Genomic DNA, 45,081 nt, shown 5'->3' on the forward strand with positions numbered 1-45,081 from the left:
GCGAAACGCGCACCTACGCCGTTCTGGAGGAAGTGAAGAACGCGACCGACCTGCCGATCTGACGTTCGATTGTCGCCTGCAACGGACGCTTTCGATCTGCATCGGCTGGAAGACGGCATTTCTCTACTAAATCCACGCGTTACTCCGTTCGCCGGCGCACGAGGCGCCGGCGTCCGGTTTCTGATGACAAGGTTGCTGCGCCGCCGGAGAAGCGGCGCAGTCGTTACTGGCCGGTGCCGGGATTGGGCGCGGGCGCGCCCGGCTGCCCGAGCCGCGCCTTTTCCGACGCGACCATCTGGGCGACTTCCGCCAGCAGCTTCTTCGCGTCGTAGACGATCCCGTCCTTGACCGTGTAGCTGACGCCGCCGACGAGTTCCTGCTTGTTCGTCTTCGGGTTCAGCCGCAGATGGCCGGTGCCGTAGAGCGTCTTCAGGTTCGCAAGCGGGTTTTCCTTCACGATCACGAGGTCGGCGAGCATGCCCGGCCGCACCACGCCGACCGGCGTCGGAACGCCCTTCGGACGCCAGCCCTCGTCGGCGCTCCACATTGTCGCGGAACGCACGATCTCGAGCGGGGTGAAGCCGGCCTCGCGGAACAGCTCGAGCTCCTCGATATAGGCGAAGCCATACGTCTTGAAGATGAAGCCGGAGTCGGTGCCGACCGTCACGCGGCCACCCATATTCTTATAGTCGTTCATCAGCTTGAAAAAGTTCGAGTAGAACCGCTTCCAAGCGAACTCGTTCTCGGTCGTCCAGTCGTAAAAATAGGAACCGTGATTGTCGCGCGTCGACTGGAAATAATTCCAGAGCTGGGGCGTGACGTATTTGTTGTTCCAATCCGCATTCCGCGCGCGCATCAGGTCGCGCGACGCGGCGTAGATGTTGAACGTCGGGTTGAAGTCGACGTTGTTGTCCTTCTGGTGATGAAGGTATTCCATCCACTCTGGCGATTCCGGCGCGTATACCTCGTCCCAGATCTCGGCAATGTCGCCGAACCGGTCCTGCTCGTTGTTGTAGTTATAATCGAGCGGGAATTGCTGGATCGTCGCATCCTTCAGCAGCGCTTCGAAGTGCCCGTAATAATGGGTCACGGTGTCGAGATGCGCGTCGCCCGCGTTGCGCGCGTTGAAGTTGGCGACCCCGGTCTGCGACAGATGGGCGACGGTGCCCATCTTGTTCTTGTGCGCTTCGTCAATCGCAGCAGCGATGATGTCCGGCGTCTCTTCGGGGCGATTGAAGAACTTGATGCCGTCGATGTTGTGCGTCGCCGCCCAGCGCACCCACAGCCGCGCCTTTTCAGGCGAGTCGACGGGCCCGCCGGTCCAGCCCGCGCCCATCGTCTGGTAGTTGAGGATACGCGGCGCCGCGATCTCGTTGGCTGCAGACCGATTCTTCTCCGAGCTCGCGACCTCCGGCGGCGCGAGCGGCACGCCGCGGACGGTGGTGACGCCGTGCGCCAGCCAGAGCTTGTAGGCATAGCTCATGTCCGGCGCCTTGTCGGCGGCCGGCGCGTGAACGTGCATGTCGACGAAGCCGGGCAGCACGTACATGCCGGTCGCGTCGAGCTCATAATCGGCGTCACGCGGTTCGCGCTGCGGCTTCATCGGCAGGCCCGGCCAACCTGCCTGGGTGACGGCGACGATCTTGTTGCCTTCGATGACGATATCGACCGGCCCGCGCGGCGGCGCGCCGGTGCCGTCGATCAGCGTCGCGCCGCGGATCACCAGCTTGCGGAACGGGCCGACGCTCTCGTCGGACGTGCGCGGCGGCGCCGGGACATACTGGCCGCGCGCTTCCTGCGTCGCGCCCGCCGCACCGCCGGCAAACCATTCGTCATGATCGTCCTGCGCAAACGACACGCCGGTAAGCGCGGTCGTCGCCAGGACAAGCGTCACTGCACTGAGGAATGCCTTCTTCATCTTTGAAACCCCTGATTCGACCCGAATTGTGTGATCATTGGCCTGTCGCCGCTGCCGAGGAAAGTGGTGCGGTGGGGGCGGCCCAGCGATGGCCGCCCCCGCCGGAAGAGAGTCTTAGGGATGGGGGAGCCCCTCCTCCGGCATTTCGAACCCATGATCTCAACGGAAGCGCTTCAGCAGGCTGATGCCGAAGGTGCGTGGCGGCGCGCTGAACACCGTCGTCTTGCCGCCAGTGTTCGAGCTGGACGAGCGGCTGTTGACCGCCGCCGCGTTGAACACGTTGTTGACGAACAGGAACGCGTTCCAGCCGGAGTCGGCGGCCTGCAGGCCGATGCGCGCGTTCACCAGCTCATAAGCGTCGACCTTGCGGCGATAGACGTCGAGCTGCGACAGCGTGCTGTATGAGGATCCGACGTACGCCGCATCGGCGCGGATGATGCCGTCGAGCGTGTCGCTGATCCCCCAGGTGTATTCGGCCGACCCGCTGGCGTTCCAGCGCGGAACGAAGGCCAGCCGATCGCCTTTCCGGCCGGTCGCGACCACGACTTCGCTGACCTGGTCCTCCGACAGGCGGGCGTTGGTGTAACCAAGGTTCGCCGACAGCGAGAAGCCGGCGAGCGGCGTTGCGCTCAGCTCCGCCTCGACGCCCTCGATCCGTGCCGCGCCGGCGTTGGAGATCAGCCCGAACACCGATCCGGTGCCGGAGGTGCGGCCTGAGACCTGGAGATTATCCCAGTCGATCCGATATCCGGTCAGGTTGAAATAGACCCCGGCCAGCGGATGGGTCTTCACGCCGACTTCGTAATTCCACAGGCTGTCGGATGAATAGGCGGCCAGCGCGGCCGGCAAGCCGATCACCTGGTTTACGCCGCCGGGACGGAAGCCCTGCGACGCCTGCACATAGACCATATAGTCCGGATTGATTTCGTAGGAGGCGTTGAACTTGTAGACGAAGCCGTCTTCCTTCGATTCCGCCTCCTGGAACGGCGTCACCTTCGAGACGTAATGTTCCTGGCCCTTGTCGACCCGGCCGCCCACGGTCTTGTCGAAATCGTAATAGCGCGCGCCGGCCGTGAGGGTCAGCTTGTCGAAGAATTTGTACGACAGCTCGGCAAAGGCGGCCTTCTGCTTCAGGTGATCGTTGATCGTCCGATCGTAGAAGATGTTCTCGTCGACAAAGGGCTGGAGCAGCCCGCTGCGTGGATCGGCGGTGAGCAATGTGCTGCGCACCTCGGTCTTGCGGTCTTCGGAGAAGACGCCGACCGTCCAGTTGAACGGACCGTTGCCGGTCGAGCTCAGGCGCAGCTCATTCGTCCAGTTCTTCACGAACTGCGGCTGGTAGAGGCTCGAAAACAGAATGCGGTTCGTCTCGTCGAGATAGTCGGCGAGTTCGGTCGGCGAACAGGCGCGGGCATTGGCGAGATGATAGCGCTTGCATCCGGCGGCATTGTCGCGGCCGTTGAAGGTGTCGCTGACGTCGCTGACGACGGTGCGATCGCGGCGGAAATAGGTGCTCACCGCGGTCAGCGCGACCGGGCCGAAATCATAGTTCAGCGTGCCGCTGTAGATCTGGTTCTTGTCGTAGTTTCCGGATTCGGAGCGGCCGTCCGTCACATAACGCTGGCCCGTCTCGGCGATCCAGCGCGGGCTGTTGGTCGCGACCTTCTCGTAATAGGCGGCAAAATCGACGGTCAGCGCGTCGGTCGGCGTGATGCGCAGCAACGCGCGACCGCCATACGAATTGCCGTCGTTGATGTTGTTGCGGTGATAGTAGGAGTTGTCGACGTAGCCGGCGAACTGATTGTAATCGCCGACCACGCGCAGCGCGACCACGTCCTCGACGATCGGCACGTTGATCATCGCGTCGACGGAGCCGCCGACGCCCCCGCTCTGGACCGCCGACAAGCTGCCCGCCATCGCGGCTTCGAGACGATCGGCCTTCGGCTTTTCGTAGATGATGCGGACCGTGCCGCCCATCGATCCGGAGCCGTAAAGCGTGCCCTGCGGCCCGCGCAGCACCTCGGCACGCTCGACATCGAACAGGCGGAAATCGGGGGTCGAGCCCGCCGCGTCGCTGGTCGTGCCGACCGATCCGGAGACCGGGGATTCGTCGTAATAGACGCCGACGGTCGGCTCACCCGCAGCGGTGACGCCGCGCAGGATGACGCGACGGTTGCCGGGGCCGCCATCGACCACCCGAAGGCTCGGCGCATTGCGCGTCAGGTCGGTGAAGCTGGTCGTGCCGCCCCGCTGAAGCGAATCGCCGCCGACGGCGGAGATCGCGATCGGCGTGTCCTGAAGCCGCGTGTCGCGCTTCAAAGCGGTGACGACGATTTCGCCCGAGTTGTCGGCCACATTCGCATTGTCGGCCGCTGCCTGGGCTTCGGCTCCGGCCGGCACGTCCTGCGCCATGGCCATCGACGGAAAGAGGATCGCCGCGCCTGTCAGCAGGGCTGCGCGCCCGATACGGCCCGCCGCTTGCGGATACGAGACTCCACCAAATCCAAACGCCATTCTGCAACCCCCCTGATGATTCGTTTTTGCGCAGCAGATGAAGGAAAGGCCCGGTCTGCCGCCGTCCTTATGGGTAGCAGCGCCCGTTCCGAAGGTGCTTGGTTTTTTGACGATCTACGCAGGATTAATTTCTGGATATCGACCAAAAATCGAAGGTTCAGCCGGATTTTAAGCATAACCCCGCAACATCGTTCCCCTCCCTTCAATTCGATCTATTCTGTGGCGCGAATCAGCAGGAGCGTGCCTCAATCGATGCGAATTAGATCAGCCACGGACGCGGACTGGCCGAAGATCTGGCTGATCCTCGAACCCGTTATACGCGCCGGCGAAGCCTATGCGCTTCCGGTCGACATGGATGAGGCCGATGCGCGTGCCTATTGGTTCGCGCCGGGCCACGATGTCTTTGTCGCGGAAATCGAGGACGCGCGCCTGGCCGGCACTTATTATATGCGCCCCAACCAGCGCGGCGGCGGAAGCCATGTCTGCAACTGCGGATATGCGACCGCGACGGACATGCAGGGCCGCGGGATCGCGCGCACGATGGGCGAGCATTCGCTCGAGACCGCGCGCGATCGCGGCTATCGAGCGATGCAGTTTAATTTCGTGGTTGCCAGCAACGAGCGCGCGGTTCGGCTCTGGAGCTCGCTCGGCTTCGACATTGTCGGCCGCCTGCCCTCGGCCTTTCGCCACCCGGCGCTTGGCGATGTGGACGCGCTTGTGATGTGGCGCTCGCTTGAGCTCGGCGATTGAAGCCGCGGTGCCGGCCGAAAAAAGGTATCGCCGCTATAGGGAAAATGGTGGAGCCGAGGGGGATCGAACCCCTGACCTTCGCAATGCCATTGCGACGCTCTCCCAGCTGAGCTACGGCCCCACGCTTGTCACGCCGGGCTGGTCCGGCGGGCTTGAGCGCCGCCCGTTAGCGGGGCGGCGCCGGTAAATCAATCAGCTTTCGTCACTGTCGTCGCCGGTCGCGACGCCAAGATCGTCGTCGCCGCCCAGATCGACTTCCTCGTCGACGGAAGGTTCGCCCTCGTCGATGTCCAGATCGTCGTCGCCGCCACCCAGGACTTCGTCGTCTTCGCTCTTCGCCTCTTCCTTCTTGGGGGCGTCGAACGGCAGCGGCTGCTTCGACTTGAGGACCGGCTCAGGCTCCCAGGCGTAGCCGCAATTGATGCACTGGACGGGATCGTCCTTGCCGAGATCGTAGAAACGGGTCGCGCATTTCGGGCAGCTGCGCTTGGCTCCCCATTCAGGCTTCACCATCTGTGGCCTTGCTCCGGATACTCATGAAAAGAAAAACAGCGGCGCATCATCGTCGATGCCCCGCCAATCGGCGCGCGCCTTGCCATAGCAAAAGGGCGCTGTCAAAAGCCCCGCGCTCGCTTCTCCGACAAGATAGGAACGTCGTCCGTTGCACGCCAGTCCGCGCCCGTTGAGCTTCGCGCGCTCCGGCCCGCTTTCCGGCGCCGTGCGGGTGCCCGGCGACAAGTCGATCAGCCACCGCGCGCTGATGCTGTCGGCGCTCGCCGTCGGGGAAAGCCGGATCGACGGGCTGCTCGAAGGCGAAGACGTGCTCGCGACCGCCGCGGCGATGCGGGCGATGGGCGCAACAGTCGAGCGCGACGCCGACGGTCGCTGGACCGTCTTCGGCGTGGGTGTCGGCGGGCTGCTCCAGCCGGAATCGGCGCTCGACATGGGCAACAGCGGCACCTCGACCCGCCTGCTGATGGGCCTTGTCGCGAGTCACCCGATCAGCGCCACCTTCACCGGCGACGCTTCGCTCTCTCGCCGGCCGATGAACCGGGTGATCGAGCCCTTGTCGCTGATGGGCGCGGACGTGACCGCCTCGCCCGGTGGCCGCCTCCCGCTGATGCTGCGCGGCCTCTGCCCGGCGGTTCCGATCGCCTACCGCCTGCCGGTCGCGTCCGCCCAGGTGAAGAGCGCGGTGCTGCTCGCCGGCCTCAACACGCCGGGCATCACCCGCGTGATCGAGCCGGTCCCGACCCGCGATCACAGCGAACGGATGCTGAAGGGCTTCGGCGCCGACCTGACGGTCGAACTCGAAAACGGCGAACGCCACATCCGGATTCGCGGCGAGGCCGAGCTGAAGCCGCAGCGCATCACCGTCCCCGGAGACCCCTCGTCCGCCGCCTTCCCGGTCGTCGCCGCGCTGGTCGTGCCCGGCTCGGCCGTCACGGTCGAGAATGTCGGCATCAACCCGACCCGCGCCGGCCTTTACGAAGTGCTGCGGATGATGGGCGCGGAGATCGCTTTCGCGAACCCACGCGAGGTCGGCGGCGAGCCGGTCGCGGACATCACCGCCTGCTTCTCGACGCTCTCCGGCATCGACGTGCCGCCGGAGCTCGCGCCCAGCATGATCGACGACTTCCCGGTGCTGTTCGTCGCCGCCGCCTTCGCGCAGGGCCGGACGGTGATGCGCGGGCTCGAGGAACTGCGTGTGAAGGAATCGGACCGGATCGCGACGATGGCCGAAGGGCTCCGCGCGATCGGCGCGCAAGTCGAGGAGCTTTCCGACGGCCTGATAATCGATGGCACCGGCGGCGATCCCCTGCCCGGCGGCGCAACGATCGCCTCCCGCCTCGACCATCGCATCGCGATGAGCATGGCGGTTGCCGGGCTGAATTGCCATCAGCCGGTTCAGGTGGACGATATGAGCCCGGTGGCAACCAGCTTTCCCGGTTTCACAAGCCTTATCGAGCAACTGCAATGATCATCGCTGTCGACGGACCGGCGGCCAGCGGCAAGGGCACGATCGCCCGCGCGCTCGCTGCCCATTACAAGCTGCCGCACCTGGACACCGGCCTGCTCTACCGCGCGGTCGGGCAGACAGTGCTAGATCGCGGCGGTGATCCCGCCAGCGCGCTCGACGCGTTCGAAGCCTGCGACTTTGCCGACGCGCTGCTGGCCGATCCGCGGCTGAAGCTCGCGGCGGCGGGCAACGCGGCGTCGGTGGTTTCCGCCCATGGATCGGTCCGCCAGGCCTTGATGGACCGCCAGCGCGCCTTTGCAGCTCAGCCGGGCGGCGCGGTGCTGGACGGGCGCGATATCGGCACGGTGATCGCGCCGGATGCCGATGCCAAATTGTTCGTGCGCGCTACTTCCGCGATCCGCGCGCGCCGTCGCTATGAGGAACTGGTCCGCGCCGGAGTCGCGACCAGCTTCGACCGGGTGCTGGCCGATATCAAGGCGCGCGACCTGCGCGATTCCACCCGCGCTGCCGCGCCGCTCCGCCAGGCCGAAGACGCGATGTTGCTCGATACCAGCTATATGTCGATCGAAAGCGCGATCAGCCGTGCGATCGCGCTGGTGGAGAGTCGTCGCTAGGCGAGCCTGATCCGGAAGCCATAGCCGCGCGGCGCCGAGCGGACCGGCACGTGCAGGATATTGGCGCGGGTGCGGACCGCCTCCTGCGATCGCCCGAGTTGGCGCGCGACGTCGATCAGATAGGCGCCGTCGGCGAACAGGCAGCGGACCGTCTCGTCCTCAACTGCGGACCAGCTTTGTCCGTGATGCGCGCGTGCAAGCAAGCCGTCCTCCCTTACGAAAACAGGCCCGCCCTTCGATACGCCGAAGGACGGGCAAGACTGCACTGGAGCACTATGCGAACGCCTGTGTAACGATACGCAGGCGTTCCGGTTCCATCGCTCAGCGCCGGACGCGAATTGTCCTGCAGACACGGACGCGGCGGTGATGGTGCCAGCGCGTTCTGCACACCCGCTTGGTCCGCCATCCGCGATGCCGCATTTCGTGACGGTAATTGACGTGCCGCGTCACCGTCGTCCGCGTCACCACCCGCTCGCGCTGGGCACTGGCGGGCACTGCCGAAAAGGACGTGATCGCCACGGCGGCCGCGGCTGCAATCGCAAAGAGCTTCATCTTCGTCTCCCATTCCCCTGTCGCGAGCCGAACCACCGACCCGGCAATCCGGTTTCAACGGGAGGAACGGGCGCGCACGCCTTGCCCTTTGCCCACCTTTCCCCTATGTGCGCCCGCGTCCGGCGGACTTGGGTTCGCGGAGGAAGGCGCGTGGGGTGTTCCGACGCGCCCTTTTGGCTTTTATGGCGCCTCCGTTCCCCTGCACCGCCCGGATGCTTCGTCGGCATGCGGCCGGCGGGGCGGATTGGCCTCGGGTCCGTTCACGCGGGCCTAGACCGCCGGAGACAACCGGCTGGCCAGCAATGATTGTTTAGGAAGTATCTCCCTCATGGCCACTGCGGCTTTTCCCACCCGCGACGATTTCGCGGCTCTTCTCAACGAAACGCTCGGCGACAACGAAGGCTTTGAAGGCCGCGTCGTCAAGGGCACCGTCACCGCGATCGAGAACGATCTGGCCGTCATCGACGTCGGTCTGAAGTCCGAAGGCCGCGTGCCGCTGCGCGAGTTCGCGGCGCCGGGCCAGAAGGCGGACCTGAAGGTCGGCGACGAGGTCGAGGTGTTCGTCGACCGCGTCGAGAACGTCAACGGCGAAGCGATGCTGTCGCGCGACCGCGCGCGCCGCGAAGCCGCCTGGGACAAGCTGGAAGGCGAGTTCGCCGCCGGCAACCGCGTCGACGGCGTGATCTTCGGTCGCGTGAAGGGTGGCTTCACCGTCGACCTCGGCGGCGCCGTCGCCTTCCTGCCGGGCAGCCAGGTCGATATCCGTCCGGTCCGCGACGTGCAGCCGCTGATGGATATCCCGCAGCCGTTCCAGGTGCTGAAGATGGACCGCCGCCGCGGCAACATCGTCGTGTCGCGCCGCGCCGTTCTCGAAGAGACCCGCGCCGAGCAGCGCACCGGCCTGATCCAGAGCCTGCATGAAGGCCAGGTGATCGATGGCGTCGTCAAGAACATCACCGATTATGGCGCGTTCGTGGATCTGGGCGGCATCGACGGCCTGCTCCACGTCACCGACCTCAGCTACAAGCGGGTCAACCACCCGTCCGAGGTGCTGAACATCGGCGACACGGTGAAGGTGCAGATCATCCGCATCAACCGCGAGACGCAGCGCATCTCGCTGGGCATGAAGCAGCTCGAGAGCGATCCGTGGGAAGGCGCCGCCGCCAAATACCCGATCGGCGCCAAGTTCCATGGCCGCGTCACCAACATCACCGAGTACGGCGCGTTCGTCGAGCTCGAAGCGGGCATCGAAGGCCTGGTCCACGTCTCCGAAATGAGCTGGACCAAGAAGAACGTGCACCCGGGCAAGATCGTCTCGACCAGCCAAGAAGTCGACGTGATCGTGCTTGAGGTGGACGAAGACAAGCGCCGCATCTCGCTCGGCCTGAAGCAGGCCCAGCAGAATCCGTGGGAAAAGTTCGCCGAGGCGCATCCGGTCGGCAGCCAGGTCGAGGGCGAAGTCAAGAACGCGACCGAATTCGGCCTGTTCATCGGCCTCGACAACGACGTCGACGGCATGGTCCACATGTCGGATATCGCCTGGGGCATTTCCGGCGAGGACGCGCTCAATCTCCACCGCAAGGGCGAGATGGTGCAGGCGATCGTGCTCGACGTGGACGTCGAGAAGGAGCGTATCTCGCTCGGCATGAAGCAGCTGGAGCGCGGTGCGCCTGCAGCCGGCGGCGCGAGCGAAGGCGCCCGCGTCAACAAGAACGAGATCGTCACCGTGACGGTGCTCGAGGTTCGCGACGGCGGCCTCGAAGTGCAGGCGGGAGACGATGGCGCGACCGGCTTCATCAAGCGTTCGGACCTCGGCCGCGACCGCGACGAGCAGCGTTCGGAGCGCTTCCAGGTCGGCCAGAAGTTCGACGCGATGGTGACCGGCTTCGATCGCTCGAAGAAGCCGACCTTCTCCGTCAAGGCGATGCAGATCGCCGAAGAGAAGCAGGCCGTCGCCCAATATGGCAGCTCCGATTCGGGTGCGTCGCTCGGCGACATCCTCGGCGCCGCCCTCAACAAGGCGAAGCAGGGCAAGTAACAAAATGGGACCGCCACTCGGATAATTCCGGGTGGCGGTCCTTTCGATCCGACTCGCGCGGGCCTGCGGCCTGCGCTATGTTAGGACGAAGTATCGTAGCTTATCAGTCGAGTGTCGGTCTGGGGGGACCGTCGTTTTACGTGGGGGGACCAGCGCTGGGGAGGCCCCGGCGGCGGTCCTGCAATGGAACCGCCAGCTTGAAAGGAAGCCTATGATCCGGTCCGAATTGGTCCAGATGCTCGCCGAGGACAATCCCGGCCTGTCCGTCAAGGAGATCGACAGGATCGTCGCGATCTTCTTTGACGAGATCAGTCAGCGCCTGGCCGATGGCGGCCGGGTGGAGCTGCGCGGCTTCGGCGCCTTCTCGACCCGCGCCCGTGACGCCCGCACCGGCCGCAACCCGCGCACCGGCGAAACCGTCGCGGTCGACGCCAAGCGCGTCCCCTATTTCAAGCCCGGCAAGGAAATGCGCCAGCGCCTGAACGTGTGAGGGCGCGCGGCCGGTTGCTCACCTGTCATTCCCGCGAACGCGGGAATGCGTCTTTCTGCGAATGAATCTGTCCAGCATCGTGAGCCAGCGGACGTTGGCGCGTCCGTGGTAGGTGGTGAGCAGACCAGCCCCTCTCCCCTCGGGGAGAGGGCGACTCGCGCGCAGCGCGAGCGGGGTGAGGGGGCCAGAGCGAAGCGCAGCGAGCGTGAGAGCCCAGACCCTCACTCTCCCACCGCTTCGCGGTGCCCCCTCCCTCGCCCGCAAGCGGGAGAGGGGCTCGTCAGCAACGGGTCGAATCCCGACTTCAGCTCTTCAAACGATACCCTGTCCTGAAAATCCAGGCGACCACCGCGAGACAGACGATGAAGATCGCCAGCGTGATCGCAAAGCTGGTGCCCACCGCCACGTCCGACGTGCCGTAGAAGGACCAGCGGAAGGCGTTGATCAGGTAAACGACCGGGTTGAACAGGGTCACCGTCCGCCAGGGTTCGGCGAGCATGTCGATCGAATAGAAGGCGCCGCCCAGGAACGTCATCGGCGTTACGATCAGTAACGGGATCACCTGCAGCTGCTCGAAGCCCTTCGCCCAGATGCCGACGATAAAGCCGAACAGGCAGAAGGTGGCCGCGATCAGCAGCAGGAAGGCGATCATCACCAGCGGATGCTCGATCCTGACGGGCACGAACAGGTTCGCGGTCAACAGGATCACCAGCGCCACCGTCACCGCCTTGGTCATCGCCGCGCCGACATAGCCGAGCACCGTCTCGAACGCGGAGAGCGGCGCCGACAGGATCTCGTAGATCGTGCCGGTGAAGCGCGGCATGTGAATGCCGAACGATGCGTTGAAGATGCTTTCCGTGAACAGCGACAGCATCATCAGCCCGGGCACGATGAACGCGCCATAGGGCACGCCGTCGATCTCGCTCATCCGCGAGCCGATCGCCGCACCGAAGACGATGAAATAAAGCGAGGTGGTGATCACCGGCACCGCCAGCCCGGTCCAGAGCGTGCGCGCAAACCGGTGCATCTCGAATTTGTAGATGGCGAGCACGCCGCGCCAGTTGATGCCGGTCATGCGCCCTTCCCTTCATGCACCAGCCGGACGAAGATATCTTCCAGCGAGCTTTGCCGCGTCGCCAGGTCCTTGAAGCCGATGCCGAGATCCGTCATCCGCCGGATCAGCGAGGCGATTCCGGTCCGCTCCGCCTTGGCATCGAAGGTGTAGAGCAGCGCATTGCCCTCGTCGCGAAGCTCCAGCGGCCATTCGGCCAGTTCGGGCGGGATCGCCGCCATCGGCTCGGCAAGCTTCAGCGTCAGCTCGCGTTTGCCGAGCTTTTCCATCAGCGCCGCCGTCTCCTCGACCAGGATCAGCTCGCCATGGCTGATCACGCCGACGCGATCGGCCATTTCCTCGGCTTCCTCGATGTAATGCGTGGTCAGGATGATCGTGACGCCCTGGTCACGCAGCTCCCGGACCATGTCCCACATGCCGCGGCGCAGCTCGACATCGACGCCGGCGCTCGGCTCGTCTAGGAACAGGACGGTCGGCTCGTGGCTCAGCGCCTTTGCGATCATCACCCGGCGCTTCATGCCGCCGGAGAGCTCCTTGATCTTGGTCGCGCGCTTGTCCCACAGCGACAGCTGCTTCAGCAGCCGCTCGATGTGCGCCGGGCTGCGCGGCTTGCCGAACAGCCCGCGGCTGAAGCTGACCGTGTCCCACACCGTCTCGAAAGCGTCGGTGGTCAGCTCCTGCGGCACCAGCCCGATCGCGCTCCGCGTCGCTCGGTAGCCGGAAATGATATCGTGCCCGTCGACCGTCACCACGCCCCCGCTCGGCCGCACGATGCCGCAGACGATGCTGATCAGCGTCGTCTTGCCCGCGCCGTTCGGCCCGAGCAGCGCGAAAATCTCGCCGCGCCCGATCTCCAGATCGACGGCCTTCAATGCCTGGTGACCGGACTCGTACGTCTTGGTCAGCCCGGAAATGCGGATGATCGGGTCCATACCGTTGCGCTAGCGGTTCAAGGGGTGGCACGGCAAGCGGGCTTGACCCGGCTCGCGCCCGCCCCGATCAAGCGCGCGCGTGCGGACGTGGCGGAACCGGTAGACGCTGGAGACTTAAAATCTTCTGCCCCATGGGCGTGCGGGTTCGAGTCCCGCCGTCCGCACCAGAAGCCCGACTTTCAAAGAGTCGAGCGCATTGCCTTCACTTGCGCGATGGCGCGGTCGCGGGCGGCGGCGCGGTCTGCTGCCGGCGCGGATGACAGGGCCTCCAATGACGACGCGATGCGGTCGATCACGTCGGCAATCAGGGCCGGCGTGGCGCCCCGGCTCTCGGCCACTCCTGAAAAGATGCTGCCGTATCTCGCCAGATAGTCTCGCACGCCGGCTGGAGCGTTGAGGTCCATTGCGGCCAGCGGGCCGATGACCGACCATCGCAGTCCGAAGCCGTCGGTGAAGATCGTGTCGGCATCCAACGGTTCGAGGACCCCTTCGCCCACCAGCGCGAACAGCTCGTTGAGCACGGCCCCGAGCAGCCGGTTGGCGGCGAAGCCGGCGATTTCCCGCTTCAGCACGACCGGGCTCTGGCCCGCCCCTTTCAACAGTTCGACCGCAGCGGCGATGACGTGAGGCGCCGTCTCGGGCGCGGGGCAAATCTCTGTCACCGGCAGCAGATGCGGCGGCGTCAGCGCGTGCGCCACCAGGAACCGCGCGGGCCGGCGGAGCCGCCGGCTGATTGCGCTGGGAAGGATACCCGACGTGCTGCTCGCGATCGTCGTGGCCGCATCCACATGGCGCTCGATTGCGGTCAGGATTTCGGCCTTCTGGTCGAGGTTCTCGACGATCGATTCCTGCACGTAATCGACGCCCTCCAGGGCACGCGCGATCTCGGTCTCTATGCTGATCCGCTGCCAGGCCTCCGCGCTCAGCTCCGAGCCGGTGCCCGCGACATTGTCCGCGAGCCGGCGGATACGGTCGAGAACCGGCGCCTCGCCGCGCTGCCAGACCTTTACCCGATAACCTGCGCGGGCAAAGGTCAGCGCCCATGACGCGCCGATGATCCCGCAACCGATAATGCCGACGCGTTCAGTCTTCACCAGCTCAGGGTCCCGCTTGATCGTTGATCGCGCCTAGCATCCATCACGCCGCGACCTTTGGCGAGAGGCGGTCCCGAAAGCTATGCCGCTTTCGACACAGAGGTCTTCAGTTGCTTCATCAGGGCGGCCGAAGCCGCGGGCTTTCCGACCAGATAGCCTTGAACCATGTCGCAGCCGATCGAGGTGAGGAAATCCAGGCAGGGCCGGTCCTCCACCCCCTCGGCGACGACCTTCAGGCCCAATTGATGCGCCATGTCGATCGTCGACCGGACCAGGACGGCATCGCCGGCCTGCAGATGCGCATGCTGGACGAAGCGCCGGTCGATCTTCAACTCATCGAGCGGAAGCTGCTGGAGATACGAGAGGGTCGATTGTCCGGTGCCGTAATCGTCCATCGAAATCGCGATTCCCATCGATCGGAAGGCCTTCAGCGCCCGCACCGCGCCATCCGGATCGGTGAACGCCGCCGATTCGGTCACCTCGAAAACAAGGCCGCCGCGAACGAAATCCGCATCGCCGACGATCTCCGTCACCACCGCGAAAAACTCGGCGGACGAGACGAGCAGCGAAGAGATGTTGACGGCCACGGACACGGAATGGCCCTGCGCCCGCCAATCCGCCGAGTCTCGAAGCGCGCGGCGCAGCACGAAGCTGGTCAGCGGAAGGATGCGGTCGTGACGCTCGGCAAGCGGGATGAACGCGTCGGGCCCGAGCGGCCCAAGCACCGGATGACGCCAGCGGACCAGTGCCTCCGTGCTGACGATGCGGTTGGTCTTCAGATCGAGCTTGGGCTGATAAACGACCTCGAGGCTGCCGTCGCGCACCGCTTCGTCGAGCTCGCCCAACAACGAGACTTCACGGTCGATCTGCGCATTGTCCGACCCGTGGTGCACCCGCCAGCCGGAATGGCTTTCGCGGGCCTGCTCGGACGCCAGGCCGGCGAGCGCGATCAGCTGCGCGGGAGAGCCGTGCCCCCGGTCGGCAACACCGAAATTCAGGATCACGTCTGCGCGACGGCCGCGCACTTCGATCGGATTCAGCATCGTCGTCCTGAGCGCGCTAAGGCGCTCGTCCAGCACCGCGCGATGCTCTGTGGTCGCCGGCCATGCCAGTAAAGCGTCCTCGATCCGGAACACCGGCACGCCGTCGACCGCCAGCGCGACGCGATCGTGCAGGCGGCGGATCGTCTCCCCCATCTGATCGGCGCCGAGTGCTGCGGCCAGGCGCTCGAACCCCGTCACTCGCGCCACCACGACGGCTTCGAACGGATGTGCCGCCAACCAGCGCAGCATCGCCGCCTTGTTCGGCAGGCCGGACTCGGCATCGACAAGCTGCCGGCGCTCGGCATCGGCGGCGAGCCGGGCGACGGCCGATGCGATGGCGGCGAATGCGATCGCAACCAGTGCGGGCGCGAGCGGCACGATCGCGCGCAGCCATTGCTCGGCCGCGAGCGAGACCGCAAAAAACAGGGCGACGCTGCCGACAGAGGCAAGCGCAAGGCGTTTTCCGGTCCGCAGTCGAAGCAGACCGAAGGCGACCAGCAGGGCCGCGGCAAGCGGCACCGGCCAGGAAATATGGCGAAACCTTCCGCCATTCAGCGTCTCTGCCGCCAGTGCCTGGATCACCACCCCTGGGATAACGCCGTAGCGCGGAACAGCGTAATGGTCCCCTAGCTCGATCGCCGTTGACCCGACCAGCACGCGCTTGCCCTTCAGCGCGCCGACGTCGATGCGGCCCTGAAGGATGTCGATGAAGCTGTGGCGCGGGATGCTCTTGGGATCGATCGAATAGTCGACCGTGAAATCGTCGCCGGCTCGGCCGCTTGCCTGCGCCACCATTGCCGACAGCGATGGCCGCGGAAACCCGCGCGTCACGATGCCGACCGGCATCTGCCGCACATAACCGTCCGGATCGGGTCGGACGCTCACCGCCGCCAGCACCGCCTCGCTGCGTGCCTCGGGGAAAGGCAGCGAGTCGATCCAATCCGAGCGCTCACTGGCCGCGCGCTGCCGGAAGGTCGGGAGAACCACGCCTCCGCCGGCGCGCCTCAGCGCAGCGACAAGCGCCGCGTCGTCATCGGCGCGCGAGCGGGCGGAGAAATCGACGTCGAAAGCGATCGTTGACGCGCCTTCCCGACGAAGCCGATCGATCAGCTGCGCATGCGCCCGGCGCGGCCAGGGCCAGTGTGCGATCGCGGCGATGCTGCGCGCGTCGATCTCCACGATGTGAATGTCGCCGCTCGCGTCATGGTTGCGGAGCGCCCAGCGCTGGCGTTGCAGCAGATCGTCGAGGCCCGCGCCGGTGCCCGACAGACCGCACGCCAGGCCGATGATCGCCGCGGCCACAACGACCACCACGCGCCAGCGCCTGCGGATCCACATGTGCAAGGTCAATGCGCCGAGCTCCTCGAAGCCCAGATAGCGTCGATCCGCTAATGAATCGTTGGATGCCGTGGCGGGACGCAACGGTCAGGGTTGACCGCAACGGGCGCGATCACCTCCGGCGGCGCGGAAGTCCCGCTCCGCCGGCTCAATTCTTGCCCTTGCCGCCCTTGCCCTGGCTGGACAGAACGTCCTTGAGGTTGTCGAGGGGGCCGGCATCCTTGCCGGACTTGCCCTGGCCGTTGTTTCCCTTGTCGGGTGGCGAGCCCGGCCCGTTCCCCCGGGGATCTCCGGCCATGTCGACCGGGGTGTCAACCTTCATTGCGTCCTGGGCCGCTTTCTCCGCGTCCTTGGCTGCTTTCTCGGCTTCCTTGGCGGCGCGGTCAGCCGCGTCGCTGGCCGCCTTTTCGGCTGCCTTGGCGGCGTCGGCAAGCTGCTTCGCCTGCTCGCGCGCGGCATCGTCGGCAGCCTTGGCCGCATCGCGTGCCGCCTTTTCGGCTGACCGGTCCATCGCTTCCTGCGCAGCCTTGGCGGCATCCTTGGCGGTCTGCTCAGCCTGCTTCTGCGCGTCCTGACGCGCTGCCTCGCGGGCGACGCGATCGGCTTCGGCCTGCGCGGCCTGGTCGGACGCGCGCTGCGCTTGCTCCGCAGCCTCTTTCGCGGCCTTGTTGGCGGCATCGATCGCGGCGGCATCGAGCGCATTCTGCTTGGCCGCGTCGGCGGCGCGCTGAGCCTCGGCGGCGGCCGCCATCGCGGCCGCTTCCTGCGCCTGGCGCGCTGCGGTCTCATCGGCAGCATGGGCCGCCTCGGCGGCAGCGGCGCGCGCGAGTTGGGCGGCTTCATTCGCCTTGGCGGCTGCAGCGGCAGACGCCGCATCGCTCGCCGCCTTCGCCGCCGCCGCATCGGCCGCCGCCTTGTTCGACTGTTCGGCGACACTCGCTGCCTGCTCGGCTGCCTTTGCCGCCGCCGACGCGTCGGCCACCGTCGCCGACGCCTCCATGCGCGCGGTCTCGGCGTGGCTGGCGACCTCGGTGGCAGCCACAGACGCCGCCGCAGCGTGGATGGTATCGGCCGCGGCATGCGACCCTTCGCCGACCATCGCGAATTGGGCCTGCACGTCGTCGCCGATCGTGCCGTTGACCAGCCCGCCCGTGGTTTCCGCCAGCGACACCGGCTTCTCGAAAATGGCGGTCGTGATCACGTCCTGCCGGGGAGCCGCATTGGCGGTTACGGTCGGCGCCGGTGCGACTGTCGCCGGCGCGCTCGGCGCGGGGGGAAGCTGGGGCGTCGTGCCGGCGGCCGGAATCGCCGGGGACGTGATCGTCCGCGCCGCGCCATCGCCTTCGATCCGAAGGCGGAAGCGATCCATCGCATTCACCATCGCGACCGCGCCCGGCTTCAGCAGGTCGTGCGCGCCGCCGTCGGCGGTCGCCACGTCCACCGCGCCTTCGATCACCTGGACCGACGTGCCGGTATCGGTGACGGAGACGCTGAATGTCGTCCCCTTCACGACGGCCGCCAGATAAGGCGTCGAGACCGAGAAGTGCGGCGTCATCTTCTTCTTGATCATGAAGACGACGTTGCCGAAATCCTGGAAGATCTTCGTGACCGCGCCCGATTGTTCGGCGGCGGGCAGCCGGAGCTGCGACGAAGGCGCAACCATCAGATATTCTTCGCCACGCGTGACGACCGCGCGGGCGCCGCGGCCGGTGACGATCGTGTCGCCGGGCTCCACAAGGCCACCGCGTGCCGCAACCTTGCTGAGGCCGGCGTGCAACAGCTGCACATTGCCGCTCGCCTCGCTGATGCGCCAGTCCAGGTCGTTTGCCATGAGTGGTGAGGAAGCCACCGTCGCGAGGGCAAGGGCCGTCAATCGAAAGTGCGTCATCGGAGAAACTCCGTGATTAAGCGGCCCAGCCCTACATCTCGTTCGTTACCGGGGCGTCAGCGGGCGCGGTTAAGCTGCCGGCAACCATGACCTAGGCAACCAAATATCAAGAACAGCCGATTACTTGCCGCCCCGGAAAGGAATTCGCCCGGGTGGTGACGTTGCGAGCCGGATTCATTCTTCTGACGGCAGGCGGGCTGGCGGCCCCCGGCGCGGCCCAGGTCATCCTGGATCGCGCCGACCCGGCCGTGATCGAACGCGATCTGCGGCGAGCGGAGGACGCTCCGTCGCTGCCGGCCCGCCCGCAACCGCGCACCGAGGCCGAAAACACCGGCTACGCGGCAGTCAGCGTGACGGCCGGTGCCATCATCGTCGAAAGCTCGGTCTTTTCTAACGACGTGTTCGCCCCGATCGTCGCGCCTTATCTGGGTCGCACGCTCGGCGCCGACGAACTGAGGGAGCTGTTGTCCCAGGTCGCAGCCGTCGCGCGCGGCCGGGGCTATCTGTTCGCGACCGCATCCATCGAGCCGCAGGCCGTCACCGCCGGAGTGCTCCGCATCACGCTCGACGAAGGGCGCGTGGACGCGGTCCGCAGCCTCGGCAAACCCAATGCAAAAGTGGACGGCATCCTGCGGCAACTGGTCGGCAAAGGCCCGATCCGTCGCGCGGATTTCGAACGCACGCTGCTGCTGGCGGGCGACGTCGCCGGCGTGCGGGTCGCCGACGCCCGCTATGTCCGCCAGGACGGCTTCGGCATTTTGCTGGTGACGCTGACGGAGGACCGCAGCGCCTTTGTCGTACAGGTCGACAATCGCGGCACCGACATTGTCGGTCCCGTCCGCGCCACCGCGCTGGCGAGCCTGCGTGACGTTGCCGGCGAAGGCGACGAAGTCTCGCTGCTCGTCGCGAACACGCCGTTCGACCCGTCGGAGCTGGTGTTCGCACAGCTTCGATATGCCGCGCCGCTCGACGACCGCGGCAACCTGCTCTGGTCCAGCGTCGCTTTCGGCCATGTGCGGCCGGGGGCGAGCCTCAGTTCATTCGACGTGAAGGGCGACAGCGTTTCGCTCGCGACGGGCGTCACGCACCCGCTGATCCGTTCGCGCGGCACCAGCCTGTGGGGCACGATCGAATTCCGGGGGCTTTGGCTCGATCAGGATATTCTGGGCGTGCCCGTGCGGCGCGATCGAGTGGTGACCCTCTCTGCGCAGCTGGAAGGCGCCACGCGGCTGGGCGGCGGCATCCTTCGCGGCAACGGCGCGATCGTCGCCGGCCTGCCGTTTCGGGAGGTCACGCGACAAGGCGATCCGCTGGCGTCACGCGGCGACGGCGACGCGCGCTTCGGCCGGCTCGAGCTCTATGGCGACTGGACCCGCGACCTCGCGCCCGATGTCAGCATCCGCCTCGCCGGCACCGGCCAGGTCGCGACCCGGCCGTTGCTGGCCAGCCAGGAACTGGGGATCGGCGGTCCGCTGTTCGGTCGCGCCTATGACTATAGCGAGCGCAATGGCGAGAACGGCGTGGCCGGCGCTGTCGAGGTCCGGCTGGATGTTCCGGGCGCTGCCATGGGCCCGATCCAACGCGTCCAGCTCTACAGCTTCGCCGACGCCGGCTATGTCGACAATGCGCGCAGGGGGCTGGGCGGCGGCGACCTCTATTCCGCCGGCGGCGGCCTGAGATTCGGCATCGGGCGCAATCTGAACGGGGAAGCCGAGCTCGCCGCGCCGATCGGTGCGGACCGGCTCAGCACCGGCAATCGCAACCCGCGCCTCTCCTTTCGGGTGAGTGCGAGCTGGTAGCCCGTCAGACGGAGATGTCGGCGCGCAGCGTCGCCGCAAGCGCGCTGGCCTGATCGCGGATAAGCAACCAGCGCAGCCGCTCTTCCTGCGCATCGGCCAGCGCGCGATGGGCGGGCGGTTCGTCGGGGCCGCGGATTTCCGCTCCCGCGACAAGCGATGACGCGACTTCCCCAAGCCGCTCCGGCGGCACAGCGTTTTGCAGCAGCGCGATCGCTGTCTCCAGGTGCGCGTCGTCGCTGTCGCGCAGGCGCAACGCGCGGCGCGGCAGGCCGGCAGCGCGCAGCAGCGCGCTCAGCCATTTGCCGTCCCAGGACGGAGCGCTGGCGAGCAGATCATGGCCGGCCAGTACCTCGATCATGCGCGCCGCAACCGTCTCGTGCGGCGTCCCCTCCCGCTCCAGCACTGCGCGCGAGATGCCGTGGATCTGCTCGGCGCGAGAGTCCCACTCGATCCAGGTCGGCGCGGGACGGATCAGATGCGCCTCGGACGCGCCATCCTCGAACACCCACGCCACCTCGATCGGGTAGCTGATCTTCGACAGCGACGAAGCTTCGAAATCCAGGAACACGCGCATGAAACGCCAACGCGCGTCGATCGGGAAAGACTCCGCCCCGGCGCTTGCAAGACCGGGGCGGAGCAGTTGGCCTACTCGTATCTCAACGCGCGGATCGGGTTGGCGCTCGCGACGCGGATCGCGTGCGAGGCGATGGTGCCGACCGCGATCAGAAGTGCGAGCGCGCCGGCCGCCACGAACGGCGTGGGGCCAAGCGGGATCCGGTCGTCGAACGTGTTCAGCCAGTCCCGCATCACGTACCAGGCGACAGGCCAGGCAATCAGATTGGCGATGATCACGGGCCGGGTGAACTGCCAGACCAGCAGCCGCACGATGTCACGGCTGCGCGCGCCCATCACCTTGCGGATGCCAATCTCCTTGGTCCGGCGCTCGGCCGTGAAGGTGGCGAGGCCGAACAGGCCCAGGCAGCCGACGATGACCGCCAGGATCGCGAAACCGGCGAAGGTCTTCGCCCGCGAATCCTCGGCCTTGTAGAGCTTCTGGATGATGTCCTCGCTGAACTTGCCGTCGAACGGCGCATCGGCGACGATCCGCTTCCAGACCTGCTCCACGTTCTGGCGCACCTTGTCCGGCGTGGCGGAGCTGTAGCGAACCAGTACCGCGTCGCGGTTGTTGTTCGCCATCCGGAACATGATCGGCTCCAGCGGCTCGCGGATCGAGCGGAAGCGGCTGTCCTGCACCACGCCGATGATGTTGATCGGCACCAGCCCCATTTCGTCCGGCGTGCCGAAGCCGCCGCCCTTCACTTGCTTGCCGACCGCGTCGGCCGGGTTGCGGAAGCCGAGCCGCTTGGCCGCAAGCTCGTTGATCACGACGTTCGCGCCGCGGGCGACGAACGCCCGTTCGACCGCTTCGTCATCGGGGAACGGCAGCGTCGCATCATCCATCGGACGCCCGAGGTCGAAGCTGCGGCCCGCAACTAACCTGATGCCCATCGTGTCGAAGAATTTCGAGTCGACGGCATAGGTCCCGATCGTCACCGCCTCTGCATGGCCGGGGATCGAGATGCCGGTGTTGCTGCTGTTCTTGGTATCGATGCCGATCGACGAGCGGCCGACCGACTTGACGCCCGGCACGCGCGCGATCTCGGCCACGATCGTGTCGCTGAGCGGCACCACCTGACGCCGCGAGGCGCCGGTCAGCTGCAGCAGGCCTTCGCGCTTGTAGCCCGGATCCGTCGTCCGCGCGTACACGGTCTGGGTGTAGACGATCGCGGTGCAGATGATCAGCCCGATCGAAACCGCGAATTGGGCGACCACCAGCACGTTGCGCAGCCGGCCCGAACCCGGCGTTTCCGCGGCCGAGCGATTGGCCTTCAGCACGGTCGCCGGCTGGAACCGGGAGAGGTAGAAGGCCGGATAGAGGCCGCCGAGCGCCCCGACCAACAGCACCAGGGCCATGACCGGCAGCAGGATGCCGTCGTGCCCGAAATAATGCAGGTCGAGGTCGGCATCGAGGAAACGGGCGAACGCCGGCACGAGCAGCTCGATCAGCGCAAGCGCCATTACCATCGCAATGCTCGCGACGATGATTGATTCGCCGATGAACTGGACGATCAGCTGCTTGCGGGCCGCGCCCAGCACCTTGCGCAGCGCCACTTCCCTCGCCCGCTGGCTCGCGCGGGCCGTCGACAGGTTGGTGAAGTTCACCACCGCCATGCCCAGGATCAGCAGCGCGATGACGCCGAAGGTGACGATGGTCCGCCGGTCATTGCCGGGCGTGGCCGCGCCGTTCTGCGCCTTGCCCAGATGGACGTCGCGAATGTTGACTAGGCGGTAATCGGAATCGTCGCCCTGGTTGTATTTGCGATCGCCGAACGTCTCGTCGGGGATGTTCCGCTTTTCCCACGCCGCCTCATCGGCCTGGATGACCTTCGGGTCGCTGCCGGGCTTCAGCGCGGCATACCACCAGCCGGACTGCCAGCCCCATTGGGTCAGGAAGTCGGGCTGCTCGGCCCAATAGGTCGCCGGATCGTAACGGGCGATCATGTTGAACGCCATGTGGCTGTTCTTCGGCAGGTCCTTGAACACAGCCGTCACGCGGTGGTCGACCGGCTTGCCGCGCAGCATCAGCGTCAGCGTCTTGCCGATCGGATCCTCGCTGCCAAACAGCTTTTCTGCCTGGGTTTCCGACAGCGCCACCGATCCGACGTCCTTCAGCGCGGTGCGCGGATCGCCCTTCACCAGCGGGAACTGGAAGATATCGAAGAACGGGCCGCTGACCATCGAGCCGTTGTCGACCGCGATCGCCTCGCCGTTGCGAAGCACCGTGAACCCGCCGGCCGAGACATAGACCATGCGCTCGACCTGCGGATAATCCTTCTTCAGCGCCTGCCCGGCGGCAAAGGCCGACATCTGCAGGTTCATGTCCTCGCCGGTCTGCTTGTCGTGATAGTAGGTCTGCAGCTGGTAGATATTGTCCGAATTCGGCAGCCACTTGTCGTAGCTGAGCTCGTATCGGACGAAGAGCAGGATCATCAGGCATGCGGCCATGCCGATCGCGAGGCCCAGGATATTGATCAGCGCGTAGGCGCGGTTCTTCATCAGCGACCGGACGCCGACCGTCAGATAGTTCCGCCACATGGGCTTTCGTCCTCTATTCGTAGCGCAGCGCGCGGATGGGGTTGGCGCTGGCGACCTTGATGGCGTGCGCAGCGATGGTGCCGACGGCGATCAGCAAAGCAAGGACACCGGCCGCCACGAACGGCGTCGGCCCAAGCGCGATGCGATCGTCGAACTTGTTCAACCAGTCGCGCATCAGCCACCACGCGACCGGCCAGGCGATCAGGTTGGCGATGATGACCGGGCGCGTGAACTGCCAGACCAGCAGCTGCACGATGTCGCGCGTGCGGGCGCCAAGCACCTTGCGGATGCCGATCTCCTTGGTCCGGCGCTCCGCGGTAAAGGCCGCGAGCCCGAACAGGCCGAGGCAGCCGACGATGACCGCCAGCAGCGCAAAAGCGGCGAAGATCGCGGCGCGCGATTCCTCGGCTTTGTAGAGGTCCTGGATGATGTCCTCGCTGAACTTCGCATTGAACGGGACGTCGGTCGCGATGCTCTTCCAAGCCTTCGCGACGCCTTCCCGCACCGTCGCGGGATCGCCCTGGAAGCGAACGATCATCTGCCCGTGCGGGCCGGTCGGCGTGTCGATGAACATGATCGGATCGATCGGCTCGCGGATCGAGCGGAACCGGCTGTCCTTGACCACGCCGATGACGGTTGCGGGCAGCAGCCCCGCCTCGTCGCGGAACATCGCGACCTGGAACGTCTTGCCGACCGCGTCTGCCGGGTTCTTGACGCCCATGCGCTTCGCCGCGAGCTCGTTGATCACGATATTGCCGCCGCGCCGGGACAGCGCGATCTCTTCGCTGAGATCGGGCGGATAGGACGGCGCGATTTCGTCCATCGGACGGGCGTCGTCGAACCAGCGGCCGGCGATCAGCTGCAGGCCCATCGCGTCCTTGAAGCCGTTATCGACCTGGTAGATGCCGATATTGACCGGCCGCGGATTGCCCTGCAGCAGCACGCCGGTGTTGTTGTTGTTGGTCGTCGCCACCCCGATATTCGTTCGCCCGACCGCCTGCACGCCCGGCACGTGCTTGGTCGCCTCGACGATCGACTGGGTCTTGCCGAGCAGCTGGTAACGCGACAGCTCGTCGACCTGCAGGATGTGGTCCCGCTTGTAGCCGGGATCGACGGTCCGCGCGTAGACCGTCTGCGCGTAGATCACGCCGGTGCAGATGATGAGGCCGATCGAGACCGCGAATTGGCCGACGACCAAAGCCTGGCGCAAGCGACCTGTGCCGGGCGTCTCCGCCGATGACTTGTTCGCCTTCAGCACCGATGCAGGCTGGAAGCGCGACAGGAAGAAGGCCGGGTACAGCCCGCCCAACACCCCGACGAGCAGCACCAGCACGATCACCGGCAGCGCGATGCCGCCGGCGCCGAAATAGGTGAGCCGGATATCGGCATCGAGGAAGGCCGAGAACGGCCCCACCAGCAGCTCGACCATCGCCAGCGCGATCAGCATGGCGAGCGTCGCAATCAGCACCGATTCACCCACGAACTGGATGATCAGCTGCTTGCGGTTGGCGCCGAGCACTTTGCGCAGCGCCACTTCGCGGGCACGCTGGCTTGCCCGCGCCGTCGCGAGATTGGTGAAGTTCACCACCGCCATGCCGAGGATCAGCACCGCGATCACTGCGAAAGTCATGATCGTCTTGCGATCATTGCCCGGCGTCATCGACGCGCGCTGCGCCTCGCCCAGGTGAATGTCGCGCACGTTGACGAGGTGCCAATCCTGGTCGTCGCCGGCATTGAAGCGCGCCTCACCCGAATTTTCGTCGGGGATATTGCGCTTTTCCCAGGCCGGCAGCCCGGCCTCGATCGCCTTGGGATCGGCGCCGGGGCGGAGCTTCACATACACCCAGCCGTTCTGGCAGCCCCAGCAGGTCAGGCCGTCCGGATAATCGGCGTTGAACGCATGGATGTCGATCCGCGCGATCACCGTCGCCTTGAACTGCGAGTTCTTCGGCAGGTCCGCCATGATCCCGGCGATGCGAAAATCCCAGGTCTTGCCGCGGCTGATGACGGACAAGGTCCGGCCCAGCACCTGGTCGGTCCCGAACAGCTTGATCGCTTCCGACCTGGTCAGCACCGCCGCATTGACCTGGTCGAGCGCGTTGCGGCTGCCCTGGAGCAAGGGGAACTCGAGCACGTCCAGCAAATTGCCGTCGGTGAAGACCCAATCCTTGATGGTCGTCGCGTTGCCCTTGTCGATGAACACGGGCTCGGTCGAGAACAGATACACTTCCTTCTCGACCTGCGGAAAGTCCTTCGCCAGCCGCTGGCCCGCGATGAACGGCGTCATCTGCAGCTTATCTTCCTCGCCGGTCTCGTGCGATTTGTACCAGCTCTGGAATTCGTAGACGTTTTCGGCGCCCGGCAGCCACTTGTCGTAGCTGAACTCGTATCGGACGAAGAGCAGGATCATCAGGCACGCGGCCATGCCGATCGCGAGGCCCAGGATGTTGATCAGCGCATAGACCCTGTTCTTCAGCAGGGACCTGAGACCGACCGTCATATAGTTCCGCCACATGTCGCCTGATCCTATTCGTAACGCAGCGCGCGGATGGGGTTGGCGCTTGCCACCTTGATGGCGTGCGCAGCGATGGTGCCGATCGCGATGACGAGCGCCAGCAGGCCCGCCAGCACGAACGGCGTCGGCCCGAGCGTGATGCGGGTGTCGAACTTGTTCAGCCAGTCGCGCATCAGCCACCAGGCGATCGGCCAGGCGATCAGGTTGGCGATGATCACCGGCCGCGTGAACTGCCAGACCAGCAGCTGGACGATATCCCGGCTGCGCGCGCCGAGCACCTTGCGGATGCCGATCTCCTTTGTCCGCCGTTCCGCTGTGAACGCCGCCAGCCCGAACAGGCCGAGGCAGCCGATCACCACCGCCAGCATCGCAAAGGTCGCGAAGATCTGCGCGCGCGCGGCTTCGCGATCATATTGCTCGCGCACGATGTCCTCGGCGAAACGAGCCTGGAACGGCACTTGCGGGATGTTGCGTTTCCAGATCTTCTCGACCTGTCCGCGAATGGCGGACGGATCGCCCGAGAAGCGAACGGCGATCGTCTCGAAGCCGTTCCGGCGCATCGTGTAGATGATCGGCTGGAGCGGTTCCCGGACCGAGCGGAAGCGGGCGTCCGTCACCACCCCGACGATCGTGACCGGCAGCAGCCCATATTCCGACGGCAGCATGTCGGCCTGGAACTGCTTTCCGATCGCTTCCTGGGGGCTGTGGAAGCCGAGCCGCCGTGCCGCCTCCAACGTGATCACCACGTTGGCGCCGCGCTGGGCGAGCGCCTGCAGCGCCGCCGCGCGGCCCGGATCGGACTGTTCGGGCGTGGTTATGTCGTCCCGCCCCTGCGCTTCGGAGAAGCCGCGTCCGGCCAGGACCTTCATGCCCATTGCTTCGAAGAAGCCGGGTTCGATCGAATAGTCGCCCAGATCGACCGATTGCGTGCCGCCGGGGAAATAGACGCGGGTGATCGAGTTGCTGTCCGGATCGACCGCGATTTGGGTGCGCGCGGCCGCCTGCACGCCCGGGATGCGCCGGATCTGTTCGGTCACCGCCTGATCGCGACCGTCGACCCCGCGATAGCCGAGATTGCCGACCTGCAGCAGGCCGTCGCGGCGATATCCGACATCCATCGTGCGGGCATAGGCGGTCTGCGAATAGATGACCGCGGTGCAGATGATCAGTCCGATCGAGACCGCGAATTGCGCGACGACCAGCACGTTGCGCAGGCGACCCGACCCCTGCGCGTCGGCCGAGGATTTGTTGGCCTTCAGGATCTTCGCCGGCTCGAAACGGGCCAGATAGAAGGCCGGATAAAGCCCCGCGATCACGCCGACGAGCACGACGAGCCCGACCAGGGGCAGCAGCACGCCGCCGCTGCCCAGATAATGGAGCTGGATGTCGCTGCCCAGGAAGGCGTTGAACGCCGGCAGCACAAGCTCGATGATCGCCAGCGCGATCACCATCGCGACCAGCGCGACCAGAATCGATTCCCCCAGAAATTGAACGATCAGCTGGCCGCGCGATGCGCCCAGCACCTTGCGCAGCGCGACCTCTCGCGCCCGCTGCGATGCGCGCGCCGTCGTCAGGTTGGTGAAGTTGACGCAGGCGATGCCCAGCACCAGCAGCGCGATCACGCCGAACGTGATCACGGTGCGATGGTCGTTGCCGGGCGTGACGGGCGCGTTCTGGGCCTGGCCCAGATGCACGTCGCGGACATTGACCAGGCGATAATCCTGCACGTCGCCGGCATTGGTCTTCTGCCCGCCGACCACTTCGTCCGGGATGTTGCGCTTTTTCCAGGCGTCCATGCGCGAGTTGATGAAGGCGGCGTCGTCCGGAGAGCGCAGCCGCACATAATTCCAGCCCTGCTGCGTGTTCCAGCTGGTGAGCGCTTGCGGACGATCGGAGAATTGCGTGTTCAGATCGAAGCGCGCGACCGCATCGGCCGTGAAGCTCGAATGCTTCGGCCAGTCCCTGAAGACGCCGGTGACCTTATAGTCGACATTGCCGGTATTATCGACGATCGTCAGCGTCTGCCCGATCGGATCGCGGTTGCCGAAGCGCTTCTTCGCCTCGCTCTCGCTGAGCGCGATCGAGTGCGTGTCGGGCAGCGCCGTCGCCGCGCTGCCGCGAACGAACGGCACCTTCAGGATCTCGAACAGGTTTCCGTCGGTCATTCGCAGATTCTTGATCTGACCGGCTTCGCCGTCCTGGATCACGATTGGCGCGAAGCCGCGGACCCAGACAAGCTTCTCGACCGGCTCCGGATAGTCCTTCAGCAGCGCGCGGCCGGCGGCGATCGCGCTCACCTGGAGGTGCATTTCCTCGCCACCCTGCGCGGTCGCCTTGTAGTTCGTCTGCAGCTGGAATGCCTGGTCGGCACCCGGCATCCACTCGTCATAGCTCGTCTCGTAACGAACGTAGAGCAGGATCATCACGCAGGCGGCGAGGCCCAGCGCCAGGCCGACGATGTTGATCGCCGCATAGACGCGGTTCTTGGTGAGTGCGCGAAGGCCGACTGTCAGGTAATTCCGCCACATCTGGCTCTGGTCCTCTACTCGTAGCGCAGCGCGCGGATGGGGTTGGCGCTGGCGACCTTGATGGCGTGTGCGGCGATGGTGCCGATGGCGATGACGAGCGCCAGCAGGCCCGCCAAAACGAACGGGGTCGGCCCCAGCGTGATGCGGTCGTCGAACTTGTTCAGCCAGTTGCGCATCAGCCACCAGGCCACCGGCCAGGCGATCAGGTTGGCGATGATCACCGGCCGCGTGAACTGCCACACCAGCAGCCGCACGATATCGCGCGTGCGGGCCCCCATCACCTTGCGGATGCCGATCTCCTTGGTCCGGCGCTCCGCGGTGAAGGCGGCGAGACCGAACAGGCCCAGGCAGCCGACGACGACCGACAGCAGCGCGAACGCGGCGAAGGTCTTCGCGCGCGCGTCCTCCGCCTCATAGAGCTTGCCGACGATATCGTCGCTGTACTTGGCGTTGAACGGCACTTCGGTGGTGACGCCGCGCCACATCTGGTCCAGGCCGCGGCGCACCGTTTCGGGGTCGCCGTGATAGCGGACGATCATGTGCGTATGGCCGCCCCCGGCGCGCGCGTTCAGGAACATGATCGGATCGAGCGGCTGCTTGATCGAGCGGAAGCGGCTGTCCTTGACGACACCGACGACGGTCACCGGCACCAGGCCGAATTCATCCTGGACCAGTGCCGCGCGGAACGTCTTGCCGACCGCATCGGCAGGATGACGGAAGCCGAGCCGCTGCGCGCCCAGTTCGTTGACAACGACATTGACGCCGCGCGCCGCGATCGCCCGTTGCGAGGCGTCGTCCGGCGGGAACGGCAGGCTCATATCGTCCATCGGACGGCGCTCGTCGAACCAGCGGCCGGCGACGAGCGTCAGCCCCATCGCGTCGAAGAAGCCGGGGTCGACGACATAGTTGCCGATCGTCACCGGCTCCTTCTTTCCCGGGATCATCACCCCGGTGTTGTTGTTGCTGTCCGTCGCGACGCCGATCGACGTGCGGCCGACCGCGTCCACGCCCGGCACCCGCCGCGCGCGCTCCGCGATCATCTCGCCCTTGTCGAGTAGCTGATAGCGGTTCATCTCCGCGACCTGCAGGATGTGATCGCGCTTGTAGCCGGGGTCGACGGTCCGGGCGTACACCGTCTGCGCGTAGATCACCGTCGTGCAGACGATCAGCCCGATCGACACCGCGAACTGCCCGACCACCAGCACCTGGCGCAGCCGGCCGGAGCCCGGCGTCTCGGCCGACGACTTGTTGGCGCGCAGCACGGAGGCCGGCTGGAAACGCGAGATGAAGAAGGCGGGGTAGAGGCCGCCAAGCACGCCGACCAAGGCGACCAGCAGCAGCACCGGCAGCAGGATGCCGTCGGACCCCAGATAATGGACCTGGATGTCCGATTTCAGGAAGCTGGAAAACGCCGGCATCGCCAGCTCGACGACCGCGAGCGCGATCACCGTCGCCAGGAAAGTGACAATGATCGATTCGCCGATGAACTGGATGATCAGCTGCCGGCGCGTAGCGCCCAGCACCTTGCGCAAGGCCACTTCCCTCGCCCGCTGGCTGGCCCGGGCGGTCGACAGGTTGGTGAAGTTCACCACCGCCATGCCGAGGATCAGCAGCGCGATCACCGCGAAGGTGATGATCGAGCTCTTGTCGTTTCCCACGGTGAGCGACGCATCCTGCGCCTTGCCCAGGTGCACGTCGCGGATGTTGATCAGGTGCCAGTCGCCATAATCGCCGGCGTTGAAGCGCGCCTCGCCGCTATTCTCGTCCGGAATGTTGCGCTTTTCCCAGGCCGGCATCTGCGCCTGGATCGTCTTCACGTCCGATCCGGGCTTAAGCCGCACATAGACCCAGCCGGAATTGCAGCCCCAGCAGTCCAGGAAGGTGGGTTCTGACTCGAAGAAGCTCGGGAAGTCCATCCGCCCGATCATGTTGGCCGAAAACGAGCTGTTCTTCGGAATGTCCTTGAACACGCCGGTCACGCGGAAATCGCGCTGCTTGCCTTTCGAGATGACGGTGAAGGTCTTGCCCACCACATTGGTGGTGCCGAACCGCTTGACAGCCTCGGTCTCGCTCAGGATCGCGCTGCCGACCTGCTTGAGCGCATCCTTGGTTCCGGCGACCAGCGGCAGCGGGATCGTGTCGAGCAGGTCGCCGTTGACGTAGCGATAATTCTCGGTCGAGGACGCCTGGCCGTCCTTGTAGAACACCGGTTCCGACGCAAGCACGTAGACGGAGCTGACGATCTGCGGGAAATCCTTCCGCAGCGCCGCTTCGGACGTGTAGGTGGACATCTGGCCGTAGCTCAGCTCGCCGGTGTCCGGGTTCTTGAACCAGGTCTGGACCTGGTAGACGTCTTCGGCATGCGGCAGCCATTTGTCGTAGCTGAACTCGTACCGCACGAAGAGCAGGATCATCAGGCACGCCGCCATCCCGATCGCGAGGCCCAGGATGTTGATGAACGCGTAGGTCCGGTTCTTCATCAGGGAGCGAAGGCCGACCGTCAGGTAATTGCGCCACATGGGATGGGTCCTACTCGTAGCGGAGGGCGTGGATGGGATTGGTGCGGGCGACGCGGATCGCGTGGCCGGCGACGGTTCCGATCGCGATCGCGAAGGCGATCAAACCGGCGAGGACGAAGGGGCCAGGCGTCAGCGCGATGCGGGCGTCGAACTGGTTCAGCCAACTGCGCATCAGCCACCAGGCGACCGGCCAGGCGATCAGGTTCGCAACCACCACCGGCTTGGTGAACTGCCAGACCAGCAGCCGGACGATGTCGGCGATGCTGGCGCCGAATACCTTGCGAATGCCGATTTCCTTGGTCCGGCGCTCGGCCGTGAAGGCTGCCAGCCCGAACAGGCCGAGGCAGGCGACGGCCACCGCAAGGCCGGCGAACCCGGCGAAGCTCAAGCCGCGCGCGCGGTCGACGCGGTACATCTCCGCGACCTTGGCGTCCGCATAATCGGCCTCGAACGGAACGTCCGCGGCGACGCGCTTCCAGAGGCGCTCCAGCTCGTGCCGCACAGCCTCGGGATCGGCTGAGTCATAATGGACCGCCAGCCGCGAGTAATAGGAGCCATTGTAGAAGACCGTCGGCTCGACCGCTTCGCGCAGGGAGCGGAAGCGCGAATCCTCGACGACACCGACGATGGTGACCGGCATCAGGCCCATGTCCGCGCCGAAGGTGTTGACGCGCACCGTCTTGCCGATCGCTGCCTGCGGATCGTCGTAGCCGAGCTGCTTCGCCGCGAGCCGATTGACGACGACGTTGGTGCCGCGCTCGACCAGCGCCGCCTGCGCGTCCCGCGTCTCCTCCGGGCGCAGCAGCGGCAGCCGCATCATGTCGCGTTCGCGATCCGGCGACAGGGTGCGCCCGGCCAGCAGGCGAATGCCGAGCGTGTCGAAAAACTGCGGCGAGACGCTGTACCAGCCGAGCGTGATCGGCTTGGCGCGGCCGGGCACCTGGAACGAGGCGTTCAGAACCTGCCCGCTCGCCGGCCAGATGCCGGTTCCGGCGGCGGACGCCACCCCCGGCAGCCGGTTCGCTTCGGCGATGACCGCATCGGACTGGGTCGCCAGCTGCTTGCGGTCCATGTTCGCGACCAGGATGATCCCGTCGCGGCGGAAGCCCGCATCAGTGCTGCGCGCGAACTGGATCTGGGCATAGACGACCAGCGTGCAGATGATCAGCCCGATCGAAACCGCGAACTGCGCGACCACCAGCACCGCGCGCAGGCGGCCGGTGCCCGGCGGCTCCGCCGCGGAGCGGTTCGAGCGCAGGATCGCGCCGGGCTGGAAGCGGGTCAGGTAGAAAGCGGGATAAAGGCCGCCCAGCAATCCGACGACCAGCCACAGCCCGATGATCGGCAGCAGGATGCCGTCGCCGCCCAGATAAGCGAGGTGCAAGTCGGTGCCGAGATAGGCGGCGATATAGGGAATGCTGAGCTCCGCCAGCGCCAACGCGACCAGCATCGCCAGGCCGGCGATCAGCAGCGATTCCCCAAGGAATTGACGGATCAGCTGCGCGCGCGCGGCGCCGGCCAGCTTGCGCAGCGCCACCTCGCGCGCACGCTGCCCGGCCCGGGCGGTCGCGAGGTTGACGAAGTTGGCGACGGCAATGCCAAGGATCAGCAGCGCGACGACGCCGAAGGTCGCGACGGTCGTGCGATCATTGTCGGGCCGCGCCGGATCGTCGCCGGTCGCACCGGACAGATGCACGTCGCGCACGTTGACGAGCCGCCAGTCGAACGCATCGCCCTCGCTCACCATCGCGCCGCCGACATTGACGGCCGGGATGTTGCGCTTTTCCCAGGCGGGCAGCCCCGCCGTGATCGCGTCGGGCGACGCGCCGGGCCTGAGCTTCAGGTAGACGAAGCCGTTCACGCAGCCCCAGGAGCAATCGGCGGCGTCCTGCGGATTGATGCGCGTCACCAGGCCGAAGTTCATGTGGCTGTGCCGCGGCAGGTCTTCGAACACGCCTGTCACGCGCAGCTCGACCTTCTCGCCGCGAACGATGCGGGTGATCGTGCGCCCGATCACGTCATCCGTGCCGAACTGCTTGATCGCTTCCGACCGGCTCATGACCAGGCTGTTGGCCTGGTCGAGCGCGTGACGCGGATCGCCGCGCAGGAACGGTACGGAGATCACCTGGAAGAAGGCCGGATCGGCCGCAAGCATGTCGGCAAAGACCGGTTCGCCCCGGCGCAGGAAGACCGGGCGCTCGCTGTCGGCGCGCACCGCCGCCTCGATCTGCGGGAAATCCTTGGCCAGCGGCGCCGCCGCCGCGCCTTCGGATCCCTGCTGGATCGTGCGGATGCCGGTTTCCGGATCGGTGTGGATCAGCTGGACCTGATAGGTGCGATCCGCGTCCTTCAGCCAGTCGTCATAGGTGAGTTCGTAGCGGACATAGAGGAGGAGAACGATGCACGCGGCCAGCCCGATCGCGAGCCCGAAGATATTGATGAACGCGTAGGTCCGGTTCTTCTGCAATGCCCGGATCCCGGCGATCAGATTGCTGCGCCACATCCCCACGATCTCCCCTCATGATCCGTTCGTATCGAGCGAAGTCGAGGCGGATCGGTTGGGGCTGCCCCGCAGCCCCAAGGACATGCCGGCGGCATGTCCGACCTGATCCGCCTTCTCGACTGCGCTCGAAGCGAACGGGCGTCAGGCTCGTCCCCTCAGGCAGCCCGGCGGCGCTCCACCAGCACCTTGCCGTCCAGCATGTTGACGACACGACCGGCATAGTCGGCGTGCGCGGGCGAGTGGGTGACCATCACGATGGTCGAGCCTTCGGCGTTCAGCTTCTGGAGCATTCGCATCACTTCCTCGCCATGCTGGGTATCGAGGTTGCCGGTCGGCTCGTCGGCGAGGATCAGCTTGGGCTCGCCGACCACCGCACGGGCGACGGCGACGCGCTGCTGCTGGCCGCCCGACAGCTGGCTCGGCCGGTGCTTGGCGCGGTGGGCGATGCCGACCTTGTCCATCACTGCCTCGACCCGCTGCTTGCGCTCGGACGAGGGAATGTCGTGGTAGAGCAGCGCCAGCTCGACATTCTCGCGGACCGACAGCTCGTCGATCAGATTGAAGCTCTGGAAAATGAAGCCGATGTGCTTCTTGCGGATGTCGGCGAGCTTCGCCTCGGGCAGGCCCGCGACCTCGCCGCCGTTGAACACATAGGACCCGCTCGACGGACTATCGAGCATGCCGATCACGTTCAGCAGGGTCGACTTGCCGCAGCCCGAAGGCCCCATGATCGCGACGAACTCGCCGTCGGCGATATCGAGATCGATACGGTCGAGCGCGGTCGTCTCGACGGTGTCGGTGCGGTAGACTCGCGACAGTTCGCGCATGCTCAGCATGTGGCTTCCTTTCACTTCTGCTGGAGGTCGAGCCGGTCCTTGTCGGCGAAACCGGTGTACGGAGAGGTCAGGACTTTCTCGCCGGGCTGCAGCCCGTCGAGCACTTCGATGAAATCGGCATTGCGGCGGCCCAGGCGGACATTGCGCTTCACCGCTTCCTTGCCGTCGTCGGTGACGACGAACACCCAGGCGCCGCCGGTGTCGTTGTAGAAGCTGCCGTTCGGGATCAGCAGCGCCGGCGTCGGGTCGCCCAGCGTCAGCTTGGCCTGCAGCGTCTGCCCGCGCTGCAGCCCGGCGGGCTCAGGCCCCTGAAATTGCAGGTCGACCTCGAACTGGCCGTTCCGGACCTGCGGATAGATCTTGGTGACCTTCAGCTGATAGGTCTTGCCGCCCTGGTCGATCGTCGCCTTCTGGCCGACCTGGACGCGTCCCAGATAGAATTCGTCGACGCCCGCGATCAGCTTGTTGGCGCCGGGGCTGTCGATCTGGCCGATCCGCTCGCCGCGATTCATCGACTGGCCGACCTGGATATCGAAGCCGGACAGCTGGCCCGACACCGGCGCGCGCAGCTTCAGCGATTCGAGGTTCAGCCGCGCGAGATCGAGGCTCGAGCTCATCGAGGCGGACGACTGACGCAACTGTCCGAGCTGGCTGGACTGCAGCCGCTCGTCGGTCGCCTGGGTGCGGCGCAGCACGTCGTAGCGCTCCTGCTGGTAATCCAGATCGTCCTTGGTGTCGGCGAACTGCTTGGACGGGATGAAGCCGCGCGCGGCAAGCGGAGCCTCGCGCTTATACTGGCGCTGCGCCTTTTCGAGCGCGAGCTTTGCTTCCAGCAGGTTGCGCTCGTCGCTCATCCGGGTCTGGGCGAGCGCGAGCTCCTGGCTGCGCATCGAGTTCAACTCGCGCGACACGTCGGTCTGGCGGGCGAGCACCGACAGCTGCAGCTCGGGATTCGAGAGCACCGCGAGCAGCTGCCCCTTCTGGACCGTCGCGCCGTCCTCGACCAATTTCTCCTCGACGCGGCCACCCTCGACCGAATCCAGGTAGATGGTCAGCAACGGCGTCACCCGCGCGCGCAAAGGCAGGAAATCATCGAAGGTGCCGCGCTGGACGGTCGAGATGGTGACCCGGTCCGCTGCGATCGTCTGGGAATTGCTGCTCGGCGCATAGGCGTAGAAGGCGATGCCGGCGATCGCGAGCGCGCCGGCGGCGACGCCGGCTTTGATCTTGGTGGGAATCCCGCGCCGCTCGACGACCTTGTCCATCGCGCCGCCGCTCACCGGCTCCCGGGGCGACGCAGCAGGCTCAGAACTCATTCGAACAACGCTCATTCAGGTCTCCACCAGGTCTGGCAGCAAGCATCGTGCCATCTACGAAAACAGTTGTAGTCGAGAGAGAAGCCGCCCGAATCAGCCGCCTGTCCTGTTCGGAACCGAACAGAAGTGTCCGTTCCCGAACAGGGTGCGGCGATTGGCGGCTCAAGCGAGCACCGGCCGATCAGCCGAACGGGTGCAGGCGATCGTGCCCGCATTGGCCGGTTGCGGTGCGACGGTTACAAATGTAGTCAGTGCCCCGGCGACCGTTGCCGCGAACGCGAAGGACAGGCGGATCTTGATCATGGCTCGGCTCCTGAAAACACGTGCCCCGGACCTTTTGCCCGGATGCCGGATGCTCAGCGAAAGCCGTGCCAAGCTGGAGGAATCGGCAGTTTTCGGACGTTTTCTGGAAATCCGGCGTCCACCAACTGTTTTAGGTGCATCACACACCGGATTGGTCTATGTCCGGATTCGAACACGGACTGTGCGGAGCCGGACGCGGTGAGTCCCAAGCCTTTCGATCTTGCCCTGATCGTCGATGACGATCCCGATATTCTGCTCGCGGCGCGACTGCTGCTGCGCGACCTGTTCGCCGAAGTGATCGTCGCCGAACAACCGGACGACGCCTTCGCCAAGACCAGCGGCCGCAACCCGGACGTCATCCTGCTCGATGCCAATTTCGCCCGCGGGGCGACCAATGCCGCCGAAGGATTCGAGGCTCTGGCCCGATTCCTCGATCGTGATCCGGAAGCGGTGGTCGTGATGATCACCGCGCATGGGGGAGTACAAATCGCCGTGGAAGCGATGAAGCGTGGCGCAACCGATTTCGTGTCCAAACCCTGGTCGAACGAGCGGCTGCTCGCGACCGTGCGCACCGCGGCGTCGCTCCGCCAGTCGCGCAACGCGGTGTCGACCGAGCGGCAGAAGGCGGTCGCGATCGCGGCGCCGGCGGCCGGCGAGACCCCGCTGCTCGGCAACTCCCCTGCGATGAAGCGCGTGATGCAGCTGATCGAGCGCGCCGCCCCGACCGATGCGAACGTGCTGATCCTCGGCGAAAACGGCACCGGCAAAGAGCTGGTGGCCCGCGAGCTTCACCGCCGCTCGCGCCGTGCCGACCGCGTGATGCTGTCCGTCGATCTGGGCGCCGTCGCCGAAACCCTGTTCGATTCCGAGCTGTTCGGCCATGTGAAGGGCGCGTTCACCGACGCGCGGTCCGACCGCGTCGGCAGGCTCCAGGCGGCGGATGGCGGCACCCTGTTCCTGGACGAGATCGGCAACCTGCCGCTCCACCTCCAGCCTAAGCTGCTGACCGCGCTGGAACAGCGCCGGGTCACCCCTGTCGGCGCGAACAAGCCGGTGCCGTTCGACGTGCGCGTGGTCGCCGCGACCAACCTGGCTCCGTCAGCGCTGGCGGACGAAAGCCGCTTCCGGCCCGACCTGCTGTTCCGCCTGAACACGGTGGAGATCGAACTGCCCCCCCTGCGCCAGCGCCGGGACGACATCCCGCTGCTGCTGGACCATTATCTCGGTCTCTATGCCCGCAAATACGACAAGCCGATGCCGCCGCTCGCGGACGACGTGCGCGCCGCGCTTGCGGCCTATGATTGGCCCGGCAATGTCCGCGCGCTCCGGCATGCGGCCGAGCGCGCGGTCATCCTGTCGGATGGCGGCCCGCTGTCGATCGACGATTTTTCGATCCGGCGCCAGACCGGCCACATTCCCGTCGTCACGGTCGAGAGCGCGGGCGACCTCAATCTGGAGCGCGCCGAAAAGCAGATGATCGAGCGCGCGCTGCAGAAGCATTCGTACAATATCTCGCTCGCCGCGAACGAGCTCGGGCTCACCCGCGCCTCCCTCTATCGCCGCATGGAGAAGCATGGCCTCTGACGGCGCAGGCTTTCGCGGCCAGTTCGCGCTGGGGCTTATCTGGCGCATGCTGCTGCTGCTGGCAGCGCTGGCGGCGTTCGCCGGCTCCATTGCCGCGCCCAATCTCGGCGCCGCGCGGATCATCGCCGCCGCGCTGGTCGCCAGCGCTGCGGTCGCGCTGTGGAATTACATCCAGCGCACCAATCATGAGGTCGCGCGCTTTATCGAGGCGATCCGCTTCGGCGATATGTCCGCAAGCTTCGCGCGGCCGGAGGCGGGCTCCGGCTTCGAGGCGCTGGGCGAGGCGCTGGATTCGGGCATCCGCGCGCTCCGTGAGGAGCGCGCGCGCATGGCGGACGAGAGCCGCTTCTATCAGGCGATCGTCGACGATCTGCCGATCGCGCTGCTGCTGGTCGACCCCGAGGAGCGGGTCGAGCCGGTCGGCAAGACGGCGCGGCGCATGTTCGGCGCGCTCACCGGCGTGCGGGTCGACGATTACGCGCAGTTCGGCGCCGGCTTTGCCCAAGGCCTGCGCGGCCTTCAGCCGGGCCAACGCCAGTTGGTGACGATGACGCTGGAGGGCGGCCAGACCCAGCGCGCCTTGCTGCGCGTCGCGGCCGTGCATCGCCTCGGCGGATCGCACCGGGTGATCACCGTCCAGCCGATCCAGGAAGCGTTGAACGCGGTCGAGATCGCGACCCAGAGCGACCTGGTGCGCGTGCTGACCCACGAGATCATGAACTCGATGACCCCGGTGACGTCGCTTGCCCGCACCGCCGCCGACCTGATGGCGGACGCCGATACCGGCAACGACGAAACGATCGCGGATGCGCGCGCGGCGGTCGAGACGCTCGCGCGGCGTGCGGACGGTGTGATGCACTTCGTCGAAAGCTATCGCCAGATCAGCCGCACGCCGCAGGTCAACCGCCAGGTGTTCGTCGCCACATCGTTCGGGGACGAGCTGAAGCGGCTGTTTCAGGCCGACTGGCCCGCCGATCGCCTCGATTTCGATCTGGCCGTCGAGCCGGAGACGATGATGCTCGACGCCGATCCCGACCTGCTCGCGCAGGTGCTGATCAACCTGCTGCGAAACGGAGCGGAAGCAGCCGAGGCGCACGGTCCCGAGCCGCGCGTCGCCATCCGCTTCGAGGCCTCGCGGGGCGGCGGCGCGACGATCCTGGTCGAGGACAATGGCCCCGGCATTCCGGAGGCAAAGCGCAGCGAAGTCTTCCTCCCCTTTTTCACGACCAAGGCCAAGGGCACCGGCGTCGGCCTCAGTCTCGCGCGGCAGATCGTGCTGGCTCATGACGGCACGATCGCGATCGAAACCGGCGACCTTGGCGGCGCCCGTTTCCGCATCATTCTCTGAGCCTTGCGCAGCGATCAGAGCGTTCTATCGTGCCCTCGAATAGGGGAGCGATCATGGGCTATGCCGAGGATAAGCGGGTGCACGACTCGATCGAGTTGGTCGGGATGCGCGCCCAGGCGACAACGGTCGGACTGATCCAGCTGTCGATCGAGCTGAACCGTGCCGGCGTGCTCGACCAGGCAGCGATCGACCGGATCAAGGAATCGATCGCGAAAGAGATTTCGCTCAATCGTCCGAAATCGGTATCGGCGGAGAATTTCGACGAGCATCTTCACCGCCGGCTCGATCGGCTTTTCGCCGGCGAGGATGCGGTCGGCGAGGTCACGCCGGAAACGATCGGCCCTCAGGATTGACGGCGGGTCAATCGCTGGACGGTCAGCAGCGACGCAAGGGCAAACGCTGCCTGCGCGGCCAGTCCGACGGGCCACCAGCCGGCAAGCGCGAACGGGATCAACAGCCAGATCAGCAGATCGGTGTCGGCCAACAAGAACGGGCGCCGCGGCGGCTTGCCGATCCAGCGTTCATGCTCCAGCAGCGCCGTCATGCCGCCAAGCGTCGCCGCGGCGAGCGCGAGCGTGCCCCAACCATAGTCGCGCAGATTCCAGCCGAGCGCGAGCAGCGCCGCGCTGGCCGTGCCATGGCGGAGCTGCGTCCAGCGCCGATGGTCCTTGCGCAGGCGCATCGTCAGCCCGGCAAGATGCCGCCCCAGCACATCGACCGGCCCGGAAAGCATGGCCAGCACCAGTCCCGGCCAGCGCCCGCCGCCCATCAGGACCAGCGCCGACAGCATCAGCAGGGCTGACGCGCCGCCGCGAAGCCAGGCCGGATCGATCATCGCCGCCATCGCTCGCGGTGCAAGCGCCCGGGCGAGCGGATCGAACACAAAACGGTCGAGCAGCCCGGTCGAGCCCCGCGCGGCGACACGGCTGATCGCCTGTTCGGCAGCAAGCGCGCTGCCTGCATCGGTCACCTGCGCCAGCAAGGGCGCGTGCTTTCCGTCGCCCAGGTCGACGCGCTCGGCACCCGCTTGGACGGCATTGCGCAGCAAGGTCGATTGCAGGTCCCAGTCGCCCAGCATCCGCGCCGTGCGCCGGATCAGCTCGCCATCGACAAGCAGCATCCCTGCCCAGCGTGCGCTGGCGTCGATCAATTCCCAGTTCCGGCTCTCGGGCACGTCCGCCAGTGTCAGGATTGCCGGAACGGAAGCGGACAGCAGCCGCTCCGCCGCGCTGGTGTCGGTCACGACGCCGTCGGCCAGCATCAGCAGCCGCTCGTCGGGCCGGACCCGCTGCGCGACATCCTCGACGCGGCGAACGATCTCGATCGCGATCCCGTCCCGCCGCAACCGCGCGAGCGCAGCGGCGATCGCCGGCGGCAGCTGTTCGGCAATGGTGATGACACGCTCCGCGCCCACCTCGACCAGCAGTCGTGTTTGCTGCTCCAGCACGGTCTGGCCAGCGACCGGCAGTTCCGCGCGCAACCCCGTCCCGCCTGCGACGTCCTCGCAGGCGACGATCAGTCCGGTCAGCATGGCACGCCCCGCATCGGGGCCTTCGTTAGGCGGTAATCGCCGCGGGCAAAAGCGCGTTTAGATCGTCAGCACCGTCAGCGCGCGTTCGATCTCTCCCAGCGCCGTGGCATCGCCACGCCGCGATTCGGCCGCATGGCCGGCTACGGCCATCAGCGCGGTTGCGCCGAAGCTGGCCGCCAGGCCTTTCAGGCGCAGCCCCGCCTCGCGCCAATCGGCGTCGCTGGATGCGCGCTGCATGCCTTCCAGATGGCGCGATGCGCTTTCGAGGAATGCGCCGCGTAGCTCGGCGACAAGTGCCTGATCGTCGCCGACCGCGGCGGCAAGCGACGTGTTGAGGGCCTGTTCGAACGACATGGGGTCAGCTTATCCCCGAAAACCTTAAGGGCCGGTAACCCGCCCTTGTTCTCACCTTGGCAAAAGCTGGTATGTTCCCGGGCATGAGCGGGTCGAAAAAAGTCGTGGGCCTCAGGCCCGAGCATGAAGACGAGCTGATCGTGGAAGACGCGACACCGGTTTACGCCGCTGCCGAGGAAGATGTGCCGGCGCCCCGCAGCGGCGCCGGGGTGTTCGCCGCCATTCTGCTGACGCTGCTGGCGCTCGCCTGGATCGGCTTCGTCGCCTGGAGCGTGGTCGCAGGCCCCGATGCCTATGCCAATCTGGCGATGGTGATCGGTGCGGCGAGCGCGCCGCTGGCACTGATCGGCGTTCTCGGCCTGCTCGTGCTCCGCACCAGCCGGCGTGAAGCGCACCGCTTTCTTTCCACCGCGCACGGCATGCGTGCCGAATCCGCGAAGCTTGAGGCGCGGGTCGGCGAGCTGACCGCCCGCATCGCGGCCAATCGCGAGGCGCTGGCCGACCAGACCATCCAGCTGACTCAGATCGGCGAGGAAGCGGCCGCGCGGCTGGCAAACGTCACCGCGACCTTCCGCCAGGACGGCGAAGCGCTGGACCGCCACGCCGGCACGCTCGCCCAATCGGCAAGCGCTGCGAGCGGCGAGCTGAACGCCCTGCTCGCAAGCCTGCCCAAGGCGCAGGAGCAGACGGATGGCATCGCCGCCGCGCTCGGCCATGCAGGTGAAACCGCCTTGGGCCAGGCGAGCGCCCTCGAAGCCCAGCTCGCCGCTTTGCTCGCGCGCGGCAAGGAAGCTGACGAGATCGCGAACGGCGCCGCCGGGACGCTCGCCGAGCATCTGTCGCGGATCGAAGGCACGACCGACAGCGCGCGCGCCCAGCTGGACGCGACCGCCGCGCAGATGAGCGAAGCGGTGCAGTCCGCTCTCGCCCGCGCCGCCGAGGCGCTCGATGAAGCCCGCCGCAGCGTCGAGGCGCAGGGCGCGGCGATGCTGGCGATGGTCGACCAGTCGAAGGCTGCGCTCGACACGACGGGCACCCAGTCCGCCGAAGCGCTCGCCGGCCGGATCGCCGAGGTCGGTGCGCTCGTCGACGGGATCGGCCGCAGCATCGGCGCGCATGACGAAACCGGCCGCGTCCTGGTCGAACGGCTGTCGGCGGGCATGGCCGAAATCGAGCAGCGGCTTGAGCGGCTCGATCAGAGCGGCACCGCCCGCACCGAGCAGCTTGCCGTCGCGATCGCGTCGCTCGGCGAGAATGCGGACCGTCTGTCCACCTCCCTCGCCGGCGCCGGCGATGCGGCGGACAGCTTCATCGCGCGCAGCGAGGCGCTGTTGACCGCCCTGGATGCCAGCGCGCGCGAGATCGACGAGACGCTGCCGGCCGCCCTCGCCCGCCTCGACGGCTATGCCGAGGCCAGCCGCGGCCGGATCGAGGCGATGCGACCCGAAGTCGGCGGCATCGAAGCCGGCGCGACGGCCGCGCTCGACCGCCTCGCCCAGACCGAAAAGCTGCTCCAGCAGCAGCGCGAGGCGATCGAACTGTTCGGACAGGCCGCGGACCGTCAGCTCCAGACCGGCAAGCGCAGCGCGGGCGAGCTGTCCGCCGCGGTCGATTCCGCCCAGGCGCAGATGGCCTCGCTCGCCGACGGCTCCGGCCCGCAGCTGATCGACGTGATGCTCCGCGTGCGCGACGCGGCGAACCAGGCGGCGGAGCGCGCCCGCGAGACGTTCGAGCGGATCGTGCCCCAGGCAGCCGCCTCGATCGGCCACGCAACCGACAAGGCAATCCAGGACGTGGTGAGCGCCCGCGTCGAAAAGCAGGTGCTTTCAGTCGCGGACGCCGCCGAGCGCGCGGTCGCGGCCGCCAATGCCGCCGCGGTGCAGCTCAGGGAGCAGATGGAGCAGGTCGAGCGCGGCGCCGCGGCGATCGAGGCGCGCGTCGAATCCGCGCGCGAGCAATCCGACGACGCCAATCGCGAAGGCTTCGCACGGCGCGCGGCGCTGCTGATGGAAGCGCTGAACTCGACCGCGATCGACGTCGCCAAGATCTTGTCGAACGAAGTGACCGACAGCGCCTGGGCCGCCTATCTGAAGGGCGATCGCGGCGTGTTCACGCGCCGCGCGGTGCGGCTGCTGGAAGCGGGCGAAAGCCGCGCGATCCAGACCTATTACGAAAGCGACCCCGAATTCCGCGAGCAGGTCGGCCGCTACATCCACGATTTCGAGGCGATGCTGCGGAATGTCCTCGCGACCCGCGAAGGCTCGCAGATCGCGGTGACGTTGCTGTCGTCGGATATGGGCAAGCTCTACGTCGCGCTCGCCCAGGCGATCGAGCGGCTGAGGACCTAGCCCTTCATCGTCCCCGAATAATCCATGTCGGCCGGCGTGATCCAGCCGTTCACATAGTTCGCGTAATAAAGCCCGAACAGCACCGCGCCCACAATGGTCGCGCGGATCACCAGCCTGCCGAAGCGATAGCCGTGCGGCGCGCTGTCGGCCTGGCCGGGAATGCGTTCGGCGCCGGCCTCTTCGTGCGTGCGCACGCCGAACGGCAGCACCAGGAACACGGCGAGCGACCAGAACAGGGCGTAAATGGCGAGAATCGAGGTCCAGCGCATTTAACGGCGTCTCCTCATCCAAGCGTTCACCGCCGCCAGACCAAGCGGCATAATGAACAACGTCACAGTCACGATTGCCAGATCAATCCCAAAAGCGGCCATGCCGATGGGTTTGCCGGCGGCAAACCACCCGAACATTGCGCGCACGCCCGTCAGCAACAAGGCCGCAGCCAATGAGATAACAAGCCACCGCCGTGTGAAGCCCATGATTCGACCTATACCCTGAGCAGCATCACGTCGACGATCGGCTTTTTGCCGGTCCATTCGACGGCCTTGCGGCGCACCGCGAGCCGGATCGCCTCGCGCAATTTCTCCTCGTCGGCCGCGCCCTTGCGCGCTGCTTCCTCGGCGGCGTCGCAGGCATCGGCGACGAAGTCGTCCTTGTCCTCTTCGACGGGGATGCCCTGCAGCCTGACCTCCGGGCCGCCCACGACCTTGCCGCCCTTGCCCAGCGCGACCGCGACCGAGATCTGGCCATAGGCTGCAATCCGGCGCCGTTCGTTGATCGTGGTGCCGTCTGCGGGAAGGATCACGTCGCCGTCCATCACCAGCCGTCCGGCGCGTTCGTTGCCGATCACGGCCGGGCCGTCGGGGGCGAGGCGCACGACCGTGCCGTTTTCCTGCACGATCGACCTCGGCACGCCCTGCTCTTCGGCGAAGCGCGCCTGCTCCGCCATGTGCCGGCGCTCGCCATGGACCGGCAGGATGATCTCCGGCCGGATCCATTTGTACATCAGCGCGAGCTCGGGCCGCCCCGGATGACCCGACACGTGCACATGCGCCTGCCGGTCGGTGATCATCCGGATGTTCTTGGCGGCCAGCGCATTCTGGATGCGCCCGATCGCGATCTCGTTGCCGGGAATCTGCTTCGACGAGAACACGACCAGGTCGCCCTCGTCCAACTTCAGCGGATGCTGGTCGAAGGCGATACGGCCGAGCGCGGCGCGCGCCTCGCCCTGCCCGCCAGTCGCAACGATCATCACTTCGCGATGGGGCAGCTTCATCGCCGCATCGAAATCGACCGGCTCCGGGAAGTCGCGCAGATAGCCAACGCTTTTTGCGACCTTCAAAATCCGGTCGAGCGACCGCCCGGCGACGCAGATCTGCCGTCCGGTGTCGCGCGCGACCTGGCCCAAGGTGGCAAGCCGCGCCGCATTCGACGCGAAGGTGGTGACAAGCACCCGGCCCGTCGCTTCCGCAATCACGCCGTCCAGCCCTTCGCGGACCGCCGCTTCGGAGCCCGATGCGTCCTCGTTGAACACGTTGGTGGAGTCGCAGACCAGCGCCAGCACGCCCTTGTCGCCGATCGCTTCCAGCTCGGCCGCGGTCGAGGGGGTGCCGAGCAGCGGTTCCTCGTCCAGCTTCCAGTCACCGGTGTGGAAGATATTCCCGTACGGCGTCTCGATCAGCAGCGCGTTGCCTTCGGGGATCGAGTGCGCAAGCGGCACATATTCGAAGCCGAACGGGCCCAGGTGGAATTGGCCGTGCTCGCGATCGATCACGTGCAGCTTCACCTGATCGGCGATGCCTTCCTCGTCCAGCTTGCCGCGGATCAGGCCGGCGGTGAACGGCGTGGCGTAGAGCGGCACGCCCAGATCGGCCGCGAGATAAGGCAGCGCGCCGATATGGTCCTCATGCCCGTGCGTCAGCACGATGCCGAGCAGATCGTCGGCCCGCTCCTCGATGAAGCTCAGATCGGGCAGGATCAGGTCGATGCCGGGATAGGCCGGGTCGGCAAAAGTGATGCCGCAGTCGACCATCACCCATTTGCCCTGGCAGCCATAGAGATTGACGTTCATCCCGATCTCGCCGGAACCGCCGAGCGCAAGGAAGAGGAGTTCGTTACCGGGAGTCATTGCATTCCTTCTAAGTCCTCCCCGGAACGGGGAGGGGGACCATGCGAAGCATGGTGGAGGGGCCGGAAGCGAAGCGGACGGTGGGGCAGTCG

General features: G+C 66.5%; 35 protein-coding genes and 2 tRNA genes (1 of these 37 only partly in view). 12 read left to right on the plus strand and 25 right to left on the minus strand.

The genetic code is table 11. The annotated features are described in order from the left end of the window. Nucleotides 1-62, plus strand: partial view of an Lrp/AsnC ligand binding domain-containing protein gene (locus tag SCH01S_RS05340; RefSeq protein WP_046347742.1) — the 3' portion only. The gene continues 394 nt to the left of window position 1, outside the view; the window shows 62 of its 456 coding nt (coding positions 395-456); its start codon lies beyond the left edge, outside the window; its stop codon occupies nt 60-62. Between the two features lie 161 nt (nt 63-223). Here SCH01S_RS05340 and SCH01S_RS05345 read toward each other — a convergent pair whose 3' ends face one another. Further along, nucleotides 224-1,918, minus strand: a complete 1,695-nt coding sequence (locus tag SCH01S_RS05345; protein WP_046347743.1) for an amidohydrolase family protein — start codon at nt 1,916-1,918, stop codon at nt 224-226. A gap of 159 nt (nt 1,919-2,077) precedes the next feature. Next, nucleotides 2,078-4,432 carry a TonB-dependent receptor gene (locus SCH01S_RS05350; protein WP_084689402.1) on the minus strand — a complete coding sequence of 785 codons (2,355 nt, stop codon included), beginning with the start codon at nt 4,430-4,432 and terminating at the stop codon, nt 2,078-2,080. 252 nt (nt 4,433-4,684) lie between these two features. Here SCH01S_RS05350 and SCH01S_RS05355 point away from each other — a divergent pair, with 252 nt between their 5' ends. After that, nucleotides 4,685-5,182 carry a GNAT family N-acetyltransferase gene (locus tag SCH01S_RS05355; protein ID WP_046347744.1) on the plus strand — a complete coding sequence of 166 codons (498 nt, stop codon included), beginning with the start codon at nt 4,685-4,687 and terminating at the stop codon, nt 5,180-5,182. Nucleotides 5,183-5,227: 45 nt separating this feature from the next. Here SCH01S_RS05355 and SCH01S_RS05360 read toward each other — a convergent pair. After that, nucleotides 5,228-5,303, minus strand: a tRNA-Ala gene (locus SCH01S_RS05360). Between the two features lie 71 nt (nt 5,304-5,374). Beyond that, complete coding sequence (locus SCH01S_RS05365; protein WP_046347745.1) at nt 5,375-5,695, minus strand: FYDLN acid domain-containing protein; 321 nt, start codon at nt 5,693-5,695, stop codon at nt 5,375-5,377. Nucleotides 5,696-5,864: 169 nt separating this feature from the next. On the opposite strand from SCH01S_RS05365, the gene aroA reads away from it, so the two are divergent. Further along, entirely contained in the window at nt 5,865-7,163 is a 1,299-nt protein-coding gene (gene aroA, locus SCH01S_RS05370; protein ID WP_245612164.1) for a 3-phosphoshikimate 1-carboxyvinyltransferase, read from the plus strand. Next, a complete protein-coding gene (gene cmk / locus SCH01S_RS05375) occupies nt 7,160-7,777 on the plus strand; it encodes a (d)CMP kinase (protein WP_046347747.1) in 618 nt (205 codons plus the stop codon). Before aroA ends, cmk begins: the two co-directional genes overlap by 4 nt. On the opposite strand, the gene SCH01S_RS05380 is transcribed toward cmk, so the two are convergent. Further along, entirely contained in the window at nt 7,774-7,980 is a 207-nt protein-coding gene (locus SCH01S_RS05380; protein WP_046347748.1) for a hypothetical protein, read from the minus strand. The genes cmk and SCH01S_RS05380 overlap by 4 nt on opposite strands. 118 nt (nt 7,981-8,098) lie before the next feature. Then, nucleotides 8,099-8,329 (minus strand): hypothetical protein, encoded by a 231-nt coding sequence (locus tag SCH01S_RS05385; RefSeq protein ID WP_046347749.1) that lies wholly within the window; start codon nt 8,327-8,329, stop codon nt 8,099-8,101. Nucleotides 8,330-8,657: 328 nt separating this feature from the next. On the opposite strand from SCH01S_RS05385, the gene rpsA reads away from it, so the two are divergent. Together rpsA and SCH01S_RS05395 are read left to right on the plus strand one after the other, a co-directional pair. Further along, nucleotides 8,658-10,367 (plus strand): 30S ribosomal protein S1, encoded by a 1,710-nt coding sequence (gene rpsA, locus SCH01S_RS05390; protein ID WP_046347750.1) that lies wholly within the window; start codon nt 8,658-8,660, stop codon nt 10,365-10,367. Between the two features lie 211 nt (nt 10,368-10,578). Further along, a complete protein-coding gene (locus SCH01S_RS05395; protein WP_046347751.1) occupies nt 10,579-10,857 on the plus strand; it encodes an integration host factor subunit beta in 279 nt (92 codons plus the stop codon). 304 nt (nt 10,858-11,161) lie between these two features. Here the strand turns inward: SCH01S_RS05395 and SCH01S_RS05400 are convergent, their stop codons facing one another. Together SCH01S_RS05400 and SCH01S_RS05405 are read right to left on the minus strand one after the other, a co-directional pair. Then, a complete protein-coding gene (locus SCH01S_RS05400) occupies nt 11,162-11,932 on the minus strand; it encodes an ABC transporter permease (RefSeq protein ID WP_046347752.1) in 771 nt (256 codons plus the stop codon). Further along, nucleotides 11,929-12,861: an ABC transporter ATP-binding protein gene (locus tag SCH01S_RS05405; RefSeq protein ID WP_046347753.1), complete on the minus strand. Its 933-nt coding sequence runs from the start codon at nt 12,859-12,861 to the stop codon at nt 11,929-11,931. The genes SCH01S_RS05400 and SCH01S_RS05405 overlap by 4 nt, the downstream gene beginning before the upstream one ends. Nucleotides 12,862-12,942: 81 nt before the next feature. Here SCH01S_RS05405 and SCH01S_RS05410 point away from each other — a divergent pair. Further along, a tRNA-Leu gene (locus SCH01S_RS05410) sits at nt 12,943-13,028 on the plus strand. 12 nt (nt 13,029-13,040) lie between these two features. Here the strand turns inward: SCH01S_RS05410 and SCH01S_RS05415 are convergent. From SCH01S_RS05415 to SCH01S_RS05425, 3 genes are all read right to left on the minus strand, one after another. Continuing rightward, the gene (locus SCH01S_RS05415) at nt 13,041-13,955 is read right to left on the minus strand and encodes a 3-hydroxyacyl-CoA dehydrogenase NAD-binding domain-containing protein (protein ID WP_046347754.1); all 915 of its coding nucleotides are present in this window, start codon (nt 13,953-13,955) and stop codon (nt 13,041-13,043) included. A gap of 80 nt (nt 13,956-14,035) precedes the next feature. Continuing rightward, nucleotides 14,036-16,312, minus strand: a complete 2,277-nt coding sequence (locus SCH01S_RS05420; RefSeq protein WP_169746358.1) for an EAL domain-containing protein — start codon at nt 16,310-16,312, stop codon at nt 14,036-14,038. Nucleotides 16,313-16,484: 172 nt separating this feature from the next. Continuing rightward, nucleotides 16,485-18,167: a FecR domain-containing protein gene (locus SCH01S_RS05425; RefSeq protein ID WP_052733794.1), complete on the minus strand. Its 1,683-nt coding sequence runs from the start codon at nt 18,165-18,167 to the stop codon at nt 16,485-16,487. A 209-nt stretch (nt 18,168-18,376) separates the two neighbouring features. Here SCH01S_RS05425 and SCH01S_RS05430 point away from each other — a divergent pair, with 209 nt between their 5' ends. Then, nucleotides 18,377-20,023 carry a ShlB/FhaC/HecB family hemolysin secretion/activation protein gene (locus SCH01S_RS05430; RefSeq protein WP_052733795.1) on the plus strand — a complete coding sequence of 549 codons (1,647 nt, stop codon included), beginning with the start codon at nt 18,377-18,379 and terminating at the stop codon, nt 20,021-20,023. Between the two features lie 4 nt (nt 20,024-20,027). On the opposite strand, the gene SCH01S_RS05435 is transcribed toward SCH01S_RS05430, so the two are convergent. The 9 genes from SCH01S_RS05435 to SCH01S_RS16340 all read right to left on the minus strand — a co-directional run bounded on the left by SCH01S_RS05435 (nt 20,028) and on the right by SCH01S_RS16340 (nt 35,699). Next, complete coding sequence (locus tag SCH01S_RS05435) at nt 20,028-20,597, minus strand: 3'-5' exonuclease (protein ID WP_046347756.1); 570 nt, start codon at nt 20,595-20,597, stop codon at nt 20,028-20,030. 71 nt (nt 20,598-20,668) lie between these two features. Further along, nucleotides 20,669-23,179: an ABC transporter permease gene (locus SCH01S_RS05440; protein WP_046347757.1), complete on the minus strand. Its 2,511-nt coding sequence runs from the start codon at nt 23,177-23,179 to the stop codon at nt 20,669-20,671. Between the two features lie 13 nt (nt 23,180-23,192). Next, nucleotides 23,193-25,694 (minus strand): ABC transporter permease, encoded by a 2,502-nt coding sequence (locus SCH01S_RS05445; RefSeq protein WP_046347758.1) that lies wholly within the window; start codon nt 25,692-25,694, stop codon nt 23,193-23,195. Between the two features lie 11 nt (nt 25,695-25,705). Beyond that, the gene (locus tag SCH01S_RS05450) at nt 25,706-28,222 is read right to left on the minus strand and encodes an FtsX-like permease family protein (RefSeq protein WP_046347759.1); all 2,517 of its coding nucleotides are present in this window, start codon (nt 28,220-28,222) and stop codon (nt 25,706-25,708) included. Between the two features lie 14 nt (nt 28,223-28,236). Beyond that, nucleotides 28,237-30,741 carry an ABC transporter permease gene (locus SCH01S_RS05455; RefSeq protein WP_046347760.1) on the minus strand — a complete coding sequence of 835 codons (2,505 nt, stop codon included), beginning with the start codon at nt 30,739-30,741 and terminating at the stop codon, nt 28,237-28,239. Between the two features lie 10 nt (nt 30,742-30,751). Next, complete coding sequence (locus SCH01S_RS05460) at nt 30,752-33,244, minus strand: ABC transporter permease (RefSeq protein ID WP_046347761.1); 2,493 nt, start codon at nt 33,242-33,244, stop codon at nt 30,752-30,754. Between the two features lie 155 nt (nt 33,245-33,399). After that, nucleotides 33,400-34,080, minus strand: a complete 681-nt coding sequence (locus SCH01S_RS05465) for an ABC transporter ATP-binding protein (protein ID WP_046347789.1) — start codon at nt 34,078-34,080, stop codon at nt 33,400-33,402. 11 nt (nt 34,081-34,091) lie between these two features. Further along, on the minus strand, nt 34,092-35,396 hold the full coding sequence (locus tag SCH01S_RS05470; protein ID WP_245612165.1) for an efflux RND transporter periplasmic adaptor subunit: 1,305 nt from the start codon (nt 35,394-35,396) through the stop codon (nt 34,092-34,094). A gap of 162 nt (nt 35,397-35,558) precedes the next feature. Next, nucleotides 35,559-35,699, minus strand: a complete 141-nt coding sequence (locus SCH01S_RS16340) for a hypothetical protein (protein ID WP_157032814.1) — start codon at nt 35,697-35,699, stop codon at nt 35,559-35,561. 198 nt (nt 35,700-35,897) lie between these two features. Here SCH01S_RS16340 and SCH01S_RS05475 point away from each other — a divergent pair, with 198 nt between their 5' ends. Genes SCH01S_RS05475 through SCH01S_RS05485 form a run of 3 tightly spaced genes read left to right on the plus strand, consistent with a single transcriptional unit; the run spans nt 35,898 to nt 38,984 of the window. Further along, entirely contained in the window at nt 35,898-37,283 is a 1,386-nt protein-coding gene (locus SCH01S_RS05475; protein ID WP_046347763.1) for a sigma-54-dependent transcriptional regulator, read from the plus strand. Next, a complete protein-coding gene (locus tag SCH01S_RS05480) occupies nt 37,273-38,631 on the plus strand; it encodes a sensor histidine kinase (RefSeq protein ID WP_046347764.1) in 1,359 nt (452 codons plus the stop codon). The genes SCH01S_RS05475 and SCH01S_RS05480 overlap by 11 nt, the downstream gene beginning before the upstream one ends. 53 nt (nt 38,632-38,684) lie before the next feature. Further along, nucleotides 38,685-38,984: a hypothetical protein gene (locus SCH01S_RS05485; protein ID WP_046347765.1), complete on the plus strand. Its 300-nt coding sequence runs from the start codon at nt 38,685-38,687 to the stop codon at nt 38,982-38,984. Here SCH01S_RS05485 and SCH01S_RS05490 read toward each other — a convergent pair. Next, nucleotides 38,975-40,162, minus strand: a complete 1,188-nt coding sequence (locus SCH01S_RS05490; RefSeq protein ID WP_046347766.1) for a hypothetical protein — start codon at nt 40,160-40,162, stop codon at nt 38,975-38,977. The genes SCH01S_RS05485 and SCH01S_RS05490 overlap by 10 nt on opposite strands. Nucleotides 40,163-40,219: 57 nt before the next feature. Then, on the minus strand, nt 40,220-40,516 hold the full coding sequence (locus tag SCH01S_RS05495; protein ID WP_046347767.1) for a hypothetical protein: 297 nt from the start codon (nt 40,514-40,516) through the stop codon (nt 40,220-40,222). Between the two features lie 83 nt (nt 40,517-40,599). Here SCH01S_RS05495 and SCH01S_RS05500 point away from each other — a divergent pair, with 83 nt between their 5' ends. Beyond that, nucleotides 40,600-42,864 carry a coiled-coil domain-containing protein gene (locus tag SCH01S_RS05500; protein WP_046347790.1) on the plus strand — a complete coding sequence of 755 codons (2,265 nt, stop codon included), beginning with the start codon at nt 40,600-40,602 and terminating at the stop codon, nt 42,862-42,864. Here SCH01S_RS05500 and SCH01S_RS05505 read toward each other — a convergent pair. The 3 genes from SCH01S_RS05505 to SCH01S_RS05515 are packed head-to-tail and all read right to left on the minus strand — an operon-like array spanning nt 42,861 to nt 44,989. After that, entirely contained in the window at nt 42,861-43,133 is a 273-nt protein-coding gene (locus tag SCH01S_RS05505) for a DUF1467 family protein (RefSeq protein ID WP_046347768.1), read from the minus strand. The genes SCH01S_RS05500 and SCH01S_RS05505 overlap by 4 nt on opposite strands. After that, nucleotides 43,134-43,340 (minus strand): hypothetical protein, encoded by a 207-nt coding sequence (locus SCH01S_RS05510; protein WP_046347769.1) that lies wholly within the window; start codon nt 43,338-43,340, stop codon nt 43,134-43,136. It lies immediately after the preceding gene. 8 nt (nt 43,341-43,348) lie between these two features. Next, nucleotides 43,349-44,989 carry a ribonuclease J gene (locus SCH01S_RS05515; RefSeq protein WP_046347770.1) on the minus strand — a complete coding sequence of 547 codons (1,641 nt, stop codon included), beginning with the start codon at nt 44,987-44,989 and terminating at the stop codon, nt 43,349-43,351. Between the last annotated feature and the right edge of the window lie 92 nt (nt 44,990-45,081).

It is taken from the genome of Sphingomonas changbaiensis NBRC 104936, from assembly GCF_000974765.1.
In the GTDB taxonomy this organism is placed as follows: Bacteria; Pseudomonadota; Alphaproteobacteria; order Sphingomonadales; family Sphingomonadaceae; genus Sphingomonas_B; species Sphingomonas_B changbaiensis.

Bases quoted from the DNA above. Each gene is read 5' to 3' on its own strand.
- SCH01S_RS05440 (WP_046347757.1), bottom strand. From the start codon at position 23,179: ATGTGGCGGAACTATCTGACGGTCGGCGTCCGGTCGCTGATGAAGAAC.
- SCH01S_RS05355 (WP_046347744.1), top strand. From the start codon at position 4,685: ATGCGAATTAGATCAGCCACGGACGCGGACTGGCCGAAGATCTGGCTG.
- SCH01S_RS05365 (WP_046347745.1), bottom strand. From the start codon at position 5,695: ATGGTGAAGCCTGAATGGGGAGCCAAGCGCAGCTGCCCGAAATGCGCG.
- cmk (WP_046347747.1), top strand. From the start codon at position 7,160: ATGATCATCGCTGTCGACGGACCGGCGGCCAGCGGCAAGGGCACGATC.
- SCH01S_RS05345 (WP_046347743.1), bottom strand. From the start codon at position 1,918: ATGAAGAAGGCATTCCTCAGTGCAGTGACGCTTGTCCTGGCGACGACC.
- SCH01S_RS05480 (WP_046347764.1), top strand. From the start codon at position 37,273: ATGGCCTCTGACGGCGCAGGCTTTCGCGGCCAGTTCGCGCTGGGGCTT.
- SCH01S_RS05450 (WP_046347759.1), bottom strand. From the start codon at position 28,222: ATGTGGCGGAATTACCTGACAGTCGGCCTTCGCGCACTCACCAAGAAC.
- SCH01S_RS16340 (WP_157032814.1), bottom strand. From the start codon at position 35,699: ATGATCAAGATCCGCCTGTCCTTCGCGTTCGCGGCAACGGTCGCCGGG.
- SCH01S_RS05395 (WP_046347751.1), top strand. From the start codon at position 10,579: ATGATCCGGTCCGAATTGGTCCAGATGCTCGCCGAGGACAATCCCGGC.
- SCH01S_RS05515 (WP_046347770.1), bottom strand. From the start codon at position 44,989: ATGACTCCCGGTAACGAACTCCTCTTCCTTGCGCTCGGCGGTTCCGGC.
- SCH01S_RS05445 (WP_046347758.1), bottom strand. From the start codon at position 25,694: ATGTGGCGGAACTATATGACGGTCGGTCTCAGGTCCCTGCTGAAGAAC.
- SCH01S_RS05350 (WP_084689402.1), bottom strand. From the start codon at position 4,432: ATGGCGTTTGGATTTGGTGGAGTCTCGTATCCGCAAGCGGCGGGCCGT.
- rpsA (WP_046347750.1), top strand. From the start codon at position 8,658: ATGGCCACTGCGGCTTTTCCCACCCGCGACGATTTCGCGGCTCTTCTC.
- SCH01S_RS05500 (WP_046347790.1), top strand. From the start codon at position 40,600: ATGAGCGGGTCGAAAAAAGTCGTGGGCCTCAGGCCCGAGCATGAAGAC.
- SCH01S_RS05435 (WP_046347756.1), bottom strand. From the start codon at position 20,597: ATGCGCGTGTTCCTGGATTTCGAAGCTTCGTCGCTGTCGAAGATCAGC.
- SCH01S_RS05490 (WP_046347766.1), bottom strand. From the start codon at position 40,162: ATGCTGACCGGACTGATCGTCGCCTGCGAGGACGTCGCAGGCGGGACG.
- SCH01S_RS05510 (WP_046347769.1), bottom strand. From the start codon at position 43,340: ATGGGCTTCACACGGCGGTGGCTTGTTATCTCATTGGCTGCGGCCTTG.
- SCH01S_RS05470 (WP_245612165.1), bottom strand. From the start codon at position 35,396: ATGAGTTCTGAGCCTGCTGCGTCGCCCCGGGAGCCGGTGAGCGGCGGC.
- SCH01S_RS05505 (WP_046347768.1), bottom strand. From the start codon at position 43,133: ATGCGCTGGACCTCGATTCTCGCCATTTACGCCCTGTTCTGGTCGCTC.
- SCH01S_RS05425 (WP_052733794.1), bottom strand. From the start codon at position 18,167: ATGGCAAACGACCTGGACTGGCGCATCAGCGAGGCGAGCGGCAATGTG.
- SCH01S_RS05405 (WP_046347753.1), bottom strand. From the start codon at position 12,861: ATGGACCCGATCATCCGCATTTCCGGGCTGACCAAGACGTACGAGTCC.
- SCH01S_RS05465 (WP_046347789.1), bottom strand. From the start codon at position 34,080: ATGCTGAGCATGCGCGAACTGTCGCGAGTCTACCGCACCGACACCGTC.
- SCH01S_RS05460 (WP_046347761.1), bottom strand. From the start codon at position 33,244: ATGTGGCGCAGCAATCTGATCGCCGGGATCCGGGCATTGCAGAAGAAC.
- SCH01S_RS05495 (WP_046347767.1), bottom strand. From the start codon at position 40,516: ATGTCGTTCGAACAGGCCCTCAACACGTCGCTTGCCGCCGCGGTCGGC.
- SCH01S_RS05455 (WP_046347760.1), bottom strand. From the start codon at position 30,741: ATGTGGCGCAATTACCTGACGGTCGGCCTTCGCTCCCTGATGAAGAAC.
- SCH01S_RS05385 (WP_046347749.1), bottom strand. From the start codon at position 8,329: ATGAAGCTCTTTGCGATTGCAGCCGCGGCCGCCGTGGCGATCACGTCC.
- SCH01S_RS05485 (WP_046347765.1), top strand. From the start codon at position 38,685: ATGGGCTATGCCGAGGATAAGCGGGTGCACGACTCGATCGAGTTGGTC.
- SCH01S_RS05400 (WP_046347752.1), bottom strand. From the start codon at position 11,932: ATGACCGGCATCAACTGGCGCGGCGTGCTCGCCATCTACAAATTCGAG.